General features: G+C 55.7%; 40 protein-coding genes and 4 pseudogenes (1 of these 44 cut by a window edge). 17 read left to right on the top strand and 27 right to left on the bottom strand.

Features of this window, described 5'->3' with window-relative positions; genetic code table 11:
- Nucleotides 1–330: 330 nt before the first annotated feature.
- The 5 genes and pseudogenes from tnpB to ERE07_RS18040 form a co-directional block, all read left to right on the top strand.
- Nucleotides 331–483: pseudogene (tnpB, locus tag ERE07_RS22070) on the top strand (IS66 family insertion sequence element accessory protein TnpB); the annotation flags it as partial.
- Between the two features lie 34 nt (nucleotides 484–517).
- Nucleotides 518–784: an IS66 family transposase gene (locus ERE07_RS22395; RefSeq protein WP_425330992.1), complete on the top strand. Its 267-nt coding sequence runs from the start codon at nucleotides 518–520 to the stop codon at nucleotides 782–784.
- Nucleotides 729–1,127: pseudogene (locus ERE07_RS22390) on the top strand (IS66 family transposase zinc-finger binding domain-containing protein); the annotation flags it as partial. The gene ERE07_RS22395 and the pseudogene ERE07_RS22390, both read left to right, overlap by 56 nt.
- A 108-nt stretch (nucleotides 1,128–1,235) precedes the next feature.
- Nucleotides 1,236–1,352, top strand: a complete 117-nt coding sequence (locus ERE07_RS22385) for a transposase domain-containing protein (protein WP_425330993.1) — start codon at nucleotides 1,236–1,238, stop codon at nucleotides 1,350–1,352.
- Nucleotides 1,307–1,831: pseudogene (locus ERE07_RS18040) on the top strand (plasmid pRiA4b ORF-3 family protein); the annotation flags it as partial. The gene ERE07_RS22385 and the pseudogene ERE07_RS18040, both read left to right, overlap by 46 nt.
- Nucleotides 1,832–2,061: 230 nt before the next feature.
- Here the strand turns inward: ERE07_RS18040 and ERE07_RS18035 are convergent.
- The 6 genes from ERE07_RS18035 to ERE07_RS18010 form a co-directional block, all read right to left on the bottom strand.
- Nucleotides 2,062–3,537 (bottom strand): NAD-dependent succinate-semialdehyde dehydrogenase, encoded by a 1,476-nt coding sequence (locus tag ERE07_RS18035; RefSeq protein ID WP_130010437.1) that lies wholly within the window; start codon nucleotides 3,535–3,537, stop codon nucleotides 2,062–2,064.
- Nucleotides 3,538–3,564: 27 nt separating this feature from the next.
- Nucleotides 3,565–4,824: an alpha/beta fold hydrolase gene (locus ERE07_RS18030; RefSeq protein WP_130010436.1), complete on the bottom strand. Its 1,260-nt coding sequence runs from the start codon at nucleotides 4,822–4,824 to the stop codon at nucleotides 3,565–3,567.
- A 14-nt stretch (nucleotides 4,825–4,838) separates the two neighbouring features.
- Entirely contained in the window at nucleotides 4,839–5,813 is a 975-nt protein-coding gene (locus ERE07_RS18025; protein ID WP_130010435.1) for a Bug family tripartite tricarboxylate transporter substrate binding protein, read from the bottom strand.
- A gap of 53 nt (nucleotides 5,814–5,866) precedes the next feature.
- Nucleotides 5,867–6,724, bottom strand: coding sequence for an amidohydrolase family protein (locus ERE07_RS18020; RefSeq protein WP_130010434.1), 858 nt, complete (start codon nucleotides 6,722–6,724; stop codon nucleotides 5,867–5,869).
- Nucleotides 6,725–6,728: 4 nt separating this feature from the next.
- Entirely contained in the window at nucleotides 6,729–7,583 is an 855-nt protein-coding gene (locus tag ERE07_RS18015) for an amidohydrolase family protein (protein WP_130010433.1), read from the bottom strand.
- A 75-nt stretch (nucleotides 7,584–7,658) separates the two neighbouring features.
- Nucleotides 7,659–8,063 carry a carboxymuconolactone decarboxylase family protein gene (locus ERE07_RS18010; protein ID WP_130010432.1) on the bottom strand — a complete coding sequence of 135 codons (405 nt, stop codon included), beginning with the start codon at nucleotides 8,061–8,063 and terminating at the stop codon, nucleotides 7,659–7,661.
- Between the two features lie 144 nt (nucleotides 8,064–8,207).
- On the opposite strand from ERE07_RS18010, the gene ERE07_RS18005 reads away from it, so the two are divergent.
- Nucleotides 8,208–8,903, top strand: coding sequence for a GntR family transcriptional regulator (locus ERE07_RS18005; RefSeq protein ID WP_130010431.1), 696 nt, complete (start codon nucleotides 8,208–8,210; stop codon nucleotides 8,901–8,903).
- A 111-nt stretch (nucleotides 8,904–9,014) separates the two neighbouring features.
- Here ERE07_RS18005 and ERE07_RS18000 read toward each other — a convergent pair whose 3' ends face one another.
- From ERE07_RS18000 to ERE07_RS17980, 5 genes are all read right to left on the bottom strand, one after another.
- Nucleotides 9,015–9,968 (bottom strand): aliphatic sulfonate ABC transporter substrate-binding protein, encoded by a 954-nt coding sequence (locus ERE07_RS18000; RefSeq protein WP_130010430.1) that lies wholly within the window; start codon nucleotides 9,966–9,968, stop codon nucleotides 9,015–9,017.
- Between the two features lie 44 nt (nucleotides 9,969–10,012).
- On the bottom strand, nucleotides 10,013–10,765 hold the full coding sequence (locus ERE07_RS17995; protein WP_130010429.1) for an ABC transporter ATP-binding protein: 753 nt from the start codon (nucleotides 10,763–10,765) through the stop codon (nucleotides 10,013–10,015).
- A 10-nt stretch (nucleotides 10,766–10,775) separates the two neighbouring features.
- Complete coding sequence (locus ERE07_RS17990) at nucleotides 10,776–11,642, bottom strand: ABC transporter permease (protein WP_245153770.1); 867 nt, start codon at nucleotides 11,640–11,642, stop codon at nucleotides 10,776–10,778.
- A 180-nt stretch (nucleotides 11,643–11,822) separates the two neighbouring features.
- Nucleotides 11,823–12,629 (bottom strand): N-acyl homoserine lactonase family protein, encoded by an 807-nt coding sequence (locus tag ERE07_RS17985; protein ID WP_130010428.1) that lies wholly within the window; start codon nucleotides 12,627–12,629, stop codon nucleotides 11,823–11,825.
- A 32-nt stretch (nucleotides 12,630–12,661) separates the two neighbouring features.
- Nucleotides 12,662–14,275 carry a GMC family oxidoreductase gene (locus tag ERE07_RS17980; RefSeq protein WP_130010427.1) on the bottom strand — a complete coding sequence of 538 codons (1,614 nt, stop codon included), beginning with the start codon at nucleotides 14,273–14,275 and terminating at the stop codon, nucleotides 12,662–12,664.
- A gap of 98 nt (nucleotides 14,276–14,373) precedes the next feature.
- Here ERE07_RS17980 and ERE07_RS17975 point away from each other — a divergent pair, with 98 nt between their 5' ends.
- On the top strand, nucleotides 14,374–15,855 hold the full coding sequence (locus ERE07_RS17975) for an aldehyde dehydrogenase family protein (RefSeq protein ID WP_245153769.1): 1,482 nt from the start codon (nucleotides 14,374–14,376) through the stop codon (nucleotides 15,853–15,855).
- A gap of 40 nt (nucleotides 15,856–15,895) precedes the next feature.
- A complete protein-coding gene (locus tag ERE07_RS17970) occupies nucleotides 15,896–16,852 on the top strand; it encodes a tripartite tricarboxylate transporter substrate binding protein (protein WP_130010426.1) in 957 nt (318 codons plus the stop codon).
- Nucleotides 16,853–17,163: 311 nt separating this feature from the next.
- On the opposite strand, the gene ERE07_RS17960 is transcribed toward ERE07_RS17970, so the two are convergent.
- The 4 genes from ERE07_RS17960 to ERE07_RS17945 all read right to left on the bottom strand — a co-directional run bounded on the left by ERE07_RS17960 (nucleotide 17,164) and on the right by ERE07_RS17945 (nucleotide 19,537).
- Nucleotides 17,164–17,358, bottom strand: a complete 195-nt coding sequence (locus tag ERE07_RS17960; protein WP_130010424.1) for a hypothetical protein — start codon at nucleotides 17,356–17,358, stop codon at nucleotides 17,164–17,166.
- Nucleotides 17,359–17,414: 56 nt separating this feature from the next.
- Nucleotides 17,415–17,843, bottom strand: a complete 429-nt coding sequence (locus ERE07_RS17955; protein ID WP_130010423.1) for an ABC transporter permease family protein — start codon at nucleotides 17,841–17,843, stop codon at nucleotides 17,415–17,417.
- Between the two features lie 24 nt (nucleotides 17,844–17,867).
- Nucleotides 17,868–18,122 (bottom strand): ABC transporter permease family protein, encoded by a 255-nt coding sequence (locus tag ERE07_RS17950; RefSeq protein WP_130010422.1) that lies wholly within the window; start codon nucleotides 18,120–18,122, stop codon nucleotides 17,868–17,870.
- A gap of 248 nt (nucleotides 18,123–18,370) precedes the next feature.
- Nucleotides 18,371–19,537 (bottom strand): acyl-CoA dehydrogenase family protein, encoded by a 1,167-nt coding sequence (locus ERE07_RS17945; protein ID WP_130010421.1) that lies wholly within the window; start codon nucleotides 19,535–19,537, stop codon nucleotides 18,371–18,373.
- 445 nt (nucleotides 19,538–19,982) lie between these two features.
- On the opposite strand from ERE07_RS17945, the gene ERE07_RS17940 reads away from it, so the two are divergent.
- Entirely contained in the window at nucleotides 19,983–20,720 is a 738-nt protein-coding gene (locus ERE07_RS17940) for an IclR family transcriptional regulator (RefSeq protein WP_130010420.1), read from the top strand.
- 51 nt (nucleotides 20,721–20,771) lie between these two features.
- On the opposite strand, the gene ERE07_RS17935 is transcribed toward ERE07_RS17940, so the two are convergent.
- From ERE07_RS17935 to ERE07_RS17925, 3 genes are read right to left on the bottom strand one after another with little or no spacing between them, the layout of a single operon-like run.
- The gene (locus ERE07_RS17935; protein ID WP_209021180.1) at nucleotides 20,772–22,049 is read right to left on the bottom strand and encodes an acetyl-CoA hydrolase/transferase family protein; all 1,278 of its coding nucleotides are present in this window, start codon (nucleotides 22,047–22,049) and stop codon (nucleotides 20,772–20,774) included.
- Nucleotides 22,046–22,516 carry a MaoC family dehydratase gene (locus tag ERE07_RS17930; RefSeq protein ID WP_130010419.1) on the bottom strand — a complete coding sequence of 157 codons (471 nt, stop codon included), beginning with the start codon at nucleotides 22,514–22,516 and terminating at the stop codon, nucleotides 22,046–22,048. Before ERE07_RS17930 ends, ERE07_RS17935 begins: the two co-directional genes overlap by 4 nt.
- A 54-nt stretch (nucleotides 22,517–22,570) precedes the next feature.
- A complete protein-coding gene (locus ERE07_RS17925) occupies nucleotides 22,571–23,803 on the bottom strand; it encodes a CaiB/BaiF CoA transferase family protein (protein ID WP_130010418.1) in 1,233 nt (410 codons plus the stop codon).
- A gap of 343 nt (nucleotides 23,804–24,146) precedes the next feature.
- Between ERE07_RS17925 and ERE07_RS17920 the strand changes: the two genes are divergently transcribed.
- The 3 genes and pseudogenes from ERE07_RS17920 to ERE07_RS17910 form a co-directional block, all read left to right on the top strand.
- The gene (locus ERE07_RS17920; RefSeq protein ID WP_130010417.1) at nucleotides 24,147–25,049 is read left to right on the top strand and encodes an HpcH/HpaI aldolase/citrate lyase family protein; all 903 of its coding nucleotides are present in this window, start codon (nucleotides 24,147–24,149) and stop codon (nucleotides 25,047–25,049) included.
- Nucleotides 25,050–25,109: 60 nt separating this feature from the next.
- Nucleotides 25,110–26,063 carry a Bug family tripartite tricarboxylate transporter substrate binding protein gene (locus ERE07_RS17915; RefSeq protein WP_130010416.1) on the top strand — a complete coding sequence of 318 codons (954 nt, stop codon included), beginning with the start codon at nucleotides 25,110–25,112 and terminating at the stop codon, nucleotides 26,061–26,063.
- Nucleotides 26,064–26,233: 170 nt separating this feature from the next.
- Nucleotides 26,234–26,407, top strand: a pseudogene (locus tag ERE07_RS17910) (IS256 family transposase); the annotation flags it as partial.
- 262 nt (nucleotides 26,408–26,669) lie between these two features.
- Here ERE07_RS17910 and ERE07_RS17905 read toward each other — a convergent pair.
- The 5 genes from ERE07_RS17905 to glmS form a co-directional block, all read right to left on the bottom strand.
- A complete protein-coding gene (locus tag ERE07_RS17905) occupies nucleotides 26,670–27,206 on the bottom strand; it encodes a hypothetical protein (protein WP_130010415.1) in 537 nt (178 codons plus the stop codon).
- 81 nt (nucleotides 27,207–27,287) lie between these two features.
- The gene (locus ERE07_RS17900) at nucleotides 27,288–27,827 is read right to left on the bottom strand and encodes a cupin domain-containing protein (RefSeq protein WP_130010414.1); all 540 of its coding nucleotides are present in this window, start codon (nucleotides 27,825–27,827) and stop codon (nucleotides 27,288–27,290) included.
- A 164-nt stretch (nucleotides 27,828–27,991) separates the two neighbouring features.
- Complete coding sequence (locus tag ERE07_RS17895) at nucleotides 27,992–28,783, bottom strand: SDR family NAD(P)-dependent oxidoreductase (protein WP_130010413.1); 792 nt, start codon at nucleotides 28,781–28,783, stop codon at nucleotides 27,992–27,994.
- Nucleotides 28,773–30,257 (bottom strand): aldehyde dehydrogenase, encoded by a 1,485-nt coding sequence (locus ERE07_RS17890; RefSeq protein ID WP_245153768.1) that lies wholly within the window; start codon nucleotides 30,255–30,257, stop codon nucleotides 28,773–28,775. Before ERE07_RS17890 ends, ERE07_RS17895 begins: the two co-directional genes overlap by 11 nt.
- Before the next feature lie 594 nt (nucleotides 30,258–30,851).
- Nucleotides 30,852–32,684 (bottom strand): glutamine--fructose-6-phosphate transaminase (isomerizing), encoded by a 1,833-nt coding sequence (gene glmS / locus ERE07_RS17885; RefSeq protein WP_130010411.1) that lies wholly within the window; start codon nucleotides 32,682–32,684, stop codon nucleotides 30,852–30,854.
- 149 nt (nucleotides 32,685–32,833) lie between these two features.
- On the opposite strand from glmS, the gene ERE07_RS17880 reads away from it, so the two are divergent.
- Nucleotides 32,834–33,316, top strand: a complete 483-nt coding sequence (locus tag ERE07_RS17880) for an Lrp/AsnC family transcriptional regulator (protein ID WP_130010410.1) — start codon at nucleotides 32,834–32,836, stop codon at nucleotides 33,314–33,316.
- On the opposite strand, the gene ERE07_RS17875 is transcribed toward ERE07_RS17880, so the two are convergent.
- From ERE07_RS17875 to ERE07_RS17860, 4 genes are all read right to left on the bottom strand, one after another.
- Complete coding sequence (locus ERE07_RS17875) at nucleotides 33,306–34,382, bottom strand: glycosyltransferase family 4 protein (RefSeq protein ID WP_130010409.1); 1,077 nt, start codon at nucleotides 34,380–34,382, stop codon at nucleotides 33,306–33,308. The genes ERE07_RS17880 and ERE07_RS17875 overlap by 11 nt on opposite strands.
- A 5-nt stretch (nucleotides 34,383–34,387) precedes the next feature.
- A complete protein-coding gene (locus ERE07_RS17870) occupies nucleotides 34,388–35,776 on the bottom strand; it encodes an MFS transporter (RefSeq protein ID WP_245153767.1) in 1,389 nt (462 codons plus the stop codon).
- 1 nt (nucleotide 35,777) lies between these two features.
- A complete protein-coding gene (gene glmU, locus ERE07_RS17865; RefSeq protein ID WP_130010408.1) occupies nucleotides 35,778–37,148 on the bottom strand; it encodes a bifunctional UDP-N-acetylglucosamine diphosphorylase/glucosamine-1-phosphate N-acetyltransferase GlmU in 1,371 nt (456 codons plus the stop codon).
- 114 nt (nucleotides 37,149–37,262) lie between these two features.
- Nucleotides 37,263–38,126, bottom strand: a complete 864-nt coding sequence (locus ERE07_RS17860) for a PhaM family polyhydroxyalkanoate granule multifunctional regulatory protein (RefSeq protein WP_130010407.1) — start codon at nucleotides 38,124–38,126, stop codon at nucleotides 37,263–37,265.
- A gap of 281 nt (nucleotides 38,127–38,407) precedes the next feature.
- On the opposite strand from ERE07_RS17860, the gene ERE07_RS17855 reads away from it, so the two are divergent.
- From ERE07_RS17855 to ERE07_RS17840, 4 genes are all read left to right on the top strand, one after another.
- Nucleotides 38,408–38,641: a DUF3717 domain-containing protein gene (locus tag ERE07_RS17855; protein WP_130010406.1), complete on the top strand. Its 234-nt coding sequence runs from the start codon at nucleotides 38,408–38,410 to the stop codon at nucleotides 38,639–38,641.
- Between the two features lie 250 nt (nucleotides 38,642–38,891).
- Nucleotides 38,892–40,091: an aminotransferase-like domain-containing protein gene (locus ERE07_RS17850; protein ID WP_130010405.1), complete on the top strand. Its 1,200-nt coding sequence runs from the start codon at nucleotides 38,892–38,894 to the stop codon at nucleotides 40,089–40,091.
- A 37-nt stretch (nucleotides 40,092–40,128) separates the two neighbouring features.
- The gene (gene ubiA, locus ERE07_RS17845) at nucleotides 40,129–41,091 is read left to right on the top strand and encodes a 4-hydroxybenzoate octaprenyltransferase (RefSeq protein ID WP_130010404.1); all 963 of its coding nucleotides are present in this window, start codon (nucleotides 40,129–40,131) and stop codon (nucleotides 41,089–41,091) included.
- A 21-nt stretch (nucleotides 41,092–41,112) separates the two neighbouring features.
- On the top strand, nucleotides 41,113–41,214 hold the start of the coding sequence (locus tag ERE07_RS17840; protein ID WP_130010403.1) for a putative Na+/H+ antiporter. The gene runs 1,170 nt beyond the window's last position; the window shows 102 of its 1,272 coding nt (coding positions 1–102); the start codon lies at nucleotides 41,113–41,115; the stop codon falls past the right edge of the window.

The raw sequence follows: 41,214 nt of genomic DNA, 5'->3' as shown, positions 1-41,214 counted from the left end.
ACCGGCTCAAACAACAACGCAAGGCCGGACACTTCCCGTCCATAGCTAAATAATCACTGGTTCAAATTTACTTTGCGCAATCCTGCGCGAAGTGGCTCAAATTCCAAATGCGTTTGACACCACTACCGTCTAGCGTTCTCACGCAAATCTCACCAAGATAAGTGTCCATTCGTTTTGGTAAATGGGCATTTGTGTTAATGAGCGAATTCTCTACTTCTCTTGCGCCAGTCCTAACCAACTGCCGGTGCCGGTACACCGTCGATTTCAAACGGCAAGTGGTACAAGAATCCATGGTCAGTGGCGCGTCCATAGCCCGGGTTGCCATGGCCCATGGGCTCAATGCCAATCGGTCACGTGTTTGTATTTCGGGGTCGCAAAGGGGATCGCATCAAGGTGCTGTGGTGGAGCGGCGATGGCATGTGCTTATTGGCCAAGCGATTGGAGCAAGGCCATTTCGTCTGGCCTCACACCGAATCAGGCTCAGTGTGTTTGACGCCGGCGCAGCTGTCGATGCTGCTTGAGGGTATTGATTGGCGCAGGCCCCTACTTGCGGTTGCAGTTGGCCAAGGCCCGGCGCGAACGCTTCGGGCGCAGCAGCGAGCGAGCCGGCGATCTGTTGGATCAGTTGCCGCTGCTGCTTGGCGAGGCGGTCACTGCTACTTCACAAGCCCATAACACCGAGCGAGCCCCGCAAGCCCGCTCCCAAGAAGCGCGCGCGGCCTGCTCAGCGCCAGAGTCTGCCCGAGTTCCTGCCTCGCGAAGAGCATGTGCTTGCCGCCAATGACTCGTGTGATTGTCCTGCCTGTGGCAGTGTGCTCAAGTTCTTGGGCGAAGACGTCAGCGAAACACTCGAATTTATCCCGGCCAGCTTCAAGGTCATTCGCACTGTGCGGCCCAAGCTGGCCTGCGGGCGATGCGACACCATTGTGTAAGCCAGCGCGCCACCTCGGCCGATTGCCCGCGGCTTAGCCGGTCCGGGCTTGCTGGCGCAGGTGCTCGTGGCCAAATATTGCGATCATCAACCGCTGTATCGTCAAAGCGCTATCTATGCCCGTCACGGGGTGACGCTGCCGCGTTCTACCTTGGCCGACTGGGTGGCTGGCAGCAGCCAATTGCTGCGTCCATTGGCCCTTGGACGCAAGAATTTCTTGTTTGCTGGATCCGATGCGGGTGGCCACAGTGCTGCGTCCATTTATAGCCTGCTCGGTAGCGCGGCACTGAACGGGATCGAGTCCATGGCTTACTTGCGTGAGGTGCTGGCCCGCATTGCCGAGCACCCCGTGAACCAAATCGACGACTTGTTGCCATGGAATCTAACCCCACACTGCACCGCTCTGGATCGCGCCGCGTAACCTCCCGTAAGGTCACGCCCTTAAGTGGTGAGGCTCTGGTCCTGCGCATTGAGCTGCGTGACAGCGCCCCGCTGATCTATCGAACCATTCTGGTTCCTGCCAACATCACCTTGCGTAAACTGCACGTGACGTTGCTCTGGGCTATGAGGTGGCAGGGCGGGCATTTGCATGAGTTCATCATCAACGACACGCACTACGGTGAACCCGACCCCGATTACCCAGAGCCCGACTTGAAAAACGAGCAGCGGGTTCGCTTGGAAAAAGCATTGGGTGGTGCGCGTACCTTCGACTATATCTACGATTACGGTGATGCCTGGTGGCATCACGTCACGCTGCTGGAACGAACTCGATTCGAAGGGCCGCTCAATTCGCCCTGGTGTTTGGATGGAGCAAACGCCTGCCCGCCTGAAGATGTCGGCGGCATCCCCGGCTATGAAGACTTTCTTCAGATCATGGCCGATCCCTCACATCCCGAGCATGAAAATATGACTCAGTGGCACGCCGGCCCTTTCGACTCGGCTGCGTTCGATCTGAATGAAGTCAATCCATTACCCCTCCCAACTGTAAAGCCGGATGTGGCCACACTTCACCCTTCAGGATGGACATTGATTCCATACGGGCGGGAGGTCAGGAAAATTAAGCTTCTATTCAACCCCTTCAACCCAAACAGATGCATCTCGAGGGAACGGTCACGCCTTCGCGCCAGGGCTCAAACTTTCATGCAAATATATTTTGTTTCCAGATATTCATCTATTCCGTACTTGGAACCTTCGCGTCCCAGCCCGGAATGCTTGATGCCGCCGAAAGGCCCTACTTCATTCGAAATTGCCGCGGTATTGACACCTACCATTCCGTATTCCAGCGCCTCGGACATTCTCCATATCCGTGCATGATCACGCGTAAATAGATACGCCGCTAATCCACACTTTGAGGCATTGGCCAGCTCAAGCACATCTGCCTCAGTATCGAACCTGTAAAGAGCGGCAACCGGACCGAATATCTCCTCGCTCGATATCCGCATGTCTTTCGACAGATCTTGAATAATAGTGGGTTCGAAGAAAGTTCCACCATTCTCATGGACATGCCCACCCAGCGCTATTCTTGCACCATGGCTGACGGCATCTTCGAGAAGTGCCTGTATTTTACGTATTGCCCGCCCGTCTATTAACGGGCCTTGCTGTATGCCTTCAGCAGATCCGTCTCCGATTTTTAATGCGCGGGTTCTCTCAATCAGTTTGTCAGCCAGCGCGGAATAAATTCCCGACTGCACGAAGACGCGGTTGGCACATATGCATGTCTGTCCCGAATTCCTGAACTTGGCGAGCATCAGGGCATCCATGGCCTCATCAAGATCAGCATCATCAAATACGATGAATGGCGCATTGCCGCCCAGCTCGAGAGACAGCTTCTTGACTGTGGGCGCACACTTGGCCATCAGCATGCGTCCGACATCGGTTGAACCAGTAAAGCTCAACTTTCGCACAATATCGCTTTCGCACAGAGCGTTTCCGATCTCCTCCGGCTCGCCCGTGACAACCTGGAAAACATCACCTGGCACCCCAGCTTCGTACGCTAGGTGAGCCAAAGCCAGCGCAGTGAGAGGCGTATGCTCAGCCGGCTTCACAATGATCACACAACCAGCCGCGAGCGCAGGCCCGACCTTTCGCGTAATCATGGCCGCCGGGAAGTTCCAGGGTGTGATAGCTGCACAAACACCGATCGGCTGCCTGAGCACGAGCAAGCGCTGGCCAGAAACCGGGCTTTGAAGGATATCGCCGTCAATACGTTTGGCCTCCTCTGCAAACCAATCCAGAAACGACGCGGCATAAGCAATCTCGCTTGAGGCTTCGTTCAAAGGCTTGCCCTGCTCGGCAGTAAGAATATTGCTGAGGTCATCAGCATTCTCATGCATCAACTGGGCCCATCTTTTCAAGATTACGGATCGCTGCTTGCCTGTCCTGGCGCGCCAAGCCGCGAGTGCCGATTGTGCGTTTGCAATTGCCTGGCTGGTCACCGAATAGCCCATATTCGGCACATGCGCCAGTATCGCTCCCGTGGCTGGGTTGATAACCGGTAATCTCTTATCCGGATCGCCGCCTTGCCACTGGCCATTAAGCCAGCATTCTTGATGCAGTAGTTCAGGCCGAACAAGTGTCCGAGGAAATTCAAGAGCGTTCAGATTCATCTGCATGTGTGCCAGTAAGTTCCCGTGTTACCGAAGTTGAGCTTGCATCTCGTCCAGGGCCTGGACCCAATATTTCCGAAAACCATCCGGATTCTCGCTCATCGGAAAATGCCCGAGATTCTCCATCTCAACGAACTCAGCCTGAGGCACCAGAGAGGCCAGTTTTCGCGTATTTTCTGGCGAAGCTGAATAGTCATAACTGCCGGTCAACAGATATACAGGCACATCTGTTTTCGCCAGCTCCTTGCCAACTATTTCCCCATCGAACTCGTTGCTGTAAAACTCGAGATCACCGCTGTAAATGCCAAAACCAGCCTGACTGTAGATCCAGCATGCTTCGTCCCGATAGGATTGCAGGCTGGACGGGCTCAGCAGTGCACGCACATAAGAAGGATTGTGCAATCCAGCATTTATCCGCATGTCCGCCAACAGCGAGCTCCGTCGGCCCGGGGCACGCCATGGCGCTTCCAGCGCCACAACGCCAAGAACCAGGTCGGGACGCCGGGCAGCCAGAACTAGCGACATGGCTGCCCCCATGGAGCAGCCCATGATGACGGCAGGCGTCTTTACAACCTTCTCAATAAACTTGATGCACTGATCCAGATAGGCCTCCTGGGTCAGCACATACTCATCGCCCTGCGACCAGCCAGCCGGCATTCCCGAGCGGCCATGCCCGGGCATGTCGAATGCGTACATTTTCCATGCCTTCGCAACCTCCACATCAGCCAACTGGTGACGAAATTGCCGAGCGTCTGCTCCGGCAGTGTGGAGCATGACCAGAGGAATGCCTTGGCCGGCCTCTTCCCAATAAACAGGACTGATCGGCGAATAGGCCTCATCATGGGTGGTGTACTTTCCTGTCACCTGAGAGAGATCCCTGACCGGCGCAACGCCCGTGAACTTTTGCTTGTTCAAATGTGCCAGCTCTATCAGCCGCTCAAGGCTGGGCAGCAGATGCGCAATCCGCAAAGGCTCCCCATCAATAGAGAACAGCGAGTTCTGCCTGATAATCGCACCAAAGCTTTGCCAGCCAGGCTCCACGGGATCAGTATCGAGCAATTTCTCCCACGTATCACCGCTTGCGCGCACGATTACGTCGGATGCCGCCTCACTCTTTGATGCCAGCCCCCACCCTTCACTATTCACATTTAAATACCAGCTATCATCGCCAGATTCAATCTTTATTGTTGCCATCAGACCTGACGCCACCTTTTTGAGGACCCGGTCCGTTATCGCCAACTCCAGCCAGCCAGCTACCGATGCGGCTATGCTTTTACTTGCTTGCATTACCCAGACTCCAATTATTCAGGTGCAATATGCGCCGCCTTTGCGACACGCGTCCATTTATCGATCTCTTTCTTCATATACTCGGCCAACTCCCCCGGTGAGCTGCCGATGATCTCCAGACCGGACTCAACATAGGTTCGCTTGACCTCGGGGCTGCTCAGTGCTTGACGTATGTCATTGCTGAGCTTGTTCAACACCGCCTCGTCCGTGCCCTTTGGTGCATAGAATGCGTACCACGAAGTAAAGTCGTAGTCCTTCACACCCTGCTCGGCCAATGTGGGAACATCTGGAAGCACCGATGAACGTTCCCTGGTGGTAACCCCCAAAACCCGCAAGGAGCCATCCTCAATGTAGGGTTTCACCAGCATGATGTTGGCAAACGTGAGATCTACCTGCTTACCAAGCAAATCCATGACAGCTGGCGCCCCCCCCTTATAGGGAACATGCAACATGTCAGCGCCAGTCTGCACCTTGAATAATTCCGCCGCCAGATGCCATGGGCTGCCAGGCCCAGCGGAGCTGTACTTCAACGTTGACGTTCCAGGCTTGGCCAGAGCCAGCAATTCCTTGATATTGTGGACAGGCAAATCCGGCCTGACGACCAGGACATGGGGGGCTCCAGCCAGTAGCGTAACAGGCGCAAAATCCTTGGTTGGATCCAATTGGTCCCTGTTGAGAAATATCTTGTTTGTCGCCAAGGCCATTGACGTCATCATGATTGTGTAGCCGTCTGGCGCTGCACGGGCGAGTGCCTGGGCACCGATGAAGCCAACCGCTCCCGACCGGTTCTCAACCACGACTGGCTGGTTCCATATAGACCCAAGTTTCTGGCCAAGCGCCCGCGCCAGAATATCAGTACCTCCCCCAGCCGGCCAGGGAACAATAACAGTCACGGGTTTGCTGGGGAACGGCTGTGTGGCCGCCATGCTCAATTGAGGCGACGCAAGGCTGGCTGCCAGCATGGTAGTAAATACAAGTTTGCGAATCATCGATATCTCCTGATGCAAGAGCCGAAGAATTTCCTCCTACTCCGCATAGACTGTTAAATATCCAGCAACCTGCGCGCGTTCAGTTCCAGATAGGCCCGTTCGCTTTCAGTTGACATTCCGAGCGCGAGTGTATCTTTGACCGTCTGGATAATCGGGCGCAATGGGTAGGCGGAGCCGTAAATAATCTGATCCCGCAGGGCGCCATTCGCAGCCTCAATATACGCTTTGCCTCCCGGAGCGAATACGTACATGTCGGGGGATACATAGAGGTTGGTGTGCTTGAAGGCAACCCCGAGAATCTGCTGGACGTATGGATATCCTCCATGTCCCAGTATGACTTTGAGTTCCGGGTAGCGTGTGCACAGCCGGTCTACATACAGGGGGTCGGATACACCTATATCAGCACCTGCATAAGGACCACTCATCAGGTTCACTGGAACGCCCAGCTCAATGCATTTCTCGTAAACCGGAAAGACACGCTCATCGTCTGGCGTGCTCTGTATCTGCCTTCCCGGCTCAATGAAAATACCCTTGAGCCCCAGCGTTTTTACGGACCTCACGGTTTCCTCGACGGCATTGTGGGCAGTATTGGAAACATCAATGCCCGCGAAGCAGGCGAAACGCCCTGCATACTTATCCTGAATTTCCGCAAGACGTTCATTGGGAATAAATGCCGCGTTGAATTGCTTACCCATAAAGACAGCCGGACTGTTTCTGCCCTGAACCACGGCAATCTCGACACCTGCCTGATCCATTTCCTCGAAGAACAGATCCATGGATCCCTGCACAAACGCCGGAGATACCTCGGCGGCACCAGTACGGGCGCCATGCCAGCTTATGCGGGGAATATCAAAGTAAGCCCGAAACTCTGGAAGCGGCGGCCTGCATCGCATATCAATGATTGTTCTCACTTTCTCACTCCATTCCCATTAATCTGGCTGCGTTTTTATGAAGAATTTTTTCGGCAAGATCCTGGTCAAGCCCCCACTGTCTGAACCCTTCCACACTTTCCTTGAGCGGCCTGCTTGGGTATGCGGTTCCGAACAACAGGCGGTCAGCCAAGTAGAATTTGGCTGCACGGATATATTCGTGCGCGCCAGGTGTATGTATATGATTCATATACAGGTCAGGCGAGACGTAGACATTGTCATGCAGAAACGCCACCTCAAGCATAGGCATTACATTTGGCCATGCCGCATGGGACACGACGATTTTGAGCTTCGGAAATTTTCTGGCGACTGTCGATACAGGCGATGGATTCCCATAAGAAGTAGGATGGCCCGCCATTGAAGACAGATAACCGCTGAGCGTAATGGACAGCGGAAGTTCCAATTCCTGTGCTCGCTCGTAGAGTGGGAACAGGCTCGGATCATCCGAGTACAAAGGTGTAAAGCCTGCGCCGGGCTCTATCGAAATCCCCTTGAACTTGCCTGAATGCGCATAGGCGTCCAGATCTGCAACACCCTTCTCGATATCCCTCAGATCAATACCCGCAAAGCCCACAAACCGCCCGGGATGCTGATCTATAAACGCTTCGATCTCTCCGTTGGGAACAATGCCATGAGGCGGGGCTGATTGCCTGCCCATGACGACCCCCCAGGTAATGTCCGCTTCGTCCATCTCTACAAGCAAATCACCGATATCCTGCGTACTCACAGACTTGGGACGAGGAAACCCATATCGCGAAGGATAGTAGCCCGTGCCTTCTTTGAATTGAGCTGTCGTTTTCCAGGATTCCAGCGGAGGGCGTAGTCGCATATCAATTGTCATGTCTATTCCATCGTTCAGTATGGGGCCGGCCATCAGGCACCGGGGCGCCCGATTGGCAGTTCAACTGCAATGTGCTTATTCAGCGGCCTGTTTCCGTTGCTCGATGACGCCCTCGTCGAGCAATACCTGATTGGCTATCTTGAAAGCGTCAAGCCCGGCAGGAATGCCGCAATAAACAGTGGCCTGCAACAGAACCTCTTTAATCTCTTCGGCAGTCACGCCATTCTTGAGCGCTCCCTTCACATGCATCCTTATTTCTGCGGGCCTGTTAAGTGCAGTAAGCATGCCAAGATTGATAAGGCTTCGGGTCTTGCGATTCAAGCCAGGTCGAGTCCAGGCGTACCCCCAGCACCAGCGGGTAGTGATGTCTTGAAAGGCCATCATGAAATCCGTTGCATTCTGCAGGGAGCCGTCGACATACTCGGCTCCAAGTACCTCCCTGCGCACCTTCAAACCTTTATCAAACATTTCGTCGCTCATTGTTCATCTCCAAGTAATTGCGAATTTTTTATAATATTGCCATACAATCGTACGACGTACAAGATAATTTTAATCTGTGGCTGCCTCTCTAAAGGTGTAATAATGTCTGCTAATCTGATGTTAAAAACATCTTTATCCAAAACAATGACAGCGAACCCTCTTTCCATTTCCCCCGCTCTCGCTCCGGTACGCCGGCAGATCGAAGATCGGCTGCGCGATGCCATATACACGGGCGTTCTCAAGCCTGGCGAAAAGCTCATTGAACGCGACCTATGCACGCGGCTGGGCGTAAGCAGAACATCTTTGCGCGAAGCCTTGCGCCAATTGGAAGCGGAAGGCCTCATCAATCTGGTGCCCTATCGAGGGCCTGAGGTTGCCTATCTCTCGCTCAAAGAAACCGTGGAAATCTACCAGGTTCGAGAACTGCTTGAAGGGTTCGCGGGACAACAGTTTGCGCAACTTGCAAACAATCTGGAGCGAAGCGAACTTGAGGAATGCTTCGAAGGGATCCGACAGTGCATCAAGTCCGAGGAATACAGCAAGTTAATATACTTGAAAGAAGAGTTCTATCGCATCCTGCTCAGTGGCGCCCGCAATGAAGTTGCAAGGGAAACACTATTGCGCCTGAATGGTCGGGTACGCCGGTTGCGGTCTGTATCCCTCTCCGCCGCAGAACGCCCGCCTCAGACGCTTGCTGAACTCGAAACCGTCATGGCCGCCATCAGGAACAAGGATCCTGAGGCTGCGCGGATCGCCTGCGCTTATCACGTACAGCGGGCAGCAGAAGCCGCGTTGAAATCGCTCGAAGAGCATCTTGCCGCGGCCGAAAACCAAGCTTGAATCTGATTGATATAAAAAAGCCAGCAGCACAAAAGGCCGCATGGCGGTCCACAGCGCAACGGAGGGTGCCTGCCGCATAGACTGACACCCAACCTGTTGCCGGCTAACGGTTCACTTGATGAAAGACAGATCCACAAAATCCTTCACATCAACAGACCGACGAATGATTTTCTCTTCTTTGAGAAAATTTATGGAGTCTGAAATTTGATTCTGTACTGACTCAGGCAACTCCAGCGCATAGTGATAGTTGTGGAGCGCCTTCATGGCAACCTCATCAGGCAAATCAAACGTTTTGGCGAACATCAACGCAGCTGTATCAGGATCAGTCTTGATATCTGCATTCGCACGCGCGATTCCCCGCAACACCGCCCTGGCCACTTCGGGATTTTCCTTTACATAGTCTCCCCGCGCAACAATAACATTGATGTTATCGTTTATTCCCGTCCCATCCCTGAGCTCTTTCACCACGCCTTCAGCGACCAGTCGCGGCAGCAGAGGATCCCAAACAACGGCGGCATCAATCGTCTTGTTCCGCAGACTTATATTCATGTCAGCCGGCTGCATATTGACGAGCTGAACATCTTTGGTTGTCATTCCCGCTTCATCCAGCATCTTGAAAAGAAGTTCGTAGACGGTTGAGCCATACGTCGTGGCAACACGCTTCCCTTTAAGATCAGACACCTTAGATACGTTCATGTCGGCCCGAACAACCAGGGCATGGCTCTTCGGAGCGGTCGAGCCAAGAGCAATCAGCTTCGAATTCTGCCCCGCAGAGCGGCCTATTGTTGCAGGCACAATACCGAGAATCCCCATATCGAGCTCTTTCGCCGCCATGCCTTCGCTGACCAGGCCTCCGGAGCTGAATTGCACCCACTTTACTTTCTGATCGAGCCCTGCTTTCTTCAGCTCGTCGTCTATCAGATTCTTTTCCTTAGCATATAGAACATTGGTATACGGGAGATATGGCATATAGCCAATACGAACGTCGCTGGCAGATGCGCTGACGCTTACTAAAGCAAGCAGCAGGGCCAGGACGGCCCCTAGGTGGTGGATATATTTGAACATAATGTGCAGTCCCTTCTCTTGATGGCAGTGCGGACAAAGCCGTGCTAGTGGGTTCCAAAGTGGGTGGTGTAGATGTGCTCTCGCAACTCAGTGAACTCGACCGAAGCTCGATGCCGTGGCTTGGGCATATCAACGTCAATTACTGCCTTGACAGTTCCCGGGCTGCTGGACAGAACCAGAATGCGATCCGCAAGATAAATAGCCTCTTCAATGTCGTGCGTGACCAGAACACATGAGAGTTTTTCCTGCTGCTGAATACGCAATACCTCAGCCTGCATAGTTACCCTCGTCAAGGCATCGAGTGCGCCAAATGGCTCATCAAGCAGCAGCACATCGGGACCATGTGCCAGCGCTCTTGCTATCGCGACGCGTTGCGCCATGCCTCCCGACAATTGGGCGGGATATGCATCTCTGAAGCGAGTCAAACCAACAAGCTCCAACTTTTTCTCGATTGCGTCAGCTCTCTGCGCCTTCTCCATACGGTGCAAGCCCAGGCCGACGTTCTCGCCCACAGTCATCCAGGGCACAAGACGGTGATCCTGGAAAACAAACCCTCTGTCCAGGCCCGGGCCCTTGACAGCCCCCCCCTTGACAATCATGTCGCCGGAAAAACCAAGATCAAGGCCGGCCATGATCCGCAGTAGCGTGCTCTTCCCACAACCACTGGCGCCGAGGATCGCCAACACTTCGGCTTCACCTATATCGATCGAAACATCCACCAGGGCATTGACAGGCAATCCCTCCCTGGTCTGATATGTCTTTGAAATGCTGCGTGCACTGATGCAAGCTGTTGCCATCTCGTTTCCTTTACACACCTGAGAAATCCTGACGCCATTTAACAAATCTCTTTTCCAAATGGCGCAATGCGTCGTCGGTCAGCTTCCCCAGCAAGCCAGTCACAAGCATTCCGACAATGACAACGTCGCTTTGTGCGAGCGCTCGCGCCTGCATGATCAAATAGCCGACACCACTGCTGGCAGCAATCAGCTCGGCAGCCACCACGCACATCCAGGCTATGGTTATACCGATTCTCAAACCAGTCATGATCTGTGGAAGCGCCCCCGGTAGAATGATTCTCCGAACAAAGCTCCCACGCTTGAGCTCAAGAACCTTCGCCAGGTCGACAAAGCGGCCATCGGTTTGCCTGATCGCGTCCAGCGTGTTGAAGAGAATCGGGAAAACAGCCCCAATAAAAATGATGAATACCTTCGCAGCCTCGCCCAGCCCCAGCCAAAGAATCGCGAGCGGGATCCAGGCTATGGGCGGAATAGGTTTGAAGACCTTCAGGATGAAATCCGACGCGGCATTGAACCTGGGCGACAAGCCCATTGCCAGGCCAAGCCCCAAACCAACAGCGGCCGCCAGAAAGAAGCCCTCTATCACTCGCAACGCACTGATCCCAACGTCACGAACTAGTTGGCCACTGGCCAGCAAATCAATAAACGTCAGCACCACCACGGATGGCGCTGGGAGGATGTACTCATCCACCCAGCCCAGCGACGACGACAGTTGCCACAGTGCAAGCAGCACCAGCGGTACCAGGTATTTCCACATCCCCAAGGAAAGGCTCGCCTTCCTCTTCGATGCAACCGCCGGTGCCATGACACTCGACGATGGTGCATTCGACATCTCGCTCTCCCAACAGAAACACGTTTCAAACCATTTGCCATACACAGTCAATTATTTATAATATTGCCATACAATATGTCAATAAAAAAGTAAGGGCTTTCCCTATTTCTAAAAACGGTCTTGAAGTAATTTGAGATGCTATCAAGTGCAGCTACGCTGGTTCAGCAGCATGCCTGATTGCCTGGATGGACAAACAAACATCGCGCACCACTGCAGCGTGACTCGTTACTGGCCAAGCGCAATCGGCGACAAGTGGAGCAATGCGATTCCTTCCGGATCTTGAGGAGATGTGGGATACCGCTCCATCACCAATGGGTCATGCCCCGGAATCACATGAGATGAGGATTCTGCAGCTTTTACAAGGCTACCGAAGCCGTCAAGCATTTCCACCACATCCGTGACCAGAGGAAATGGCCTGGCGCACTCCAGATTCTCATAAAAGTGGCTTGCATCGGACGCCAGCACAACCCAGCCTCTTTGGGTTTTTACACGCACGGCCTGCAAGCCCTTGGTATGGCCGCCGATATGCATCAGCTCCACGCCAGGAGCCACCTCCCCATATCCATCATGAAATACAACACGACCCGCGTACAGTTTGCGAATCAGGCTCGACACATCTTCGGGCGAATAGGCAAAGCGCAGCGGAGCGTGGCACATGCAGCGCCCGGTAGCGAACTCAACCTCCTTGTCCTGTATATGGAATCTCGCCTTTGGGATTTTGTCCAGATTACCTGCGTGATCGTAGTGCAAATGCGTAATGATCACATCGTCGATATCCGCGGGGGCCACACCGAGCAGCTGCAGTGCCTCAATGGGGCATCGCAGCTGCTGGCGATTCCTGGCTGCCGCGCCTGCTTTATTGAAGCCTGTATCTACCAGTATCGTGCGAGAGGGGGATCGCAGCAACCATACGTAGTAGTCCAGCGGCATCAGCCCTGAATCGTGTTCATCGACAGGCAGGAAGTTCTCGCTTCGCAATCTCTGCCGGTAAGTGGCGTATCGAACCGCGAACACTTCATAAATGGGATCCATATGCAGTTGGCCTATGAGCAATAATGTTGGACTTAAGCGCCCCGGATAACGTCTGCCGCGCGCTCGGCTACAGCAATTGTCGGGATATTGGTATTGCTGGAGACCTGGAATGGCGCGACGGATGCATCTGCCACGCGTACGCCTTCTATGCCTCGCACGCGAAACTCGTGGTCTACCACACTGAGAGGCCCCTGACCCATACGGCAGGTTCCCAGCGGGTGCCAGCAAGTGTCTCCTGTGCTTTTTGCATACTGGAGAATCTCCGCGTCATCAATTACCGAAGGCCCAGGCCGTATCTCTTCCTTTATCTGTTCCTTCAGCGGCGACTGTTGCGCAATGGCGCGTATCCTTCTGACTATGTCCACTATTATTTTCTGATCCTGTTCTGTCTGCAGGTAGTTCGCGGCAATCTTCGGGGATACGCGCGGATCAACACTCTGTATATGCAGTTCGCCCCGTGAATGAGGATGAATGTAATAGCCGCCTATATGGAAAGCCGAGAACGGGTCCAGGCCAGAATTCTCATTCTTGGACACACGTTGCGCTCCGCTTGACAACCCGAGCTGGATCCGGATGTCTGGATAAGGAATACCCGGATCGCTTTTCTGAAAAGCCATGGCAGTCAACGATCCGCAGGCAAACATCCCGCTTCTGGAAGCAAGATACTTCGCCAGCTCACGCGCCTTGTACATGTTGCTGTTGAGAAAGTCGTAGATGGTCAATGGCACCGTGCTCCTGAAACACACCCGGACCATGTAGTGATCCTGGAGATTCTTTCCCACGCCAGGAAGATTCAAGATAGGCGAAATGCCAAATTTTTCAAGGACGCTAGCCGAGCCGATTCCGCTCAACTCAAGTATTTGCGGCGAGCGAATTGCACCAGCGCAAAGAATGACTTCCTTGCTGACCAGGTACTGACCATGTTGGCCACCCTCTTCGACCTCCACGCCCGTGGCCCGCAGCCCGTCAAACAGTATGCGACGAACAACCACATTCTCTTTTACAACCAGATTGCTTCTGGAGCGGACTGGATCTATATATCCCTTTGAAGCACTCATTCGACGACCTCGCCTTATCGAGGCCTGCATGAATGTCGCCCCCTCCCGAAAATCGCTGTTGAAATCCTCAAGGCGCTCAAGCCCGACACCCTTGCAAGCACTCATAAAAGCAGCACCGACGGGCTCGGGTTCGATACGGGATATGCCAATGGGCCCATTCTTGCCACGCTTTTCTGAAGAAGAAAAATCACAAGTCTCGAGCTTCTTAAAATAAGGAAGCAGCTTCTCATAACCCATTCCAGGGCAAGCCTCATTTTCCCAGTCATCGTAGCGCGAGGGGTTTCCTCTCACAGCCAACATGCCGTTGACGGAACTTCCGCCACCCATGATGCGGCCGCTCATCCAGCGCACAGACCGCTGGCCAAGCGAGGCCTCGGGCCCAGCACTCGCTTCCCATAGACATGTCGGATCATTGACCAGCTTCCCAACGCCCAATGGGATTTTCGTCCAGAACTTCCTGCCGTCTCCTCCCCCAGCCTCCAGGAGCAATACCCGCACATTGCGCTGCTCGGATAGGCGGCTTGCGATGACACAGCCTGCTGACCCACCACCAACAACAATGTAATCAAAGCTTTGCTGCTTATTCACATTCGTCCCCACCAAACTTTATTGACATTAGAATGAAACCACATCAAAATAGTACTATTGTATTACAAAATGATCAAGTAACAATATAGGAGATCCAAGTGTCATCGAACCTGCCAGAAGGAGATGCCCCCCTCTACAAGATGTGGGTCAACGGGCTGGAAGTCGTCGCCCAGGACGATACAACCATTGACGTCCTAAACCCTGCATTCCAAACGACTATCGCAAAAGTCCCACACGCCAGCACGGCTGACGTGGGCAAGGCAGTCGATGCGGCAGCAAAGGCCTTCAGAGGATGGCGCCATTGGCCTGCGAAGGAGCGAGCCGAGGCTATGCTCAAGATCGCGGACTGCATTGAAGCAGAAGCTGAGGCGCTGGCCACGCTGCTCGCGACCGAAACCGGCAATGCCCTCAGAACTGCCGCACGGCCAGAGGCAGCCGGAGCCGTTGGCATCTTCCGCTACTACGCTGGTGTGGCGAGCGAAGCCAAGGGAGAAACAGTGCCACTATCCGCCGGCAAGCTGTCATATACCGTGAGAGAGCCACTCGGTGTGGTGGCAGCCATCATCCCCTGGAACTCTCCAGTCGCGGCAGCCGCTGTCAAAATCGCTTCGGCCATCGCCGTGGGCAACACGATTGTCGTCAAGGCCGCAGAAGATGCTCCCCTCAGCGCATTGAAACTGTCGGCTATTTGCAATCGCTTCCTCCCCCCGGGGGTTGTCAACTGCATTACCGGCTATGGGAAAGAAACGGGGGCGCACCTGACAGCGCATCCCGAAGTCAGGAAAATCAGCTTTACCGGCTCCACCGAAACAGGCAAGGCTATCATGCGGGCCGCAGCAGAAAAGATCATTCCTGTTTCTTTGGAGTTGGGAGGGAAAAGCCCGTCCATCGTATTTCCCAGTGCAGACAGCGATTGGGCGGTGGACGGGGTCATGGCTGCGATGCGCTTTACAAGACAGAGCCAGTCATGCACAGCTGGCTCGCGGCTATTTGTTCATCGCGAAATCTATGATGCATTTCTGGACAAGCTCGCAACCAGGCTGAACCGCCTCGTAGTCGGAGATCCGCTGGAGGAATCAACAGACATGGGGGCGCTGATCAATGACCGGCAATATACGAAAGTAAATGACTATGTCCGGTGCGGCCTCGCGGAACCATCAGCCCGACTACTCTCGGGCGGAGAATCTCCGCGACAGGGAAACCTGAGCGAAGGCTACTTCGCGCTGCCCACACTGATATCTGGTGTCCACAACAGTTGGAGAGTCGCCAGAGAGGAAATATTCGGCCCCGTACTGGTCGCCATTCCCTGGTCCGATGAAAGTGAAGTTCTGGAAATGGCCAACGACACGCACTATGGCCTTGCTGCCTATATCTGGACAACCCAATTGGGCGAAGCAATGCGCTGCTCATCCGCTATTGATGCTGGATGGATACAGGTAAATAGCGGAACCGCTCCCGGTGCCGGGATTTCATTCGGCGGCATGAAAGAAAGCGGCTTCGGACGAGAATTCTCCCTTGAGGGAATGCTCGAAAGCTTCACACAAAGAAAAAGCATCACGCTCGATTTCAGCAATACCTGAGCCGGCAATCACCCTATAAAGATTATTTCAGGAGACACTTATGGCGCGCTTCACAGTCCTCGCTCCGCTCGTATTGAGCATCACCCTCGCCCTCGCATCTGAGTCAGCCTTAGCCTATCCAGATAAAACAGTTCGTGTCGTTGTACCCTTTCCGCCCGGTACAGTCACCGATCTGATAGCAAGAAAGTATGCTGAGGAACTTTCCCAGCGCCTGGGACAGTCTTTCGTCGTCGAAAACAAACCGGGCGCGGGTGGAACTGTGGCAGCCCAGCATGTTGCCAGCAGTACCGCCGACGGATATACAGTCATGTTCGTCTCCTCTTCGTTCGCAGCAGCGCCGGCGCTGAATCCGAAGATTCCATACGACACGCTCAATGATTTTTCTGGCGTTGCATTGCTGGGCAGCACTCCAACCCTGGTGATCACAAATTCCCAGGCGGGCATCAACACACTGAGCGACCTAATCAAACAAGCCAAGAGCAAAGAGTTGACGTATGGGTCTGCAGGAGTAGGCAGCGCAGCGCATCTGGCTTGCGAATACTTTTCTGCTGCAGCCGGCATCAAGCCCCTTCACATCCCATACAAGGGCTCAAATGAATATGTGGCCGAAGTCCGCGCGGGCCGCATTGATTTCGCCTGCCCGCCCATTGCCACCCCGCTCGCCCTGCTCCGAGCGCACGATCTGAATGGCGTCGCCGTCATGGACAGCGCGCGGTCCCCATTGATTCCTGATGTGCCGACAGCAGAAGAGGCAGGCTTGAACGGCGTGGAGTATGGAATATGGTACGGGGTTCTGGTACGCCACGGCGTACCAGCAGACGCCATAGATATCCTGTCCAGGACGATTAAAGAGATCAATGACAAGGGCGATCTGGCTGAACCACTGAAGGCCCAGGGTATTACCCTCAAGTATCTTCCGCCTATCAAATTCGACACGTACATTAAAGAAGAAGTAAGCAAGTATCAAAAGATCGTTGATAACGTAAAGCAGCAGTGAAGCGCAAAACGCAGAAAGGTCCCTTGGAAGAGTGGGCCTGACTGAACGTCGCCGCCACTTCTCCCGGACCAGCGTGGAGGAAAATTGATAACGATCAGCGGGATAGTGCTCATCTTCGACAAATTTTTTGAAAGGACTGGCATGATGCTTGAAAACAGAAATTCAGTTTGCCCTGAAAGGACGGAATTTAGCGCTGGCCCACCGCCTTGATAAGGAATGTGCGTCGCCTTGAGAGCTGCTGTCTGCATAAGCAGTTCCGATCCAAGATGAGGAATAAGCGTCATTCCAGGACCGTCTTGACGGCCTAAGGCTTAGGTCCACTTGGTTCCTGGCTGATTCCATTCATGGACACGGTCGCCACTGTCTTGCGCGGTGACAATGGCAGCATCCAGACGTTTCAAGATCGGGGCCAGAGATTCGTCTGACCGGTAACGCAGTATCGCTAGGGCTTGCTTTCCGTCATAGGCAACCGTTGCATTGCACACCGACTCGATGGCGCCAATCATGACATGGCCCTCGCCCTTCTTGATCAGCGCTTCAATACGCAGATGATCAGAAGTGACTATGCTGCCTTGGGCAGGCTTTCGTTTTGCAGGCCCAGGCGCCACGGCAACAGCTCTTCGATTTGATTGATGGGATGGTGAGATAACCGGCAGAATGAGGTGATGCCCGACCTGCCAGACAGCGTCCCAGCCGGTAGGATGTTCACCGATGTTGTACATGCCCGAGGCGGGAAAATAGGAAACCAATAGGCAAAGACGATAAGCAAGACCGTGCCGCTCCAGAATACCGGGACGGCGAAGCCCACCAGAGAGAAAATGGTCACACCAAAACTCAGTATTCCCTTGGGCTTATAGGCGGAAAGAACACCAAGAAGCGTCCCGAACACAACGACAATGAGCATGGCCGACAGCACTAAGAGCATCGTGTTCGGGATGCGTTCTGCAATCAGATAGGCCACCGACTCGTTATAGAAAAGCGATTGGCCCAAATCCCTTCTTGTCACCTTGCTTACTTAGATGAGCATTTGCCGGAAGACGGTTCTATCAAGTCCCATTTCCTTTCGGATGTTATCGATTTGTTCAGTCGTTGCTCCGCCCGCCTGCGTGGCAAGCATATCCGCAACATCTCCTGGCGCAGCAGATAGTAAAAAGAAATTCAATACCACCACCGCAATAATCAACGTGACTCCACCCATGATGCGGCGGGCAATAAAACGTAATGAACCCATAGATTGCTCACCCAGCCTTTCGTTGTCGGTTTTGACCAATTAACAATCGCGCGCCCAGGCACCTTCTGCTCGGCGTCGCAATCCTTCAAGATGAATGCCACTTCATTAATGTGAGGTAATGGCTCACAACGACACGGCGGCTTGTTAGCCTAGCTCTCGAGATACAAGAGAATGGCCGCTATCGGTCATGAGAAGAGCCGTCTTGCTCGGTCACCGACCAGCGCTGTGAAGCAACGTGCTCATCCAAGGGATCTTGCGCCCACGCGACTACCCCGAGTCCTCTTGTCTTAATAGGACTTGGGCAGCCCTAATACCTTCTCGGCGATGAAGCACATGATCAGCTCCGGACTGATTGGCGCAATGCGCGGGATCATGATTTCTCGCATGTAACGCTCAACCTGGTACTCTTTTGCGTAGCCGAAACCTCCGTGCGTCATGACAGCTCGCTCACAAGCCTTGAACCCGGCTTCAGCCGCAAGAAATTTGGCTGCGTTGGCGGCAGCTCCGCAAGGCTGGCCATTGTCATACAACCATGCAGCCTGCATCACCATGAGCCAAGCCGCCTCGAGCTCCATCCAGTTACGCGCCAGTGGGTGTTGAATCCCCTGATTGCGACCAATGGGACGATTAAAAACTACACGCTCCTTGGCGTAAGCAGTTGCTCGCTCTAGTGCGAGTTTGCCCAGACCCACAGCCTCGGCTGCAATGAGAACGCGCTCTGGATTCATGCCATGCAAGATGTATTCGAAACCACGCCCCTCCTCGCCAATGAGGTCTTCCGCGGGCACTTCGTACCCTTCAAAGAAAAGCTCGTTCGAATCCACACACTTGCGTCCCATCTTCTCGATCTCATGCACTTGCACACGTGAGCGGTCAAAATCAGTGTAGAAAAGCGACAGTCCATGAGTCGGAGCCTTAACCTCCTCCAGAGGCGTGGTACGAGCCAGCAGTAGTATCTTTTGCGCCGCCTGCGCAGTGGAGATCCAAACCTTGGTGCCATCAACAATGTATTTGTCGCCCTTGCGGATCGCACGAACTTTCAGTTGAGTGGTATTAAGACCTGTATTGGGCTCGGTAACCCCAAAACAAGTTTTGACCTCGCCCCGCGCCATCGGTGGAAGCATCCGCCTTTTCTGCTCTTCGGTACCGAACACAACCACAGGGTTGAGACCAAACACATTGATGTGCACCGCTGACGCACCGGACATCCCCGAGCCAGTTTCCGCAATGGTGCGCATCATCACTGCGGCGTCGGCAATATTCAAACCCGAGCCGCCGTACTCCTCTGGGATACAGATACCGAGCCAGCCATCTTTCGCCAGACTCGCTGCGAACTCTTCCGGGAAACCGCCTTCCCGGTCACGCTTAAGCCAGTACGCGTCGTCGTACTGGCTGCAAATTTTCTTAATCGAGTCTCGAATGGACTCTTGGTCGGCGGTCAATTGGAAATTCATCTGAAGGCTTCCTCGAAAAGGCTGTAACGTCACTCACATGGATAATTTATACATAAATAGAGAAGACAACTGACCTGCTTTCTATTGTCACGTATTCTGACCCTGAATTAAGCCTGTTTTCTGAGAAATAACAATAGCAACAAGGCTGCTCAGGCAATTTTGTTCTTGTATATGTACAATATGTTTATTATAGGGAACAAATTGGACCTGTCAAGACTGAGATTTTGATAATTACATCATTCTCAAATGGGACATGGCGTTATGAAAACACTATCTATAAGAGACAGCCCTATTAGTAGTTTGGGCGAAAAGGATGGCACAATAGGCTTATTGTTCACATATGTGAATAAAATTCCATTTCCAACCTGTTAGGCTTGCGGGTTACTCTCCCGGCAACCTTACAAACTGTGAGCCGCTTCAGGCGGTCAATTTAGGGTGATACGCTATGGAAATTCGTCAGGTCGCTAATGCGCTGGAACTGCTGGAATACTTTGCCGATCGCGGGCGACCAGCAACGCTAGCGGAGATTGCGAAACATTTCGATTGGCCGCGCTCCAGCACGTTCAATTTGTTGGGCACTCTGGCCAATCGTGGCTACCTCTATGAACCCAGAGCACGCGAAGGCTACTATCCCTCGCCGAGTTGGGGGGTACTGATCCAAAAGATCGACCGCGCAGCCCCCGTACCCAGCGAACTGCAGGATCTGATCGTTGCACTGCGCAGACGAACCGACGAGACAGCCGTTCTGGCAGGAATCAGCAGCATGCACGCTGTCTTCATCGCGACAGCGGAGTCAAGTCAGGCGATCCGTTACGCTGCCGAAGTCGGCAAGCTGGTACCTATTCACGCGACTGGCACCGGACGTGCGCTACTGTCGCAACTTTCCGAACAAGAACGCAATGCCATCCTGCGACGGGCTGTCTTCAAACGGTACACTCATTCCACCCTGCTCAGCGTCGATGCGGTGGAAAAAGAAATCAGGCAATCGCTGGAGCGAGGCTATTTCGAAGGGGCGGGAGAGTTTACTCGCGACTTGGGAGGCATTGCGCTACCGCTGCAGTTCCCGACACGACACCTTGCGTTGCTAGTAGCTGGACCAAGGCATCGGGTACATCCTCGGCAGAGCGAAATCCTAGAAATCATGCGAGAGGAGATCAGTCGCCATATTCCCGCCAACGCGTAATGCCCATTCGATACACGGGTGAGGCACCTCCTCGCCTGGCATCGGCCAGAGCTACCCACTGCTTCGCTTCAAAGCTCGATACTCAGCTTCCAGACGAGCCCGAAACGACGGAGCCGCAATGGCGATCAACCGTTTTGCGCGCTCGTGCTGCGACACGTCGCGCAGCTCGGCAATACCGTATTCAGTCACAACAATATCGACGTCGGCCCGACCCAACGTGGCGGGGCCGCTTAGCGACGCAACTATACGGCTTGCTCTCGCGCCGGCAGCCGTAGCGGGCAGGACAGTGATGGAACGTCCGCCTTGACTTTCACGCGCAGCACGCGAGAAATCCAGCAGCCCGCCGATCCCCCCTCGAGGTTGTCCACGCAACTGCTCGCAATTGACCTGCCCGCTTAAATCGACTTCAAGCGCGCCGTTGATAGTGTGCAAACGATATTGGCGCGCCAGGACACGGGCATCATGGGTGAAATTACTATGCCGTACTTCCACTCCCTTATTGCGATGCACAAAACGATACGTCGAGGCACTACCACAGATCGTGTTGGCCACGCTGACGCCAGCGTCACACACCTTTCGGCTATTGTCGATAACTCCGGCGCTGATCAGACTGAGTGCCGCGTCACCGAGTACGCCGGAATGCAGGCCAAGGTATCTGTGCCCTTGCAAAGCTCTAAGCATTGCGTCCGGCAGCGCGCCGACCCCGACCTGCAAGGTGGCACCATCCGGGATGAGCGCAGCGACATGATTCGCGATTGCCATTTCCGTGCGGGTCGCTTGCCCGGGTAGCAGTTCCACCGGCTTATGTGCACCCCGGACCCATGCATCAACCCGAAGATCTTCTGGCCACACTGTTCCATACGTCCATGGAACAAAGGGGTTGACCTCCACAACCACCACCCGCGCCTTTCGTGCCGCATCTATGACATAGTCACTCGCAAGCCCAAAGCTGAGCGAGCCATCGTCTCCAATCGCCGCCTGCAATAACACTACATCGGCAGGCAGCGCACCGTTGGCGAACAGGCCTGCCAAGCGACTGTAACGCTCTGACACGATATCGAATCCACCGCGATGCGCAATTTTAGCTGCCTGACCGATAGCACCGTACGACAGAAACCGCATAGAGGATGGAGCATGCTCAAACGTATCGCTAAAGAGTGTACCGACGAATGTCTGCACCGAAATCTGACGCCGCGCACACTCCGCAACAAAGTGGCGAGTTAGCGTCAATGGCTCGGCACAGGCCTGTCCACAGATCACTTGGTCATCGGGACGCAAGAGGTTTCCAAAAGCGAACTGCTCCGGCTCGATGAGCGTCATCAAAGTCATGCTGCTCGGCACGCGACCTCGGGTTCACGCTTCATGAATGCCGATCGCAGACAAGAGCACACGATCTCACCACGCTGATTGATTCCATGGTGCTGGAACTCAACGATACCGGCATTGGGACGGCTTTTGGAAACCCGCTTGGAAACAACGGTAGTTTCCACACGGATCGTATCGCCAGCAAACACCGGCTTGGGAAAATTGACCTCTTTCATACCTAAATTCCCTATAGTGGTGCCCAGGGTCGTTTCGGGTACCGACAACCCTATCACCAATGCCATCGTAAACATGCTGTTTACCAATGGCTTTTTGAATTCGGTTCTTGCGGCAAACTCAAAATCCAGATGCAACGGCTGCGGATTCATGCTGAGCACGGTCGCCAGCAAATTGTCGGCTTCTGTCACCGTGCGCGTCGTGGCATGTGCGAAAACATCACCGATCTTAAACTGGTCAAAGTAAAGTCCTGACATATGGTTTCCTGCTCCTTGGCACTTATAGTTTGGCGGTCTCTCCACCATGGATAGTCAATTAGGCGTCTCGGCCTGCATCGTGGCGCCCACCGCCAGCAACTGATCAATCTCGCTTTTGCTGAAGCCGGCTTGTCGCAGCACCTCTACACTGTGCTCGCCCACCTGGGGCGGCAATCGATGAGTAGCAATATCAGCGTTGCTCCATCGCGCAGCAGGCCTCATCTGAAGAATCCGGCCTTCCGTGGGATGATCGACTTCTTCAAAGAAGCCTATGCTGCGCAGATGAGGATCATCAAGAAGGTCTTCAATGGCATAGATGCGCTGGCATGGGATCTCGTGCTCCTCACAGAGCGCGAGCCATGCATCGGTCGTACGGCTCGCGAGAATCTCCGATAACAGCGAATACGCAACATCGTAGTTTCGGGCCCGTGCCGCGTGCGTATTGATGCGCAGGTCGGCGTCAAAATCTGTTTCGCGTCCGATTGCCGCAAAGAAGGATCGAAACTGCTTGTCGTTGTATGGCGTTACCGCCAGATACCCATCCCTGGTACGGAACGGACGTCGGTACACATTAAGCAGCCGGCTGTACCCCGCACGGTCAATCGGCGGGACGAAGGCCGTGCCATTAAGGTGATCACCAAGGATCATCTGCGTAAGGGTTTCGAACATAGGCACCTCAATCGATTGACCTTCTCCCGTGCGCTCCCGCATGTACAGCGCCGCAATTGCTGCATGGGCAGCGGCGAGGCCAGTCATCCGATCACATAGGTTGGCAGGCACGAAGGCCGGCTCAGCATAGCCTGCGCGCACAAAAAGCCCTGATAGACCGCAAGCCGCCTGAATAATATCGTCGAAAGCTGGCCGCTCCGCGTATGGCCCATCTTGACCGAACCCCACAAGAGCCACATAAACAATGGATGGATTAATTGCACGCAGGTCTTCGTATGACAACCCTGCTCGACGCATAGCCGCAGGCCGCACATTGTGAATGAAAAGATCGGCTGTTTCGCACAACCTCAGCAATGCCTGCTTACCTCCTGGCTTTTTGATATCAAGTACAACACTGCGCTTATTGCGCCCGGTTGCCAGGTACATGGGTCCCATGCGTGCATTACGAGCTTCGCCCGCGTATCGCATCACATCACCTTCGGGAGGCTCAATCTTGATTACGTCCGCACCATAGTCGCCAAGGATCTGCGTGGCGATCGGTCCCATCAAAACCGTGGCCATATCTATTACGCGTACGCCCTCAAGCGGCTTGAGCGGTGTCTGATTTGATTCAGGCATTGTGTTCATCATAATGAATTAATACTACACCTATATGAACATAAAATCAATACACTCCATATATAAGAGAAAACCCTATACAAATTTCAGATTATTTTCAATAATATTCACGTATTCAATATTATTAGTTCACTATTATGAACAAACATAAGATCAAACTGAAATGAACTATGCGTTGTTGATAGCGATAGCGAACCAATGCCTCGCTTATAGAGCAAAGACACTCCGCAGTTGATACTTGGCCCACTCACATTCAAAAGCTAGATCAGCGGCCGCCCGACGCTCAAGCACCTCATCACCAAGCAGCTCCAGACAAGGAGCGGCACAGTAAAGGAAACGAACCTTGCACCCATGTAATTCTCCATCCGCACACACCACCTGCCACATAGTCCGCTCCCTGTTGTTCGCGCCTGCGAATCGAGCAGATTTGGTACTGAAGTTTCCTCGCATATCTGCTGACTGTTCCGTAATCGACCTGGAAGATGGCACGCCCGTCGCAGACAAGTCGTCAGCACGCAGAGGCTTGGCCGAGCTGTTTCTCCGCACGCGCGAGAGTGGCTTTGTCGGCCGACTCGGCGTACGCGTCAATGCGCCGAATTCTGAATTCTTCGCTGACGACATAAAGGCGGCAATCGAGTGCCGGGCGGATGTGATCCTTGTTCCCAAGGTCGAGAAACCGGACGATCTGGAGCCCGTCACACGGGCCATCCAGTCAGCCGGAGTTGATATCGATGTCTTTGCCGGTATCGAGACAGCCGCAGGTGTTCTCAACGCGGCACAGATTTGCCGCTGCGCCCCCGAGCTCCGGGCCGTTATTTTTGGCGCTGAAGATCTGGCGACGGATATCGGAGCACGTCGAACGGTCGAGGGTAGCGAAGTGCTTGTGGCACGGTCAATGGTATTGCTGGCTGCCAAAGCAACCCGGATCCTGGCCATCGACCAGGCAGTCGTAGACATTCGCGACGAAGCGCTTTTCAAACGCGATAGCGAGGCAGGCCGCAACCTCGGCTACGACGGCAAAATATGCCTGACGCCGCGCCAGACAGAGTTGGCAAACCTTGCATTTTCTCCCACCAATGAAGAGATTTCCTACGCCGAGCGTTTGATCGCGCATTGCAGAAACGCGTACACGCAGGGCATTGGCACCATCGATTTTGAAGGAAAAATGATCGACGCCCCACTGATCAAGCGGGCACGGGACATTCTCTATCTGCGGCAGTTCGCACATCATGACCAAGCAAGGTAGCGCCCCAAACATCAGCCAAAGAAGTGATCTGAACGAAATCAGTCGACAAGGAAACAGACTATGCAACGCAGAACATTCATCGGAGCGCTGGCCACCATGGCCGCCTTCAGCGCCTTCGCCCAGAAAGCCTTCCCATCCAAGCCCATTACGATAATCGTTCCGTATGCAGGCGGAAGCTCTTCAGACGCGCAAGCGCGAATTTTCGCGGATCACCTTTCGAAAACGCTCGGCCAGAGCGTAGTCGTGAAAAACAAACCCGGGGCAAATGGTGCGCTCGGGATGCAAGCACTAAAGGCTGCACCCGCGGACGGCTATACCATTGGGCTGGCAGGGGGCTCTCCCATGGTCATTAATCCTTTCGTAACAAAGAATCTGAGCTATGACCCACACGATTTCATCCATATTCACGGAATCGCAATAGCCCCCGCCGCATTCGTCGTCGGCTCTAACTCCCCCTACCAATCGTTGGCCGATGCAGTAGCTATCGCTACAGCCGAAAAGAGGCCACTCAATATCGGAACGTATGCGGCAATCTACGAACTCGGCGTAACTGCGCTCGCGCTTGATGCCAATTGCGCGGCTGAGAATATCTCTTACAAGGGCGCCGGTAACGTTATTACGGACTTGATAGGAGGGCACTTGGAAATAGGCTTTATCGACATTAGCGGTGCCATTACCCTGATCGAAGAAGGACAGCTTCGCATTCTGGGACTCGCGTCGTCGACACGGCCTGAGGCCTTCTCTCAGGCGCCGATCGTCAGTGACACTTATTCCGGATTCGAAATAACGCCGTGGACTTCTTTCATCATACGCAAAGAAACCCAACAACAGACTGCGAACGAGATCGAGGCTGCACTCAGCAAGGTGGCGGAAAGCCCATCCATCACGGCTTATTTAGAGAGCAACGGATTGATTCCTATGAAATTAGGCCGTGAACAGATGCAAAGCTGGCAGGAACTAGAGGTCGCGCGATACAGAAAACTTACCGGTGTTGCACATATAAAACCAAAATAGCCAGCTTGGCGATATCTGTCATCGCCGCAATGAAATTCTGCGCAGCTATTGTTTGACGAGCTTTGTATCAATTCCTGCACGACCAAGGATTGTGTACGTCGTTGAAAGGAAATGCATGGGTCTGTCAGTAATTTCGTGTTTAGGGCATAACATACCGCCAAGGAGTATGTATGCCACGCAAACCCAAGACCCCGCTGGCCCAGTTGCCGAGCATTCCCGCTGAGTTATTGAAGTCGTTCGGCGATGGCCCGATGACGGCCGAAGCGATCAACGCCGCGTCATTGGCATTTAAAAAGGCGCTGACCGAACGTGCGCTGAGCGCAGAGCTCAATCACCACCCGGGCTCATGAGCGGGCATGGAATCTTTTTCGAGAAATGCAAAGGATGTGTTCTCGCTAGCGCCACGGCTTTCGTAAGCACACCACCTTCCCTTACCCAGCATTGACGATGGCCACGCCGAGTACGTCGACGCGAAGAAGGGCTAACAACGGCAGATTCGGCGCCAGATTCGACTCATGAGCGCCGGATCTGCTCTACTGAAGGGGCACAATCTGCACTGGATTGAACTGGACCAGTGGCCGCATTGGGCGCCCCTCTGTCGGAGATTCAATACGCAGTGTTCTTCCCCGCGACCCCAGCGAAGCTTGAGCGAGCCTGAACACCCCATTTTCCATCCTTTTTTGTAAGGATGTACAGAGACTCGAATGCCCCTAGAACTTCGCCTTCGCCATTCAAACGGCTAAACATGGTGGTGAAGTGCATTGTATTCTCTGACATTCCATCGAGCCTTCGCCAATCCCACCTACTTGCTTTCCATCCTTTAAATTTTGGATTGTTTTCTCTACTTTCCATCTGTTCTTTAGTGTTGTCACGCATGTAGTCTTCTGCGGTCTGCCAAGTCTGAACGTTTGGACCTGTAATTCTAATATGTGGGTAGTGATTAGATGCTGCAAATGCTTCGGGATCTTTGGCATTGAATGCGTCTATGAATTTCGTTAGTGTGTTGCAACCTTCGGCGATCTGTTGATTGGCTGGTGCACTGCAGTCATCTCGCGGGGGAGGATTGTCCTTTGCCGCAACATTGCAAGCTGATGCAAGAGCAATTACGGTCAGAAAAGTGGCCCTTCTCATAAAGTGTGTCATAAATAGATCTCGTAGTTTCAGGTTATGGAAAACGCAAGTTTCGAATACTTCAACAGCAAGTCATTGAACAGTTTTGTTCGCTTATGCTCGTTCAGCACCCAGCAGAACGAATAGCATGACGCAACAGTGATCGCTGCGATTTTGCCAAGCGTGACGCGTTCCGCGTTGAATTACCACAGTCCCCGGGGTAATAAGTCGCTCTTGATCATCAAGTACCAACCAAACCTCGCCCTCTATGCAAATAGCATAATCAATGGTGTCGGTTGTATGAAAGCCGGGGTTCTCCTCTTCGAACACACCAAGAAGGCCGGGCTGGCTTTTCTCTTCCTCGGCTTCGTTGCTTTGGATTGTTTTAGCCTCAACTTTTCCACTCGTTCCTCTCATTTCTGGCGTGAACTCTGCTAATACGACGCGATGCCCTCCAGGCCCTGGAAAAAATGGGAAAGGCACAGCTTCCGCTTCAATGCCCCTCCCAACTTGCGGTATTCCATCACTAGTTCCCCAGATGTTGTGAATTTTCATTCCACCCGTTACGGTAGACATAACCGATGCATCGTCAACGAATATCGATTTGCCTTCACCATTAATGGTCGTAACAACTCTCTTTAGTTTTACAGTCATACTAGGCACCTTTACTTTCGTTTTTTTAGTTTCCTAGAATACGCAGGATTCGGTCCAAACATTTTCACCTTCGCCTCAGCTGTACAGCTTCGCATTGCCCTTAGAAGGGGCTCAATTGAGAAACCGCGTCACCAACGCCACTTTCGGCAAAGTTAAGGAAGAGATCAGCGGGCAGTGAAGCCGCCATCAACGGGAAGAGCAATGCCTGTGATGTAAGCGGCTTCGTCGGACATCAGCCACAGCGCCGCATGCGCCTGCTCCTCGGGTTGGGCAACGCGGCCCAACGGCACACTGGCGACGAACTTTTCCTGCGCCAAGCGGCTGGCTTCGGCATCGCCACTGCGAGACATGAAGGTGGGCAGCATGGGTGTATCGACGAGTCCGGGGCACAGCGCATTGACGCGGATACCGTCCGAGCCCAGGGCAAGGGCCAACGACTTCGCGAAACCTACGATGGCGAATTTCTCGAGTGAATAGATGGGGCTGAGCTGCGAGCCCACCAGGCCCGAGATCGACGCCGTCATCAGGATCGATGGCTTGCGACCCTGACGCAACAGCGGAATTGCCTCGCTGACCGACGCGACAGTCGCGTCCACGTTCAATGCCATGCTGCGGCGGTAGTCATTCCAGTCCAGATTTTCCAGGCCTTGGGGACCGGGCGCGCCAGCATGTGCCCACAGTCCGTCCAGCCCGCCCATGCGTTCAGAGGCCTCGTGCACGATGTGGCGCGCCTGCTCCATGTCAGTGAGATCGGCCACCAGCGCACTGGCCTGGCCGCCTGCTGCGCGCACGGCCTCCACCACGCACGCCGCGCTGTTGGCGTTATAGTCGGCGATGCAAATCACCGCGCCATGGCGTGCGAACAACTCGGCACCGGCTCTGCCCATGCCGGACGCGCCGGCGGTAATAAGGATGCGCTTGCCTTCGAGACGAAGGGGAAAAGATTCAGTTGGCATAGGCATCGGGATATTGTCCATTGAGATTGATGATGGTGGAACGGGTTTGCAAATAGGCATCAACGCCTTCCTGCCCGTTCTCACGTCCAAGACCGCTGAGCTTGAAACCCCCGTAAGGAATGGCCCAGCGTACGTAGCGATAGGTGTTGACCCAGACAGTGCCAGCCTCGATGCGCGCTGCCACACGATGGGCACGACCGATATCTTGCGACCACAGGCCAGCAGTGAGCCCGTAGTCCGTGTGGTTGGCAATTTCCACCGCCTCATCTTCCGTATCGAACGGGATGACGCACACCACTGGCCCAAAGATTTCCTCCTGCGCCACGCGCATGTCATTGGATGCATCGGCGAACACCGTGGGAGCAACGAAATAGCCGTTTGCAAATTCGGGCGCGATCAGGCGGCGTCCACCAGCGAGAAGCCGAGCGCCCTCGGATTTCCCGATATCCACATAGCCTAGCGTCTTTTCCAGTTGGGCCTCGGAGTTCTGTGGACCCATCTGGGCACGTGGATCATCGGGCAATCCGACGCGGATACGCTCAGCCCGACGCGCTAGCTCTTGAACCACCTGTTCATAAACACCGCGCTGCACCAGTAAGCGCGATCCTAGCGCACAACTCTGGCCGCAGTATGCGAAGGCATTGTGCGTCGCCGCGTTCATAGCCTGCGGCAAACTGGCGTCGTCGAAGATAATATGCGGTGCCTTACCGCCGCATTCGAACGACAGGCGCTTAAGGTTGACCGAAGCACCCCGCATAATGTCCTGTGCGGTGCGGTGCTCACCTGTGAACGAGATCTTGTTGACCCCCGGATGCGCCACCAGATGGCGCCCAGCAGTGGCGCCCAGCCCGCTGACGATATTGACCACGCCAGGCGGAATTCCGATGTCTTCAATCAGCCGCGCGAAGAAGTAAGCACTGACCGGGGTTTCCTCAGCAGATTTGAGCACCATGGTGCACCCCGTCGCCAAAGCGGGCGCAAGCTTCCAGGTCACCATCTGCAGCGGCGCATTCCAAGGAACAATGGCGCCGACCACGCCGACGGGCACACGCGTCGTATAGGCCAGCACCCCATCCTCCATCGGAATGGTACGCCCCTCCAGTTTGTCTGCGATGCCCGCATAGTAGTACCAATATTCCGCCAGGCCGCGCATTACATTGCGCATATCACTCAAGAGCTGGCCGTTGTCGCGCGACTCGATTACGGCGAGTTGCTCGCCCTGGTTCTCAAACAAGGCTCCGATGCGCCGCAGAAGGTTTGCGCGCTGCGCCGGGCTGAAGCGGCTCCAGGGGCCGCGCAGAGCCGCATTGGCGGCGTCCACGGCCGCATTGATATCCGCTGGTCCGGCGACCGCAAAGCCTGTCCAAGGCTTGCCCGTCGAAGGATCGATGGACTCGAGCACTCCGCCATTCTGAGGACGTTGCCAAGCGCCGTCGATGTAAAGTTTTTCCTGAAGATCGATGTCTGGGGTCAAGTTGATCTCGCAAAGTAACATTGAAATATTCAGTTCTTATTATTCACCTGAATGATCAAAACATACATGAGGGTGAACCCTTAAAATGTTCTTTATTCAAATAAGTGAATAAATTGAGCGCGAAATCCAGCCTTTGAATCCCTGCCTGCGACGGACACAGGCACGCCCCGCCATCCGGACGGAGGGAGCCAACAGGTTGCTGGGATAGCTGATTGACAGGCAATATGGGCAATCAGAGCGTCGCAGAGGTGAGGCGGTTGCCCTGCTGAACGGGCTACTGTTCTACAGAGCCCTGGAATTGCAACATGTCCGGTAATCTAAAACTTATTACAACGCACATTATTCACATACAGATTATTTTTATTCACCTACAGGTCGTCATATCGAAAAATACGCAGACTACAGATCAACGTAGGTAGCAAATATGATGAGTCAATGCGCCGGCCACGATTTTTTCTAGCTCCGAACTCAAGCATCAAGATCCGAGTGTTTCAACACAATAGGCCGAAAATGGATGCCCAACGGAATTAGCGCTCTTGCAAGCGCTGATCGCCAGACATTATTTTCAGTCTTCACGGCAGGTTAACAGCCCCCTCACTCCACCGTCACACTCTTGGCCAGATTCCTCGGCTTGTCCACATCCGTGCCTCTTGCGCATGCCGTGTGATACGCCAGCAACTGCAGCGGTATCGTATGCAGAATCGGAGATAGCTTGCCGTAATTTTCGGGCATCCGAATCACATGGATACCTTCGCTGGCGACGATCTTGGTATCCGCGTCGGCAAACACATATAACTCGCCGCCGCGCGCGTGAACTTCCTGCATATTCGACTTGAGCTTTTCGAGCAGCTCATCGCGCGGGGCAATGGTCACTACAGGCATGGCCTCGGTGACCAGGGCCAGGGGGCCGTGCTTGAGTTCGCCGGCGGGATAGGCTTCGGCGTGAATGTAGCTGATTTCCTTGAGCTTGAGCGCGCCTTCCAGGGCAATGGGATAGTGCATGCCGCGGCCAAGGAACAGTGCGTTTTCCTTGCTGGCGAAGCGATCGGCCCAGGCCATGATCTGGGGTTCGAGCGCGAGCACGGCGCCAATGGCGACAGGCAGGTGACGCAGAGACTTGAGCAGTTCTGCCTCTTTCTCGTCGGCAAGTTCACCCTTGGTTTGCGCAAGCGCCATCGTCAGCAAAAACAACCCCGTTAGCTGGGTCGTAAAGGCCTTGGTGGAGGCCACACCGATTTCCACGCCCGCACGCGTGATGTAATTGAGCTTGCATTCGCGCACCATGGCGCTGGTGGACACATTGCAGATAGTCAATGTGTGTTCCATGCCCTGGCTGCGCGCGTGCTTGAGGGCAGCCAGGGTGTCGGCGGTTTCGCCAGACTGCGAGATGGTCACGACCAGGGTGCGCGGGTTGGGCACGCTGTCTCGATAACGATACTCGCTGGCGATCTCGACGTTGACGGGCAGTTTGGCGACCGACTCTATCCAATAACGGGCCGTGAGGCCGGCGTAGTAGCTGGTGCCGCAGGCCAGGATGAGTACGTTGTCGATTTCCTGGAATACCTTGAAGGCGCCGTCGCCAAATAGTTCGGGGGTGATGCTTTCGATATTCTGCAGGGTGTCGCTGACCGCGCGCGGCTGCTCGAAGATTTCCTTCTGCATGTAGTGGCGGTAGGGGCCGAGCTCGGCGGCGCCGGTATGGGCCTGCACGGTATGGACCGGGCGCTCGATGGCCTGACCGTCGGCTGTCGTGATCCAGACACGCGAGAGCTGCAAATCGACAACATCGCCGTCTTCAAGATAGATGATCTGATCGGTTGTGCCTGCAAGCGCCAGGGCATCGGAGGCCAGAAAGTTTTCGTTTTCTCCGCGGCCGACAACCAGGGGCGAGCCATGACGGGCGCCGACGACACGATGGGGCTCATCGCGGCAAAACACGGCAATGGCGTAAGCGCCTTCAAGACGGCGGATGGCTTGCTGAACCGCCTTGAGCAGATCGTCGGTATAGAGATGGTCTACCAGATGAGCGATGACTTCGGTATCGGTCTGGCTGGTGAATGTATAACCGGCGGCTTGCAGTTCGGCGCGCAGTTCGTCGTGGTTTTCGATGATGCCGTTATGCACCAGGGCGATGCGTGCGTCATCCTTGCCATGGCCGGAAAAGTGCGGATGCGCATTGTGCGTGGCGGGCGCGCCGTGCGTGGCCCAGCGGGTGTGGGCGATGCCGGTGTAGCCCTTGACGCTTTCCTTGGCCACTTGCGCCTGGAGTTCGGCAACACGCTCGGTGCTGCGCGCGCGGCGCAAATTGCCATCGGCATGCACGGCAATACCGCAGGAATCATAGCCCCGGTATTCCAGCCGCTTGAGCCCTTCAAGAAGAATAGGGGTGATGTCGCGTTGGGCGACGGCGCCGACGATGCCACACATAAGCAGCTCCTGCTAAATTTTGAGAACGTGGCTATTTTGCGCGGAACCAGAAGAAATATGATTTCTTATTTTCCATCAATATGGTAAATTATTTCAGTATCAATTCATGACGCAATTATCTTTCATAAACACTACTATATTTTATATTAATGTCGTCAAAGCCAAATATCGCCACCCTGGATGATCTCGATCGTCGCATCCTGGAACAACTTCAGACAGATTGTTCGATGACGAACCAGGATTTGGCGCAGCGCGTGCATGCTTCCGCACCAACCTGTTTGCGCAGGGTCAGGCGTTTAATAGACGAAGGGGTTATCGAAAAACAGGTGGCGTTGGTCAATCCCGAACAGGTGGGGAGCAGCCTGACCGCCATCATTGAAATCACGCTGGATGTGCAAACCGCCGAAGCTTATGCCGCCTTCGAATCCAACATCAGCGGTGTCAACGACGTACTGCAATGCTATCGCGTGTCGCCGGGGCCGGATTTCATCGTGATTGCCCAATTGGCGGATATGCCTGCGTATCACGCCATGGCGCACGAGGTCTTTACCTCGCAGGCCAATGTCCGCAATGTGCGTACGTTCTTTTCGATCAACCGGGCCAAGTTCGAAACCCGAACCATCATCCGGTAACGTCCTGGCTGGCCGTGCCGGCGATTGTTTTATAGATTTTCAAGTATCGGGCGGCCATGGAAGACGGATCATGCTCGCGGCACACATAGTTGCGTGCCCGCTCGATGATGCCCGCCCTCAGGCTTCGATCGGCAAGTATGCGCGCCATCGCATCGGCAAGCGCCTGATCATCGCCGACTTCGCATAACAGCCCCCTGTCATCTGCCAAGAGCTGCGCCAGACCACCGGTGTTCGTCGCCACCACGGGCACCCCATACAGGAATGCGTCCAGCACGCTGGTGCCCAAGGCTTCGTGGCGTGAGCACAGTACAAACGCATCCATGAGCCGATAGAGGCTTTCGACGCCGGTCTGGAAACCGGCAAATATATAGTGCCGGCCAAGATCGAGCGTTTTGTGCAGGGCGTACGCTTCTTCCTGCGCGTCGCCCCCTGCGCCCAAATGCAAAAACACAAAATCCTCACGGGTCTGGCGCAGACGATGCACGGCGCGCAGCAATGTGCAGGGATCTTTTTCACGGGTCAGGGCGGCGGCAGTCGCCAGGACGAGCTTGCCGTCCAGCGAATACTCGGCGGCAAAGGCACGGACACGGGCTTCGTCCAATGGCTGTATTTCCACCGCGCTGGGTATGATCTGAACCGGCAGGCCAAGTCGCCGGGGTTCTTCCGCGGCGGCTTCGCTGATCGCCACCAGGGCGTCCACGCGCCGCCATTTCCATGCGGTGCGCGATTCACGTTTCGATGGAACGGGGAAAGCCGTGCGTCGCGTGAAGACCGTGCCTTTGAGCCAGGGCTTCAGGATAGCGAGCCAGGTCACCATATTCGCGGTTTGAGCATGGAGAATGGCGTAGCGCCGCCCCGGGCCCAGCAGGAAACGACAGACACCCGTCATGTTGGCAACCGCATGTACCGTAAAGCCCCCATCGCGGGCGCGGGCCGCCAGTTCACCGCCTTCGCGCGCCAGCAAGGATACGGTATGTCCCGTTCGACGCAGCTGTTCCATGCACAGCAAGGTTTGGCGCTCGCCGCCGCGCCAGCCTCGTTCAAAGTTCAGTTGCAGTATGTTCATGCGGTTCAGAAGTCCAGGTCTGCCACGGGGCTGCAGTAGTAACGCACGATGTTGACAATCATGGCAGCCAGCGCGCACGCGATCGACACCGATACACCGATCGCGGCGCCGTGGGCATCGCTCAGCGCGAATGCCACGCCAACCAGCGCCGTGCCAAAGCTTTGGCCGAATACGCGCGTGGTTGCCTGCATGGCCCCGGCGGCTCCGCTGCGGTTGCGCGGCGCACCTGCCAGCAATGCCCGGTTGTTGGGCGTTTGGAAGAAACCGAAGCCAATGCCGCTGAACAACATGGCGAGCATAGGCCAAAAGAACAGTACTCCGTCAGGCAACAGCAGAAGCCAGAATATTCCCAGCGCCATGCTGCCTGCGCCGATTCCACATAATACCGCGACAGCGTAGCGTCCCGACAGGTAGGCGGCAACCGGGGCCATGAGCGCCATGCCGATAGACCATGCGCCCAGCAACAGGCCGACCTCCGTGTAGGAGTAGTGCAGGGTTTGGCTGAAGTAGAACGGCAGGGAGACAAAGGCCGACATCTGCGCCGCAAATGAAAACGCGGAGGCCGCCACCGCATAGGCGATAGGCGTGATGCGCAGCAAATCCACCGGTACGATAGGCGCCACCTGCGTACGCGATCTGCGCAGCAGCAGCACACCCGACAGCGTTGCGCCCAGCAGAAATACCGCGGCCCGCCAGGGATTGGAAACCAGCGCATCCAGGCCGGCAATCGTCAGTCCAAAAAACGGCGCGCTCAGCAGGCAGGCGATCCAGTCGAACCGTCCTTTGCTGCGCGGCACATCGGGCAGGTGGCGCACACCTAAATAAGCCAGCATGCAGATGGGTATATTGACGAGAAAAATCCAGGGCCACGACGCGGCCACAAGCAGGAAAGCGCCGATGGTGGGCCCCAGCACCGACATCATTCCTACGGTGACGGCATTCAGGCTGATGCCCATGGCGAGCTTGCGCAAGGGATAGATGTTGCGGACCAGGCCGCCGGACAGGCACATCAGCATCGATGCGCTCACGCCTTGCGCCATGCGCGACGCGATCAGCCACGACAGGGAATTGGCGGAGGCGGACGCCAGTGACGATATCATGAACAGCGTCACGCCTAGCGCGAACATGCGCCGAAAGCCGATGCGCTCGGCAACCGCCGACAGCGGCAGCAAGGAGATGACGACGACCAGGCTGTAGGCAATCACCACCCAAACGACATCGGTTGGACGGATGCCGAGTGAGCGCGCGATTTCTGGCAACGCCACGTTGACCATGGAGGCATCCAGCACCGTGGCGGTGATGGCAAGCATCAGGGCGAACACCGCCCAATAACGTCTGGGTGCTTCCAGGCCGTCTGGCAGGCTGGCGCGAGCGCTGGTTTCGGTTTCGGCCACGTCAGGCTTTCTTGACGGGACGGCTCCAGCCTTCGATGGTTTTTTGCGAAGGACGCGAGATGGTCAACTGGCCGGCGGGGGCGTCTTTGGTCAGCGTGGTGCCAGCCCCCAGTGTTGCGCCCTTGCCCACCGTGACCGGTGCGACAAGCTGAGTATCGGAACCGATGAATGCGTCGTCTTCAATGACGGTGCGAAACTTGTTGACGCCGTCGTAGTTGCAGGTGATGGTGCCCGCCCCGATGTTGACGCGATCGCCGATCTGGGCGTCGCCGATATAGGCCAGGTGATTGGCTTTGGAACCTTGCCCCAGCACGCTTTTCTTGATCTCGACGAAGTTGCCGACATGGGCCGATGCGCCGATTTCCGCGCCAGGGCGCAAGCGGGCGTATGGCCCAATGCGCGCGTCCTCTCCCACGCGGGCTTCCTGCACATGGCTGAATGCTTCGATCTGGGTTCCGCGCCCGATCACCGCATCACGCACGACGCAGTGCGGCCCGATGCGTACGCCATCTGCCAGTTCTACCTTGCCTTCGAAGACACAGCCCACATCGATAAAGACATCGCGCCCGCAGGATAAGCTACCGCGCAAATCGAAACGACTCGGATCAGCCAGCGTAACGCCTTGTTCCAGCAGACGGCGGGCCTGTTCGGCCTGCCAACTGCGTTCGAGCTGGGCCTGCTGCACCCGGCTGTTCACGCCCAGCGTTTCCCAGGAAGCGCCGGGATGCGACGCATGCACCGGCAGCCCATCCTGAACAGACAGGCCGACGATGTCTGTCAGGTAATACTCGCCTTGCGCGTTGTTGTTGTCGATACGGGTGAGCCAATCCTTGATGTGCGCGGTAGGTGCGGCCAGAATGCCGGTATTCACCTCGTTGATGCGCTGTTCATCGGCGCTGGCGTCTTTGTGCTCGACAATGCGTTCGACTTCACCGCGCGCATTGCGCACGATCCGGCCATAGCCGCTGGGATCATCGAGTTTTTCGGTAAGCACCGACATGCCGCCCGCACGAGCCTCCAACAGCGCGCGCAGCGTGGCCGCCTGCACCAGCGGCACATCGCCATACAGCACCAGCGTGACATCGTCTTGACCATTCTCAAGGAGCAAGGGCACGGCCTGCTGTACTGCGTGGCCAGTGCCATGCTGCGGGCTTTGCAGCGCGAACTCGACGCCCGGCCGGCCGGCAAAGGCTTCGCGCACACGGTCTGCGCCATGCCCCACCACCACGATAATGCGATCTGGATTCAGGCCGCCGGCGTTGTCCAGCACGTGGGCGAGCATGGGTTTGCCGGCCAGAGGATGCAGGACCTTGGGCAGATCGGATTGCATGCGCTTGCCGAGCCCGGCAGCCAGGATAACGATGTTGAGCATGTGATGTTCAGGATGTTTGTGGAGACAGCCTAGATCATACACAGCGAGGGGCCGGTCTTGCACGGCCCCTCGGTCATCAAACGCAAGGTTTTGTTTCGGGCAGACAACGATGGGCTAGGGTTCGGAGGCTGGCTTGCGCGTACTGCGCTTGGCGACGGGTTTGGCTTTGCTGCGCACGGAGCCACGGTTTGCCGACACCTTGCGGGCCGGCGCAGCGCCCCCCGTGGATTTGGCGCCGGCCGTCTTGCGGGCTGCCGGCTTGACCGTAGCGGATTTGCGAGACGACTTGCCCAGCGTTGAGCTCGATTCCGCCTTGACGCCCGGTTGCACCGCTTGTGCATTTTGCAGCGAAGCCGTGGTCGCCGTTGCCAGGTTGTCGAACTGCGTTTGCACCATGTCCCACCAGCCCTTGGATGCCGCCATGGCCTGCGCGGCCAGTGCGGGCGAGATCTGCGCCGCCGCATCCGAGGCGCTTTCCGGGCTCTTGTCCTGCTTTGCCTTGCTTTGCCCTGCCTGCCCTGCGCTCTCTGGCGCAGGATCCGCAGCCTCCGCCCCGGCGCGGCCCGGCGCGTCATCCGCCGATGCCTGAGCCGCCGCGCCCGGATTGGCTTGCCAAAGACGCCAGAATGCGTCGAACGGTGTGGTGCCTGCATCTGGCTTTGCAGCAGCTGCACCGGCCATGAAGGACTGGAGGGTGGAAATGGTGGAACGCTGTACTTCCATGCCCTGGATGGTGCTCGACAACATGGAAAGATTCATGCGCAGCCAGTTCTCGACCGCGCGAAGATCGTTGATGCGGCGTTCGAGCTCGTCTACCGACATGGGCGCGGCCATGCTGTTGTCCAGCCCGCCGCTGTTGGCCAGGCCCTGCCAGGCCTGGCGCATCATTTCCATACTGGCGAGCAAAGGGTTGCTTGCCATATCCCCGGCCTGGCCCAGGCCCGGAAGTATGAAAGGATTGGGTTGTTGTGTGCTCATGGTGCGTCCTTGGGCAAGTTGGCGTCTGTCCGAATGGATAGATTAAACCTAAGCGCGCCCGCCGTCCATGCGGCTTATCGCCGATTCTCAGGGGTCTGGGAACGCCGCAAAATGCGGGAGCCGACGCTTGCGTGACCACGCGCTGTCAGACGGCCATGCGCTAAACATGACAGCTGCCGCAGCGTCATGGGCGAGGCCGCCAAGCTATATACGGACTGCTCGCGAGCCTATATAGTTGCTGGTTTGAGCAACAGCAAGCTATCCCGCATATTTTTCGCGCCATGAACCCAACGCTCACCCTTGCCGAACTCGAAGCCGCCATCAATGACTGGCGGCGGCGCTCGCCATCCACGGGCGATGAGCTCTCCCTGAGTCCGCAAGTCGCTGCGCTGGCCGAGCCCTACGCCCGGATGATTTTCGAGCACGTCAAGGCGCTGGACGAGCAAACCTTGAGCCCAGCCGCGCAGCAGGCCATTGCGGTGTGGCGTCAGCGCAGCGAGCCTAAGCCGTCGTGAACTAAACTCCCTTATCTACCTAGTATGGAACAATAGCAATGACCACAGGCCAATGGATTGTTCTGGGCCTCTTCGTAGCGGGCCTGGGCTGCTCTCTGACACTATTCTGGTGGCTGATCCGAACCGTGCGCCGCGATCGCCGCCGCGAGGATTGACCACAGCATGGGCGGGCATCGCCAAGCATTTCGTTACGACTTGCAGTAACCTACGAGTTTCGTCTTGCTCTTTAACAGACTTTCCGGGTTTTTATATGGATTCCTTTTCCCACCCTTACACTTTTTCGCAACGCGCACAGCAACTTACCAGCTCGACCATTCGAGAAATCCTGAAAGTCACCGAGCGTCCTGAAATCATTTCCTTTGCGGGCGGCCTGCCCTCTCCCAAGGGCTTTCCCATCGACGCCATCACCAGCGCCTATGACCGTGTCCTGGCCGAATCCGGCCAGTCCGCCCTGCAGTACGGCCCGACCGAAGGCTATGCGCCGTTGCGCGCCTGGGTTGCCAACGACCTCAAGCGCACGGGTGCCGATGACGTCTCGCCCGACGAAGTGCTTATCGTCTCTGGCTCTCAACAGGCGCTGGACATGTTGGGCAAGCTGTTTATCGACCCCGGCAGCAAGGTTTTGGTCGAAGCGCCCAGCTATTTGGGCGCCCTGCAGTCGTTTTCGCTGTTCCAGCCCAAGTATGAATCCGTGCCGACTGATGACGGCGGCGTGATGCCCGACAGCCTGACGCCCGAACGCGCCGCGGGCGCCCGCTTCATCTATGCCCTGCCCAACTTCCAGAATCCCACGGGGCTGACGCTCAGCCTGGAGCGCCGCAAGGCACTGGTCGAGCGCTGCGCAGCCCTCCAGCTACCCATTATCGAAGACGATCCCTACGGAGAATTGCGTTACGCAGGCGAGCCGCTGCCAGGCCTGCTCGGCCTGGGCCGCGCTGTGGGCGCCACTGTCATCCGCCTGGGTACCTTCTCCAAAGTGCTGGCGCCGGGCCTGCGCCTGGGCTATATCGTGGCGCCGCGCCCCATTATCTCCAAACTCGTCCAGATCAAACAGGCCACAGATCTGCATACGGCCTCGATCACGCAAATGGCCGTCTACGAAACCATCAAGAACGGCTTTCTGGCCCAACACCTGCCCGTGGTGCGCGAGCTCTACAAGCAGCAATGCGGCTACATGCTCGACGCCATGGATCAGCACTTTCCCGCAACGACGAGCTGGACACGGCCCGAAGGCGGCATGTTTATCTGGGTGACGCTGCCCGAACATGTCGATGGCACTGAGCTGTTGGCGCGCGCTGTCGAACGCAATGTCGCGTTCGTGCCGGGCGCGCCCTTTTTTGCCGGCCCCGACGCGCCCGCCAACACCTTGCGCCTGAGCTTTGTGACTGTATCCGAAGAAAAAATCCGCGAAGGCATTGCCATACTCGGCCAACTCATTAAGGAAAGCTAGCGCTATACCAGGGGCTTACCCCCCTTTTTTGATTGCAATGACACCCACCCCAGAAGACGCCCGCCACAAACATCTCGGCACCAAACCGCCCGACGTACCCGATCTCTCCGACATGCGCCCGGACGACTGGGTCGAGCGCTGGCTTCCGCGTTCCTGGGGGCCGTACGCCCGCCTTTGCCGTTTCGACCGGCCGGTGGGCACCTGGCTCACGCTGCTGCCCTGCCTGGCGGCACTGGTTCAGGCGGCAGACGGCATGCCCACCTTGCTGCGCATCGTCATTTTTTCGCTCGGCGCACTGATCATGCGCGGCATCGGCTGCTGCTTCAATGATATCTTCGACCGCAATTTCGATCATCAGGTCGAACGCACTCGATTCCGTCCTCTCACCAGCGGGCAGCTGACACTGCGCAAGGCCTTGTGGTTTGTGCTGGGCCAACTGGCCGTCTGCGCGCTGTTGCTCATAGCCCTGAACGAATACAGCCGTTGGCTGGCCGTTGCGCTGGTGCCCATCGTCATTGTCTATCCCTTGTGCAAGCGCTTTACCTACTGGCCACAGGTTGTGCTGGGCATTGGCTTTAACTGGGGCATGCTGATGGCCTGGTCGGACACCCAGAACGTTGTGCCGCTGGCGGCTGTCGCGATGTGGTTGGGGGCAGTGCTGTGGCAAGTTGGCTATGATTCCATCTACGCTTATGTCGATGTGCGTGACGACATCAAGCTTGGCCTGCACTCAACAGCCCTGAAATTCGGCAAGAACGGCAAGGCATGGATCAGCGGTTTCTACATCGCCACGATTGCCCTTTGGGTGTATGGCGGGGCGGCCATGGGCATGGATTGGCCCTACTACCTGGTCCTTGCCGCCATCGCCGCGCACTTTATCTGGCAAATGAGCGTTTTCAGCCTGGCGCGGCCGGATCGAAGTTTCATGCTTTTTCGGGCCAATATGGCGGTGGGTGTACTGCTGTTGGTCGCCGCGCTGGCGGGCACAGTACTGATATAACAACAAATACGTAGGTAAGACATGACCGGTTTTCTCGAGTATCTGGCAACAGCACTGTTTGCAATCGCCATCATCCATACCTTTTCGGTGCCTGTCTTTGCCAGGCTGGCGCATCGCAATGGA

Origin of the sequence: Allopusillimonas ginsengisoli, from assembly GCF_004153455.1 — a bacterium.
In the GTDB taxonomy this organism is placed as follows: domain Bacteria; phylum Pseudomonadota; class Gammaproteobacteria; order Burkholderiales; family Burkholderiaceae_B; genus Allopusillimonas; species Allopusillimonas ginsengisoli.
This window is presented reverse-complemented; position numbering and strand designations above follow the sequence as displayed.

Coding starts and splice junctions, on each gene's coding strand:
- ERE07_RS22385 (WP_425330993.1), top strand. CDS start 1,236: ATGGCTTACTTGCGTGAGGTGCTGGCCCGCATTGCCGAGCACCCCGTG.
- ERE07_RS18035 (WP_130010437.1), bottom strand. CDS start 3,537: ATGAATCTGAACGCTCTTGAATTTCCTCGGACACTTGTTCGGCCTGAA.
- ERE07_RS18030 (WP_130010436.1), bottom strand. CDS start 4,824: ATGCAAGCAAGTAAAAGCATAGCCGCATCGGTAGCTGGCTGGCTGGAG.
- ERE07_RS18025 (WP_130010435.1), bottom strand. CDS start 5,813: ATGATTCGCAAACTTGTATTTACTACCATGCTGGCAGCCAGCCTTGCG.
- ERE07_RS18015 (WP_130010433.1), bottom strand. CDS start 7,583: ATGACAATTGATATGCGACTACGCCCTCCGCTGGAATCCTGGAAAACG.
- ERE07_RS18010 (WP_130010432.1), bottom strand. CDS start 8,063: ATGAGCGACGAAATGTTTGATAAAGGTTTGAAGGTGCGCAGGGAGGTA.
- ERE07_RS18005 (WP_130010431.1), top strand. CDS start 8,208: ATGACAGCGAACCCTCTTTCCATTTCCCCCGCTCTCGCTCCGGTACGC.
- ERE07_RS18000 (WP_130010430.1), bottom strand. CDS start 9,968: ATGTTCAAATATATCCACCACCTAGGGGCCGTCCTGGCCCTGCTGCTT.
- ERE07_RS17995 (WP_130010429.1), bottom strand. CDS start 10,765: ATGGCAACAGCTTGCATCAGTGCACGCAGCATTTCAAAGACATATCAG.
- ERE07_RS17985 (WP_130010428.1), bottom strand. CDS start 12,629: ATGGATCCCATTTATGAAGTGTTCGCGGTTCGATACGCCACTTACCGG.
- ERE07_RS17970 (WP_130010426.1), top strand. CDS start 15,896: ATGGCGCGCTTCACAGTCCTCGCTCCGCTCGTATTGAGCATCACCCTC.
- ERE07_RS17960 (WP_130010424.1), bottom strand. CDS start 17,358: ATGATTGGCGCCATCGAGTCGGTGTGCAATGCAACGGTTGCCTATGAC.
- ERE07_RS17945 (WP_130010421.1), bottom strand. CDS start 19,537: ATGAATTTCCAATTGACCGCCGACCAAGAGTCCATTCGAGACTCGATT.
- ERE07_RS17940 (WP_130010420.1), top strand. CDS start 19,983: ATGGAAATTCGTCAGGTCGCTAATGCGCTGGAACTGCTGGAATACTTT.
- ERE07_RS17935 (WP_209021180.1), bottom strand. CDS start 22,049: ATGACTTTGATGACGCTCATCGAGCCGGAGCAGTTCGCTTTTGGAAAC.
- ERE07_RS17930 (WP_130010419.1), bottom strand. CDS start 22,516: ATGTCAGGACTTTACTTTGACCAGTTTAAGATCGGTGATGTTTTCGCA.
- ERE07_RS17925 (WP_130010418.1), bottom strand. CDS start 23,803: ATGCCTGAATCAAATCAGACACCGCTCAAGCCGCTTGAGGGCGTACGC.
- ERE07_RS17915 (WP_130010416.1), top strand. CDS start 25,110: ATGCAACGCAGAACATTCATCGGAGCGCTGGCCACCATGGCCGCCTTC.
- ERE07_RS17905 (WP_130010415.1), bottom strand. CDS start 27,206: ATGACACACTTTATGAGAAGGGCCACTTTTCTGACCGTAATTGCTCTT.
- ERE07_RS17900 (WP_130010414.1), bottom strand. CDS start 27,827: ATGACTGTAAAACTAAAGAGAGTTGTTACGACCATTAATGGTGAAGGC.
- ERE07_RS17895 (WP_130010413.1), bottom strand. CDS start 28,783: ATGCCAACTGAATCTTTTCCCCTTCGTCTCGAAGGCAAGCGCATCCTT.
- glmS (WP_130010411.1), bottom strand. CDS start 32,684: ATGTGTGGCATCGTCGGCGCCGTCGCCCAACGCGACATCACCCCTATT.
- ERE07_RS17880 (WP_130010410.1), top strand. CDS start 32,834: ATGTCGTCAAAGCCAAATATCGCCACCCTGGATGATCTCGATCGTCGC.
- ERE07_RS17875 (WP_130010409.1), bottom strand. CDS start 34,382: ATGAACATACTGCAACTGAACTTTGAACGAGGCTGGCGCGGCGGCGAG.
- glmU (WP_130010408.1), bottom strand. CDS start 37,148: ATGCTCAACATCGTTATCCTGGCTGCCGGGCTCGGCAAGCGCATGCAA.
- ERE07_RS17860 (WP_130010407.1), bottom strand. CDS start 38,126: ATGAGCACACAACAACCCAATCCTTTCATACTTCCGGGCCTGGGCCAG.
- ERE07_RS17855 (WP_130010406.1), top strand. CDS start 38,408: ATGAACCCAACGCTCACCCTTGCCGAACTCGAAGCCGCCATCAATGAC.
- ERE07_RS17850 (WP_130010405.1), top strand. CDS start 38,892: ATGGATTCCTTTTCCCACCCTTACACTTTTTCGCAACGCGCACAGCAA.
- ubiA (WP_130010404.1), top strand. CDS start 40,129: ATGACACCCACCCCAGAAGACGCCCGCCACAAACATCTCGGCACCAAA.